This window comes from Pantoea trifolii (assembly GCF_024506435.1).
GTDB classification, from domain to species: domain Bacteria; phylum Pseudomonadota; class Gammaproteobacteria; order Enterobacterales; family Enterobacteriaceae; genus Pantoea; species Pantoea trifolii.
Window position 1 is genome coordinate 2,238,369 of sequence record NZ_JANIET010000001.1, and the last position, 57,671, is coordinate 2,296,039.

Sequence of the window (57,671 nt, forward strand, 5' to 3'; positions counted from 1 at the left end):
GCGGATCCTGGAAGATCATCTGGATGTCACTGCGCGCCTGACGCCACTGCTCCTGACTTTGCCCCAGCAGATCGCGCCCTAACCAGGCGACGCGCCCTTCCGTGGCTTTCACCAGGCCAATGATGGCGCGGGCCAGCGTCGATTTACCGCAGCCCGACTCACCAACGACACCCAACGTTTCACCTTCGTACAAACGCAGGCTGACGCCGTCGACCGCTTTCAGCGTGTGCGGTGGCTGCCAAAACCACTGTTTGCCATCCTTAATCTCGAAATGCACCTTAAGATCGGCAATCTCCAGCAGGACTTTTTTCTCTTCGACTACGGTGCTCATACTAATTCCTCCACCGGCTTGAAGCAGGCACGCAAGCGCCCTTCAGCGAAAGGCTCCAGCGGCGGTGCCTTGGCGCAAATGTCCATGGCGTAAGCGCATCGAGGCTGGAACGGACAGCCTTGCGGCAAGCGCAGCAGGTTTGGCGGATTGCCCGGAATAGTGGTCAGCGACTCGCCCTCTTCAGCGTCCAGTCGCGGCACCGCACTCAGCAAGCCAATCGAGTACGGATGTGCAGGATGATAGAACACATCGCGGGCACGGCCATATTCCATAGTGCGACCGGCGTACATCACCAGCACTTTGTCACAGATACCCGCCACCACGCCGAGATCGTGGGTAATCATCACAATCGCGGTATTGAACTCGCGCTTCAACTCATTCAACAGCGTCATGATCTGCGCCTGTACGGTGACGTCGAGGGCTGTGGTCGGCTCATCGGCAATCAGCAGCTTAGGTCGACACAGCAGCGCCATCGCAATCATCACACGCTGGCGCATGCCGCCAGAGAATTCATGTGGGAACATCTTCATGCGCTTACGCGCTTCCGGCATTTTCACGGCGTCCAGCATGCGTACCGACTCTTCAAACGCCTGGGCGCTGTTCATGCCTTTATGCAGCTTCAGCACTTCCATTAACTGCTCGCCGACGCGCATATACGGATTCAGCGACGTCATCGGGTCCTGGAAGATCATCGCGATCTGCTCAGCACGCAGTTTGTTCAGCTTGTTTTCTGGCAGATTGAGAATCTCTGCGCCGTTGAATTTTGCTGAACCGCCAATGCGCCCATTTTTTGCCAGCAGCCCCATCAAGGCAAACGCGGTTTGCGATTTCCCCGAGCCGGACTCGCCAACAATGCCCAGCGTTTCACCTGCATGCAGTGAAAAGTTGAGGTCGTTCACAGCGGTAACATCGCCATCGTGGGTGCTGAAGGTGACGCGCAGATCTTTCACATCCAGCAGCAGGTTATTGTTTCCCGCACGTGCAGCCATGGCTGGCTGAAATTCATGAATGGTCATCGGGAAACTCCTTAACGATCTTTCGGGTCGAGGGCATCACGCAAGCCATCGCCGATAAAGTTAAAACAGAACAGCGTGACCACGAGGAAACCGGCCGGGAACATCAGTAACCACGGCGACACTTCCATCGAGTTGGCGCCATCGCTCAGCAACGCGCCCCAACTGCTCAGGGGTTCCTGTGTGCCGAGGCCAAGGAAGCTAAGGAAGGATTCGAACAGGATCATGCTCGGCACCAGCAAAGAGGCATATACCACCACCACGCCCAACACGTTCGGCACAATGTGGCGCAATACGATTTTGAAGGTGCTGACACCGCCGACCTGCGCCGCTTCGATGAACTCTTTGCGCTTCAGGCCCAGCGTCTGCCCGCGCACGATACGCGCCATATCCAGCCACGACACCATTCCGATCGCCACAAAGATCAACAGAATGTTGCGACCAAAGAAGGTCACCAGCAGGATGACGAAGAACATGAACGGGAAGGAGTTGAGAATCTCCAGAATACGCATCATCACCGAGTCGATTTTACCGCCCAGATAACCCGCCAATGAGCCATACAACGTGCCCACCAGCACCGCGATCAGCGCAGAGGCGATGCCCACCATCAGCGAGATACGGCCACCAATCGCAACGCGCACCAGCAGATCACGGCCCGAGGAATCGGTGCCAAACCAGTGACCGGAAACGGTATCCGGCGCGGCAGACATCATCGCCCAGTCGGTGTCGTCATATTTAAATTGCGACAACATTGGGGCGAACACCACGAACAGCGTGATCACCAGCAGCACCAGCAGGCTGATAAACGCCGCGCGGTTGTGAATAAAGCGGCGACGCGCATCCTGCCAGAGGCTGCGCCCTTCGACTTCCAGTTTTTCACTGAAGGCATCCAGAGCTTCGCTGTTTTTCTTACTAAACATCATGGGCGAGCTCCATAATCAGTAACGGATTTTCGGATCGATTACGGCGTACAGCACATCAACGATCGCGTTAAACAGAATGGTCAGCACGCCAACCAGAATGGTCAGGCTCATCACCAGCGAGTAGTCACGGTTCAATGCCCCGTTGACGAACAACTGGCCGATGCCCGGTAAACCATAGATGGATTCAATCACCATGGAACCGGTAATGATGCCGACAAACGCCGGCCCCATATAGGAAAGCACCGGCAACATAGCAGGCTTCAGCGCGTGACGCAGCACGATACGGCGCAATGGCAGACCTTTGGCGCGCGCGGTACGGATGAAGTTTGAGTGCATCACTTCAATCATCGAACCACGGGTAATACGCGCGATGCTGGCGATATAGGCCAGCGAGAGCGCCACCATCGGCAGCAACATGTAATTCCATTGGCCGCCGTTCCAGCCGCCGCCTGGCAGCCAGCGTAAGGTAATCGCGAATACCAGCACCAGTAACGGTGCTACGACAAAGCTGGGGATCACCACGCCGGTCATCGCGACCCCCATCACGGCATAATCCCACAAACTGTTCTGCTTTAGGGCGGCGATCACGCCGGCCGTTACGCCCAATACCACGGCAAGGAAGAATGCCGCCAGACCAAGTTTGGCTGATACCGGGAAGGCGTGGCCGACCAGATAATTGACCGAGTAATCTTTGTATTTAAACGAGGGACCAAAGTCGCCATGTGCCAACTGCACCAGATAGCTCAGATACTGTTTGCCAATCGGATCGTTGAGATGGTACTTCGCTTCAATATTCGCCATCACTTCTGGCGACAGAACACGTTCGCCGGTAAATGGACTGCCGGGTGCCAGTCGCATCATAAAGAAAGAGATGGTGATGAGGATAAACAGCGTCGGGATGGCTTCAAGGAGCCGACGCAGGATGAATTTTAACATTGCCGTACCTACCAGGCTGTTGCTTCACAAAGTAAAAAGGCGGTGCCGCAGCACCGCCACTATCGATAGCCTGAGTGCTATTAATGTTTAATGATATACAGGTTTTTATCGACGGTTTTATCCAGCGGATCGTTGCCGGTATAACCGCCCACGTAAGGTTTCACCAAACGCGCATTGACGTAGTAGTAAACCGGCACAATGGTGCTGTCTTTATCCAGAATCTGCTCAGCTTTCTGATAATCCGCTACGCGCGCTTTATCGTCTGTGGCTTTAACCGCATCGTGGATAACTTTATCGAAGTCAGCGCTCTTGTAATGCGAGGTGTTACTGCTGCTGTCAGACAGCATGATGTTCAGGAATGAAGTCGGTTCGTTGTAATCCGCACACCATGCCGCACGAGAGACATCAAAGTTGCCCTGATGACGCGTATCCAGGAAGGTTTTCCACTCCTGGTTTTCCAGCTTGATGTTGACGCCGATGTTTTTCTTCCAGATAGAAGAGGCAGCGATAGCCAGTTTCTTGTGCAGATCGGAGGTGTTGTACAGCAGATTGAAGGTCAGCGGTTTATCCGCAGTGTAACCCGCTTCAGCCAACAGCTTTTTCGCTTCTTCGTTACGCTTGTTCTGATCCCACTTGAACCAATCCGGCGGCAGCAGTTCCATGCCATCGGTGGCTGGCGGGGTGAAGCTGTAAGCCGGTTGCTGACCTTGTGCCAGAACCTTGTTCACCATGATGTCGCGATCCAGACCGAGTTTCAGCGCGGTACGGACGCGTGGATCGGTGAATGGCGCTTTCTGGTTGTTAATTTCGTAGTAATAGGTGCACAAATATGGCTTCACCATCAACTCTTTGCCGTTATCACGCTGCAGTTTTTTGAACAGCTCGATTGGCATGTTGTTGTAGGTAATATCGCTGCCGTTCTCAGAGAAGTAACGGTTAACGTCGCTGACTTCAGAGTTGATTGGCAGGAAGGTAACTTTGTTCAGAACGGTGTGCTCGTTGTCCCAATACTGCGTGTTACGCACCAGCGTTACGCGTTCGTTGATCACGTGGGATTCAAGTTTGAATGCGCCGTTACCAACCCAGTTCTGCGGTTGGGTCCACTGATCGCCAAATTTGTCGATAGCAGGCTTATACACCGGAGACATCACGGAGTTGATCAACAGCTTATAGAAGTACGGTACGGGCTCGCTCAGCGTCACTTCCAGCGTGTGATCGTCGATGGCTTTTACACCCAGCTCGGAAGTTGGCTTTTTACCGGCGATGATGTCGTCAACGTTGACGATGTGACCGTATTGCGGATAGCTGGCGTATGGAGATGCGGTTTTCGGATCGACCAGGCGCTGCCAGCTGTAAACGAAATCTTGCGCAGTGACCGGTTCACCGTTGGACCATTTAGCGTTCTTACGCAGGTGGAAAGTCCAGACTTTGAAATCTTTGTTTTCCCAGCTTTCCGCCACGCCCGGAACCGGTTTGCCATCGCTGTCGCTGGTGATCAAACCTTCATACAGGTCACGCGCGATGTTGTCTTCGGGAACACCTTCAATCTTGTGGGGATCCAGCGACTGTACTTCATCGCCGTTACCGCGAACCAGTTCCTGTTTTGCTGCCAATTCAACGCCTGCTGGCACTGTTGCGGCCAGCGCGGCATTCCCTGCCAGCGCGCCGATTGCTGCTAATACACCCGCTGCAATCAGGCTTTTTTTTGTGATGTTGTTCATTATTACGCTCCAGTTTTATTATCTTTACCGGGTCGATTTAACGCCCGGCGTACCCCGTTTCCAGGTGATCTTCGCGTGTCTGAACGAAGACCCTAATCACCCTTCAGGGTTTACCACGGTAAAGTGCCGCCCGACTGTAGCGCCGGATCGGTCCATTACTCAATGTTTCTTTATGTAATAGTATTTCAACGCCAGCATGTCCTGTGGATCTTTACCGGTAAAACCGCCCACCCAAGGTTTGACCAACCGCACGCTAACGCGGTAGTAGACCGGTACGATTGGCGAATCTTTATCAAGTTGCGCTTCAGCTTGCTGATAAAGAGCGGCGCGCTTTGCTTCATCTGAAGTGGTTAATGTTTGCTGAATTAACTGGTCAAACGCCGAACTTTGGTAAAACGCGGTATTATTTGATGAACCGCTCAAAAGCATATTCAGGAAGGTTGAGGGCTCGTTGTAATCTGCGCACCATGTCGCGCGTACCACGTCATACTGCGCCTGGTGACGCGTCTCCAGCAGCGTTTTCCACTCCTGATTCTGTAATGTCACCACCGCACCGAGATTTTTTTGCCACATCGAGGCCGCAGCAATCGCCTGTCGCTTGTTCTGTTCGGAGGTGTTGTACAACAGCGTAAAACGCAGCGGGTTTTGTTGATTAAAGCCGGCATCTGCCAGTAACTGCTTGGCGCTGGCATTACGCTCGGATTGCGTTTGTTGCGCCCAGGCCGGTGGGGAGAGCGTGATACCGTGGGTAAACGGCGGCGTCAATTCGTAGGCAGGAATTTGCCCCTGGCCCATGATCTTCTGCGCGATGATGTCGCGATCAAGGGTTAACTTCAGCGCGGCGCGTACTCGGACATCATCGAATGGCGCTTTTTTGTTGTTGATTTCGTAATAGAAGGTGCACAGCAGCGGACTGATTTTGACCTCATCGCCGAGATCCTGCTGTAACTTTTTAAACAGCTCCGGCGGCACCACACTGTTGGTCATATCGGTGCCACCGCTGCGATAACGGTTGATATCACTGTTCTCTGAAGAGAGCGGCAAGAACACGCCCTCTTCAATCACCGTGTGTGCATTATCCCAATACTGCGGATTGCGTTTCACCACGATTTTTTCATTCACCACCCAGTCCGACAGCGTAAAAGCGCCATTGCCAACATAGTGTTGCGGCTGCGTCCACTGCTCGCCCCACTGGTCTATCGCCGGACGATAGACCGGTTTCATCGCACTGTGGGCCAGCATAGCAACAAAATAGGGAACGGGTTCAGAAAGGGTGACTTGTAGATGACGATCGTCGAGGGCTTTAACCCCGAGTTCAGCCGGCGCAGCTTTACCAGACAGGATGGCATCAACGTTGGCGACATGGGCCGCCTGTAAATAGCTGGCGTAAGGGGAAGCAGTTTTGGGATCGGCCAGGCGCTGCCAACTGTAGACGAAATCCTGGGCGGTAACGGGCTGGCCATTACTCCAGCGCGCATCTTCTCGCAGCGTGAAAGTCCAGATGCGCCCTTCTTCGCTTTGCCACTGCTTAGCGACACCGGGGACAAGCTGACCGTTATTATCGGTTTCAACCAGACCTTCCAGCAAATTACGCATGACATTGGATTCTGGCACGCCCTCCGCTTTCTGCGGATCGAGCGTTGCCACCTCACTGCCATTATTAATCACGATCCGCTGTAATTCTGATAATTGAGTGCCTGCGGGAATTTGTGCTGCCTGGCTTGAGGCCATTGCGCCTGTGAGACATAAGGCAAGCACTGAACGTACGGCCGTTTTCGCTACCATGCATTTCATCAACAAATATCAACCTTAATCATAAGCCTGATAGCCTTTAAGCAAGAAGCGTACACATTTGTCGCTATCAGATAAAAAATTTGTGATGTGCCGAAAATTATCAGAACCGATGCCCGCACGCCAAAGCTAAACTGCAAAAATGTTAGCAGATTCTCTTTTATCACGTTCTGGTAGGGAGGAAAAGTGTTAATTATTAGGATGAAATAACGATTAAAACACTGATTAATATAAATATAATTTCGTTATCGCATATATTTTATTCATTATTGTTATTAAGTTATAATTTTTATGAATATAACTGCAAAACCATCACATTCCAACATAATGATTTCATCATCTAGCTAATGACTTTTCCGTAATGCTAATAAGAAAGAATTTTACAGAGTATTTATCTGTGATAATTATCACAATTTAATGTGAGTTACTGGATGCGTTTATCAGGATTAGTAGTAAAAGTGATGCGGAGGTTAATGCGTTAAGAAGGATGAATAAAATTACCAAAATGGTGCAATTAAGTCTAACGTTGCACCATTGTGGATCGCATTGCAGGTTAAGATTAAAAATTAAGGGCTACTAATTGAGTAATCCGGGGAAAATTGATTTCATGCCGGTGACAACAAACTCTATGCCCAATGCCATTAACAACAATCCCATGATACGAGTGATAACGTTGATCCCGGTTTGGCCAAGTACTCGCACCATTAATGGTGCAGCGCGAAACAGCAGCCAACAGCAAAACGCGAAAATTGCAATCGCGATACTAAAGCCAATTAGGTTCTGCCAACTGTGATAACGCGTACTCCAGACGATGGTTGAACTTATTGCGCCGGGACCGGCCATCAACGGTAAAGCCAGCGGTACCACACCAATACTTTCACGAATGGCGCTCTCTGACTTCTCCTGCTTGTTCTGCTTATCCTCACCCAGTTTTCCGCTGATCATCGACATCGCGATGGTAACGACCAGAATCCCACCGGCAATACGGAACGAATCTATCGAAATACCAAACAGATGCAGGATGCCATCACCAAGGAAAAGTGACGTCCACAGGATAATGGCGACGGCCAGGTTCGCGGTGAGGTTGGTTTTGTTGCGCTCAACCACACCCTGATAGCTGGTCATACTGATAAAGACCGGGATGATACCTACCGGATTTACCAGGGCAAACAAACCGACAAAAAACTTAATGTAGCCGGATAGATCAAGTAGCACGGGGTTCAAAGTGGGCTCCGGTAAAGTCTGAGTAGAAAAACGCGCTTAATGTAGTGCATAAGCCGGGCGGAAAACCAGAGGCGCCAACAGAAATTTATGCTGCCGGCAAAGCTTTAAGTCAGTTCTTTCAACTACTGTTAAAGTTGGGTTATGGCAATGAAGCCAGCAGGGACCGCAGATGTGGCACATCACGCTAACTTTACTTGCAAAAGTTAGTGCTGAAAGGTGTCAGCTTGGATCAGGATTGATCTGTATCAAAATTTACCTACCCCATCAGGGGTAATCTTACCCCGTCGAAACAACTTCCTGACGCTTAAGCATCTTGACCAGGAAACCCTTTTAGTAAGCAAAGGCAAAACAGTCGCCAACCTGACCAAAATATAAGCATAGCGTGACTATACTTCTGGATTCAGGCTTGTTTACTAAAAGAGTTTAACTTCCTTCAGGAGAGCACTATGGCCGTTACTAATGTTGCCGAACTTAATGCACTGGTTGAACGTGTAAAAAAGGCACAGCGTGAGTACGCTAATTTTAGTCAGGAACAAGTTGATGCAATCTTCCGCGCCGCCGCACTTGCTGCTGCAGACGCACGAATTCCTCTCGCCAAGCTGGCCGTTGCCGAATCAGGCATGGGTATTGTTGAAGACAAAGTGATCAAGAACCACTTTGCTTCTGAATACATCTACAACGCTTACAAAGACGAAAAAACCTGCGGTATCCTCGCCACTGATGACACCTTCGGCACCATTACCATTGCTGAACCGATTGGCCTAATCTGCGGTATCGTTCCAACCACCAACCCAACCTCTACCGCTATTTTTAAAGCGCTGATTAGCCTGAAAACCCGCAACGGCATTATCTTCTCTCCGCATCCACGTGCAAAAGATGCAACCAACAAAGCCGCAGATATTGTGCTGCAGGCAGCGATTGCGGCAGGTGCACCAAAAGATATTATCGGCTGGATCGATACCCCTTCTGTCGAGCTTTCTAATCAGTTAATGCATCACCCCGATATCAACCTGATCCTTGCAACCGGTGGTCCGGGCATGGTGAAAGCCGCCTACAGTTCCGGTAAGCCGGCAATTGGTGTGGGTGCGGGTAACACGCCAGTCGTAATTGATGAAACAGCGGATATCAAACGCGCTGTCGCGTCTATCCTGATGTCGAAAACCTTCGATAACGGTGTGATTTGTGCTTCTGAACAATCCGTGATTGTGGTTGATTCGGCTTATGACGCGGTTCGTGAGCGTTTTGCCAGCCACGGCGGCTACCTGCTGCAAGGTAAGGAGCTGAAAGCCATTCAGGATATCATTCTGAAGAATGGCGCGTTAAACGCCGCGATTGTAGGCCAGCCAGCGACCAAGATTGCCGAATTGGCCGGAATTAGCGTGCCTGCAACTACCAAGATTCTGATTGGCGAGGTGAAACTGGTTGATGAATCTGAGCCATTCGCGCATGAAAAACTGTCTCCAACTTTAGCGATGTACCGTGCGAAGGATTACCACGACGCGGTCGATAAAGCTGAGAAACTGGTAACGATGGGCGGTATCGGCCACACCTCATGCCTGTATACCGACCAGGATAACCAGATCGAACGCGTGCACTACTTCGGCGACAAAATGAAGACCGCACGAATTCTGATTAACACGCCTGCATCACAAGGCGGTATCGGTGACCTGTACAACTTCAAGCTTGCTCCATCACTGACGCTGGGCTGTGGTTCATGGGGCGGTAACTCCATTTCTGAAAACGTGGGACCAAAACATCTCATCAACAAGAAAACCGTGGCCAAGCGAGCTGAGAATATGTTGTGGCATAAACTTCCAAAGTCTATTTACTTCCGTCGTGGCTCACTGCCGATTGCCCTGGAAGAAGTGGCAACTGATGGAGCAAAACGCGCCTTTATCGTTACTGACCGCTTCCTGTTCAATAACGGCTATGCGGATCAGGTGACCTGCGTACTGAAATCACACGGCATCGAAACCGAAGTCTTCTTTGAAGTCGAAGCTGACCCAACGCTGAGCATCGTCCGTAAAGGTGCAGAGCAGATGAACAGCTTTAAACCTGATGTGATTATCGCACTCGGCGGTGGCTCACCGATGGATGCAGCAAAAATCATGTGGGTGATGTACGAGCATCCTGAAACGCATTTCGAAGAGCTGGCACTGCGCTTTATGGACATCCGTAAACGCATCTATAAGTTCCCGAAAATGGGCGTCAAAGCGCGCATGGTTGCCATCACGACCACTTCCGGTACCGGTTCAGAAGTTACACCGTTTGCCGTGGTGACGGACGATGCAACCGGCCAGAAATATCCATTAGCGGATTATGCGCTGACGCCTGACATGGCCATTGTTGACGCCAACCTGGTAATGGATATGCCACGTTCACTCTGCGCCTTCGGTGGTCTGGATGCGGTAACGCACTCGCTAGAAGCCTACGTTTCCGTATTAGCGAACGAGTATTCTGACGGCCAGGCTTTGCAAGCACTAAAACTGCTGAAAGAGAATTTGCCTGCCAGCTATCGCGATGGCGCGAAAAATCCAGTTGCTCGCGAACGTGTTCACAATGCGGCGACTATCGCGGGGATTGCGTTTGCTAACGCCTTCCTGGGTGTATGTCACTCAATGGCGCATAAATTGGGTTCTGAGTTCCACATTCCTCACGGTCTGGCAAACGCCCTACTGATTTCAAACGTCATTCGCTACAACGCCAATGACAACCCGACCAAGCAGACGGCTTTCAGCCAGTATGATCGTCCACAAGCACGTCGTCGTTATGCTGAGATCGCCGACCATCTGGGACTTTCCGCTGCTGGCGACCGTACCGCTCAGAAAATTGAAAAACTGCTCGCCTGGCTTGAAGAGATGAAAACGCAGTTGGGCATTCCAACCTCTATCCGCGAAGCGGGTGTGCAAGAGGCAGACTTCCTTGCGAAAGTTGACAAGCTGGCTGAGGATGCATTCGATGACCAATGTACCGGCGCGAACCCACGCTATCCGCTGATTGCTGAGTTAAAACAAATCATGCTGGATACCTTCTACGGCCGTGAATTCTCTGAGTCACTAAATGAGAAAGCTGAAGAAGTTAAAGCCGAAGTAAAAGTTGATAAGAAAATGAAGAAAGCGTAAAGCGCTTTAAACAAAAAACCCGCTACGGCGGGTTTTTTTATGGCTTGCTGATGAGTTAGGCCTGGGGCGATTGTGAGCCATATATCGCCTGAAGGGAACCTTCATCAATCGCCTGCTTATAATGTTTACGGCAGACCGATATATAGCGCTCATTGCCACCAATCACTACCTGCTCGCCTTCGCTAAAAGGCTTACCCTTTGCATCGAGACGAAGGACCATGCTGGCTTTTCTGCCACAATGGCAGATAGTTTTAAGCTCAACCAGCTTATCCGCCCATGCCAGTAAATATTGGCTACCCACAAACAGCTCTCCACGGAAATCCGTGCGCAGGCCATAGCAAAGCACTGGAATATCCAGATTGTCGACAACATCAGATAACGCTTTCACCTGTTCGCGCGTCAGGAACTGGCTTTCATCGACTAACACACAATGCACGGGTTGCTTCGCATGCTCTGCCGCTATTTCTTCATCGAGCCTTGTCTCATCGTTATATAAAAATGCAGGAGACGAAAGACCGATGCGTGAACTGACTTTACCTGCACCGAAGCGGTTATCAATCTCGGCGGTATAAACCAGCGATCGCATCCCGCGCTCGTGGTAATTATAAGAAGATTGCAGCAAAGCCGTTGATTTACCCGCATTCATCGCAGAGTAATAAAAATAAAGTTGAGCCATTAGAAAATCTCATCGTAGCCTATATCTGTTGCGCCGCAGTTTACCATAAAGCTGTATAACTGTAGCGATGCATTATTTTTATCATTTGCTCAAATTAACATCACCATCAAGATGGATATCATAGCGCCTAATAAAGAGAGCACGTTTTGACAAAGTAGCGATTAAGCCGATATTTTATTCGTTTTAATTAAAGCCGAAGCGTCAGGGTTAGCGTGGGCTTAGCGTTCAGCCTACTAAGCCAGTTAAAAAAGATTGCCAGATAAGTAAATATATTCTGAATAGCGTTATAAAATCGCACTCCATTTTTATTTTTTACGTTTTGCTTTTAAATCCGGCTATTGCAGTTATTTTTTTGCACCACTATTATGAGTCGGCAGAACAACCTCCATTTATTATATTTTGAGATTAGGACAATGAGCGAAGCACTTAAAATTCTTAATAATATCCGTACATTGCGCGCACAGGCTCGGGAATGCTCTCTGGAAACATTGGAAGAGATGCTGGAAAAACTCGAAGTTGTGGTCAATGAGCGTCGTGAAGATGATACTCATGCACAAGCGGAAAATGCAGAGCGCACACGCAAGCTTGAACAGTATCGCGAAATGCTGATTGCCGATGGTATCGACCCAAATGAGCTATTGCAGGCATTATCTGAAACGAAAGTTCCGGGTAAAACCAAGCGCGCTGCACGCCCCGCTAAATATTCTTATGTTGATGAAAACGGTGAAAACCGTACCTGGACTGGCCAGGGCCGCACGCCTGCTGTGATTAAAAAAGCAATTGAAGAACAAGGTAAACAACTGGACGATTTCCTACTGTAATCATTCCAGCGCTCAGAATTGTAATTAGTTCACTACTAATTCACTTTGACCAGGCAAGAAAAAGGAAGCCAATGGCTTCCTTTTTTAATGCTTAATTATTGTTGATAGAAGCGGCGATACCAATCAACAAAATGCTGTACACCCTGCTCAACGCTAGTTTGAGGACGGAAATTGATCGCCTGATACAGAGGTTGTGTATCAGCGCTGGTACCCAGCACGTCGCCGGGTTGCATCGGCAGCATATTTTTCTTCGCTTCAATGCCCAATGCCTTTTCCAGCGACTCAATATAGGTCATTAAGCTGGTCGGCTGGCTATTGCCGATGTTGTAAACGCGATAAGGTGCCGAACTGCTTGCAGGCGAACCAGCTTCAACTGTCCAGCTATCATCCGGTTGAGGAATTACATCCTGCAAACGCACGATCGCTTCTGCGATGTCATCTATGTAAGTGAAGTCACGCGTCATTTGTCCGTTGTTATAAACGTCAATTTGCTCTCCCGCTAACATCGCGCGAGTAAACTTGAACAACGCCATATCCGGACGGCCCCACGGACCATAAACGGTGAAAAAGCGTAATCCCGTAGTAGGCAGCTGATAAAGATGTGAATAGGTATGCGACATCAATTCGTTAGCTTTTTTAGTGGCCGCATAGAGTGAAACGGGATGATCAACGGAATCTTCCGTTGAAAAAGGCATTTTGCGATTCAGTCCATAAACTGAACTGGATGAGGCATACAGAAGGTGGCCGATTTTATGATGCCGGCAGCCTTCAAGAATATTGAGATGACCGATTAAATTTGCTTCGGCATAAGCATGGGGATTTTCGATCGAATAACGCACGCCGGCTTGCGCGCCCAAATGTATAACACGTTCAAAAGCATGTTCAGCGAATAAAGAAGAAATGGCCTGGCGATCCGCCAGGTCCATTTTTAAGAAAATGAAATCAGGATATTGCGTGTTCTGGTCTAAACGGGCCTGCTTAAGGCTGACATCATAATAGTCATTTAGGTTATCGATACCGACAACCTGGTGACCAGCCGCCAGCAAGCGCTGACTGACGTGAAATCCAATAAAACCTGCCGCGCCGGTAACCAGAAACTTCATACATCCCTCATTATTCTACGATTTTAATTGATGCTCCGCGGCCAATTGCATAGTACGTGAAACCGCGCTTGCTGATACGTTCCGGATCATACAGGTTACGACCATCAAAAATCACGGGTTCTTTTAACGCATTTTTGATGACGTCGAAGTCTGGCGCACGGAAGTTTTGCCATTCAGTACAGATAACTAAGCCATCCGCACCCTGCAGCGCTGCTTCTTTAGTGCCCATCAACTTCAGATCGTTACGATGGCCATAAATGCGTTGCGCTTCATCCATCGCTTCTGGGTCGAAGGCCTGAACCGTTGCACCGGCTTCCCATAGTGTCTCCATCAGCACACGGCTGGAGGCTTCACGCATGTCGTCAGTATTCGGCTTGAACGCCAGTCCCCACAAAGCAAAGGTTTTGCCGCGCAGATCGTCACCAAAGTGACGCTTAATAAAGGTTGGCAGCTTATTCTTCTGCGAATCGTTAACGTCTTCTACCGCCTGCAGCAGACGCGGAGTGTAGCCGATTGACTCAGCAGTACGAATCAGCGCCTGCACGTCTTTCGGGAAACAAGAACCGCCATAGCCGCAGCCTGGATAGATGAAATGATAACCGATACGTGAATCTGAGCCGATACCCTGGCGAACCTTCTCAACGTCGGCTCCCAAACGTTCTGCCAGATTCGAGATCTCGTTCATGAAGCTGATTTTGGTTGCCAGCATGCAGTTAGCCGCATATTTGGTCAGCTCTGCGCTGCGGATATCCATCAAAATCATACGATCATGATTACGGTTGAACGGCTCATATAGCTCGCGTAACAGCTCAACCACTTCATCATTATCGGTACCGACAACGATACGCTCAGGACGCATGCAGTCATTAACTGCTGCACCTTCCTTGAGGAATTCCGGGTTTGAAACTACGTCAAAGGCGATGTTTACATCACGCTTTTGCAAAGTTTCAGTCATCACCGCACGAACGCGATCCGCTGTACCTACAGGTACAGTTGATTTATCGATAACAACTTTGTGATCGTTCATGTGCTGCGCGATGGTGCGCGCAACAGCTGTCACATATTTCAGATCGGCAGAACCGTCTTCATCCGGTGGCGTCCCCACGGCGATAAACTGCATCACGCCATGATTAACGCCCTCTTCCGCATTCGTGCTGAACTTCAGGCGACCCGACTCATAATTAGACATAACGAGTGGCGTCAGGCCCGGTTCAAAGATCGGAATATTGCCTTTCTTTAAGTTCTCGACTTTCTTTTCGTCGACATCAATACAGAGAACGTCATGTCCGACTTCGGCCAACACCGCAGCCTGAACCAGACCGACATAGCCGATACCAAATACAGTGACTTTCATTGAATTATCCTGTGTTTATTGAGTTACTTTTTATTGCCTACCGCGCCTTCGAGCCACTGAGTGAAATCTTTACCCAGGACTGGATGGCGAACGCCGTACTCAACAAACGCTTGCATGTAACCCAGTTTGTTACCGCAGTCATGGCTAACACCGTTCAGGTGATACGCTTCAACGGTCTCTTTTTCCATCAGCATTGCAATGGAGTCAGTCAGCTGAACTTCACCACCTGCACCTGGAGGCGTTTTCGCCAGCAGTGGCCAGATTTCAGCGGACAGCACGTAACGACCTACAACGGCCAGGTTTGATGGGGCTTCAGAAGCTTTAGGCTTCTCAACCACGCCAACCATTGGCGCGCTCTGACCTGCAGAGAGATCGGCACCCTGGCAGTCAACCACACCGTAAGCGGTTACATCAGCAACCGGCTCAACCATGATCTGGCTGCGGCCGCTCTCTTCGTAGCGCGCCAGCATCTCTGCCAGATTGTCTTTGGTTGGGTCAGATTCGTATTCATCGATGATGACGTCTGGCAGGATTACGGCGAATGGCTCATCGCCAATCAGCGGATGTGCACACATTACTGCGTGGCCCAGGCCTTTCGCGATACCCTGACGAACCTGCATGATGGTGACGTGTGGAGGGCAGATTGACTGGATTTCATCCAGCAGCTGACGCTTAACACGTTTTTCCAGCATAGATTCCAGCTCAAAACTGGTATCAAAGTGGTTTTCGATGGCGTTTTTAGAAGAGTGTGTAACCAGCACAATCTCGTTAATGCCCGCTGCAATGCACTCATTCACGACATACTGGATCAACGGCTTATCGACCAGCGGTAACATCTCTTTTGGAATAGCTTTGGTCGCAGGCAGCATACGCGTGCCGAGGCCTGCAACTGGGATTACCGCTTTTTTAACTTTAGTCTTATAGGCAGACATCAAAAATACCTCTCTTAATAGGCCGTTCAAGTTAATACTTGATATGTCGGTTTAAAAACGAAATGAGTATATCAGTTACTATCAGGTGGATTTATCCTGGAAGAAGTTAATCCACGGAATTTAGGACTATTACCCAAGTGTAAAGCTTGCCCCTGGTCCTGTCTTTAACCCGCAGAAAATTTAAATCCGACGGGTTATTCTTCGGCTGATAGCATCAAACGTAGTCTGCCTCCGGCGCCCCAAATATGGCATTGCCAGGCGTCGGCACGTTGGCTAATTTGATTGAGATGGGTGCTGCCCATAGTACCAAGTGGCACCCCATTACTGAGTTGGATTTGATGAGTATTGATATGCAATGTGGCATTCAGTCCCGCTGAAACCAGGATCAGATTTTTTAACTGGCGATGGTAATAGCCCACCAGCAACGGGAACTGTCCGCTGAGATTGGCTTGCCGTAACAGCATGTTGACCTGCCGTAGTAACCCATTTAATTCAGGCAATCGCTGCTTCTGGCCGGAGAGTTGCTCCTGCAGCAAGCCATTGAACAGGGCACGCAGCAACAGCGCGGCTAACACGCCATTATCGCCAGCGCGTGTCACATCAAGGCAATAGAATGCCAAATCGTTATCTGACAGCGCCGCGATATCCAGCACTAAACCCGGCTGTTCCGCCATGGTGAGCTGGCGGTAATTGATTCGGCAATTGGCGATAGTTTGCTGCACCGGCGGCTGGAGCTGTTTGAGTAATTTAGAGGCCGCCAACGGATCGCTAACCAGCGCATCCCAATCCTGAAAGAGCTGCTCATCCTCCTCCACTTTGGAGGTAAACATTGAAGGATAGAGACACTCGAACACCGCTTCACGGAAACGTTCAAGATTTTTGAGCGGTTTGAGCAGCACATCCTGCACCCCCAAACGCAACACATGGGCGATATCCGCCATATTTTGTGTGGCGGAGATAATCAAAATGGGCACATTGTTGCCGCGCGTACGGAGACGCTCAACGAATGGGATACCGCCCATACGCGGCATTTCAAGATCGCAAATAACCAGATCGACTGACTGCGCCGATAATAACGTTAAGCCATCAACGCCATCACCTGCCTCAAGCGTACTGGCGCCTAAGCTGGTTAATAAGTTGTCTATCATTGAACGGAAAACGACCTCATCTTCGACAATGAGTATCTTTTTGCCGATTAGCGGTTTTTCCATTCTCTCCCCCTGCGTACCAGATAATTCAATAGTGGTTCATAAAATGCAGTTGCGCCTTTCAGAATTGGCTGAAGTAGCAACCCCTGTGAATGAACAACCTGACTATCTGCCACGGACCAGCGGTAATAGTTCATCCATTTTTTTCTCAACGGCGGCCTTGCCAGCCGCAATGGCTTCTTCTGCACGATGAAAGTCCAGTGTGGAAATTTGTGGACAAAACGGCTGAATCAGCACATCCGGCGGATCGCCCGCCATGCGGTTACGTTTCAGGCGATTTTCCAGAACCTGGATGGATGTCGACATAATCTCCATCGCACCCGGCGTTTGATTAGCACGGCGTTGCGTCAGGCCAATCAAGCGTTGACGCAGTTTTTTTCCCCAGCTCAGCGCTTCAACTGCCGCCGCCTCTTCACCGCTTTGCGGCGTAACTGACAATAAATCTTGCTGCATCAGGTGCGCGTCATGCTGTAAATCCACGGCGATAACGATGTCAGCACCTAATGCACGGGTTAATGAGATCGGTACTGGATTTACCACCGCACCATCAACCAACCAATACCCATTGTAAGCAATGGGTGGTAATAAGCCTGGCATACTACAGGACGCACGCACAGCTTGATGCAAATCGCCCTCGGTCAACCACACTTCACGTCCAGTACTCAGATTGGTTGCTACCACGCCAAACGGCTTGGCGCACTCATCGATCAGATCGTTAGGAATCAGCTGACGGATGTGACTAAACACTCGATCGCCACGCAATAAACCGCCGCGTTGCCAGGAGAGATCCATCAGTCGGATGACGTCCCAATAGCGGAATGCGCTCACCCATTTTTCCATCACGCCCAGCCGTCCATTCACGTAAGCCGAACCGACCAACGCGCCAACAGAACATCCCGCCACCACATCGATTTCAATGCCCGCACGTTCTAGCGCATTGATCACGCCGATGTGCGACCAACCTTTGGCAGCACCTGAACCTAGTGCCAGCCCGATCCTGACTTTTCTCATCTCACCTCATGATTGGCATGGTACGTAGCATCACGCCTGACAGTCGGCTACCATAGCGCACGCTTTAGTTTACTTTAATCACTTCCAGGAGATGACGTGTCTGAAAAGTGCCCTTGCTGCAGCGGAAAGGAGTATAGCCTATGTTGCCAACCCTTTCTGAATGGCCAAGCGAACCCGTCCAGCGCGGAGCAATTGATGCGCTCACGCTATACCGCCTACGTCGAAAAAGATGCCGCGTGGCTGGCGCAAACCTGGCACTCCAGTAAACGCGTGGCTGACCTTGAGACGCTATTATCCGAAAGTTTTGCCGGTACTGAATGGCTGGGCTTGAATGTAACTCGTTGTAATCATGGAAGCCATGAGAATGAAGCCTTCGTGACGTTTTTTGCGCGTTACCTCGAAAAAGGACGCACTTCAGCCATCTATGAATGTTCGCGCTTTCTTCGCGAGGATCAACGCTGGTACTATGTCGACGGAACAACGCCTGAGTTGGGACGTAATGATCGCTGTCCTTGTGGCGCCGATAAAAAATACAAAAAATGTTGTGGTTAATCTGGACAGATACACAACGGCTTTACCATTCATCGCTTTGACAGGACTCTGATCGAGATGCAAGCGCAAACCATCCAACGAAAAGTTTTACGAACCATTTGCCCTGATGCGAAAGGTTTGATCGCCAAGATCACCAACATTTGTTACAAGCACGAACTCAACATTGTGCAGAATAATGAGTTTGTCGATCACCGTACCGGCCGCTTTTTCATGCGCACCGAGCTGGAAGGCATTTTCAACGACAACACTTTGCTGGCCGATCTCGATAGCGCACTCCCAGTCGGTTCTGTGCGTGAACTGCAAAGTGCCGGTCGTCGTCGTGTGGTGATTCTGGTGACCAAAGAGGCGCATTGCCTTGGCGATCTGCTGATGAAAAGCGCATTTGGCGGTCTGGATATGGAAATTGCTGCAGTCATCGGTAACCACGAAACGCTGCGCTCATTGGTGGAACGTTTCGATATTCCGTTTGTGTTAGTGAGCCACGAAGGCCACACGCGTGAAGAGCACGACAACCGCATGGCGGATGAAATTGACCGTTATCAGCCTGATTACGTGGTGTTGGCGAAATACATGCGCGTGTTGACCCCCGCCTTCGTGCAACGTTATCCAAATCAGATCATCAATATTCACCACTCCTTCTTGCCAGCATTCATTGGCGCGCGTCCTTATCATCAGGCTTATGAGCGTGGCGTGAAAATCATCGGTGCCACTGCGCACTACGTGAACGATAACCTCGATGAAGGCCCAATCATCATGCAGGACGTGATCAACGTCGATCACAGCTACACCGCAGAAGAGATGATGCGTGCAGGACGCGACGTTGAGAAGAATGTGTTGAGCCGCGCGCTGTATAAAGTGTTAGGCCAGCGCGTGTTCGTTTACGGCAATCGCACGATCATTCTTTAACCACTTCGGCGCTGAACTGCACAACTCTTCAGCGCCACGCGTAAAAAGTGGGCAAACAGTTTTTATTTTCAGTGACGGCGCTTTACAGGCTGAGTGCATTTGTTATGATGCGCCCCGCTTTAAGACGCAATGATTCAGGCCAGTGGTGGGATTCCCGAGCGGCCAAAGGGAGCAGACTGTAAATCTGCCGTCACAGACTTCGAAGGTTCGAATCCTTCTCCCACCACCATCTGAATCGTCTCTGCTTAAAGCCACAATACGTAATATCCCCGGTGGGATTCCCGAGCGGCCAAAGGGAGCAGACTGTAAATCTGCCGTCACAGACTTCGAAGGTTCGAATCCTTCTCCCACCACCATCAATACCATTCTCCTCTTTTTCCCACTTGTTTTAATCGTTGTAACCTCCTGATTCACACCATGACTTTTGCCCAAAAACTCGTTACCATCGCGCCATACTTTTGCGGATAAAAATGGCAGCGAAATGAAATTTGTCTCTTTCAACATCAACGGCTTGCGTGCGCGTCCTCATCAATTAGCCGCGCTGGTTGAACAGCATCAACCTGATGTCATCGGCTTGCAGGAAACCAAAGTGCATGACGATATGTTCCCGCTTGAGGACGTCAGCAAACTGGGTTATCACGTGTTTTATCACGGGCAAAAAGGTCATTACGGCGTCGCGCTGCTGACCAAAGCTGAGCCAGTCAGTGTCTCACGCGGTTTTCCCGGCGATGATGAAGATGCTCAGCGCCGTATAATCATGGCGGAAATCCCGAGTCCAATTGGCGATATCACGGTTATCAACGGTTATTTCCCGCAGGGTGAAAGCCGCGACCATCCCACAAAGTTTCCAGCGAAAGAGAAGTTTTATCGCGATCTGCAAAGCTATCTTGAGCAGCAGTTGGCCGTCGATAAACCGGTGTTGATCATGGGTGACATGAACATCAGTAGTACTGATTTTGACATCGGCATTGGTGAAGATAACCGTAAACGCTGGCTGCGCACCGGCAAGTGCTCGTTCCTGCCTGAAGAGCGTGAGTGGATGGATCGCTTGCTGCAATGGGGTTTGGTTGACACCTGGCGCGATAAGTTCCCGGAAACCAACGATCGTTTCTCATGGTTTGATTACCGCTCGAAAGGCTTTGACGACAATCGTGGTCTGCGCATCGATCTGCTGCTGGCGAGCCAACCTCTGGCCTCGCGCTGTATTGAGAGTGGCATCGATTACGATATCCGCAGCATGGAAAAACCGTCGGATCACGCCCCGGTTTGGTCAACGTTTAAGCTGTAATGAAGCAGCGTGGCGTCATACGCCACGCGCTTTTATTTGATGATTTTCCAGATAAGCGGATTGGTGCCTAATACCTTCTCATCCCTGCCGCACTGCAATAACACGCCTTCTGCTTTAACCACCGCACCTTCAGAATAACTGCGATTCTCATAGGTACAGCACTGCATGCAGTTGCTCTGACGATTATTTTGCCCTTGCGTCCAGACTTCGGGTGGCAGATCCACCACCACATCGGTATTACCCGTACGATTATTTTCCGGCTGGCGGTTGGCCAGCGCCGAGGTGCTGCATAACAATAATCCGCCCAGCAACATCATTGCATAACGCATCACTCTGTCTCCTTGGTTTTGCGACGAGCCGTTTTTTGTTTGGCTCTCTTTTTGGCCCCAGGCGCAGTCAATCCGCGAAAGGCCTGTAACGACGGTCGCTGGCGTGCTTCACCTATCAGCCCAATCAAGGTGCTGACCAGCGGCTGCATAAACTCATCATAGCGACAAGATTTCTCACTGATGCGGGTCAGCGTCGATTCCCATTGCGCCGTCATATCCGGCCGGGCGGCCATTTCTGGCAGCGCATGGATCAACGCCCTGCCCGCATCCGTCGAATGAATATAGCGGCCTTTTTTCACCAGAAAAGTGCGGCGGAACAGCAATTCAATAATGCCCGCACGCGTCGCTTCCGTACCTAAACCATCGGTTGCACGCAGCACTTTCTTTAATTCTTTATCCTGCACAAAGCGGGCGATGCCCGTCATCGCAGATAACAGTGTCGCATCGGTAAACGGACGCGGCGGCTGCGTCTGCTTCGCCAGCACTTCGCCGCGCTCGCATAGCAGCTCATCGCCTTTGGCGACCACCGGCAGCGGCGTGCCATCGTTCTCCTCGTCACGCTCTTTGCTGCCGAGCAGTGCACGCCAGCCGGCTTCGGCCAGAAAGCGCGCTTTGGCGATAAATTTACCGCCGCCGATATCGAGGTCAATCACGCATTTGCGGAACACCGCATCCGGGCAAAACTGCATCAGATATTGGCGCGCAATCAGGCCGTAAATATTGGCTTCATTCTCAGTCAGATTGACCTTACTGGCACGCGCGGTAGGAATGATGGCGTGGTGCGCATCAACCTTTTTATCATCCCAACAGCGGTTTTTCTGATCGGGATTGAAATCTGCTGGCGGCGTCAGATTAGGCTGATGCGCCTGAATGGCATTCAACACCGCATGGCGTCCGGCAAAATGTTCATCAGGCAGATAGCGGCTGTCGGAACGCGGATAGGTGATCAACTTGTGGGTTTCGTACAGCCGCTGACAGCAATCGAGTACGTTCTGCGCGCTGAGGCCAAAGCGTTTGCCGGCTTCTATCTGCAGGCCAGAAAGCGAGAATGGCAGCGGCGCGGTATCCGACTCACGTTTGTCGTTATAGCCGGTGACCAGCGCGGGCTTACCGTTGATGCGGTCAAGCACGTGATCCGCCAGCGGACGATGCAGCAATCGCCCCTCTTCATCCTGCCACGGCTCGCAAGCATAGCTTGGTACCCATGTCGCGACAAAACGCTCCTCTTTTGGCGTGACGATGTGCGCTTTAACTTCGAAATAGTCCTTCGGGATAAAGTTTTCGATCTCTTCATCGCGACGCACCACCAGACCCAACACCGGCGTCTGCACGCGGCCAACCGACAGCACGCCATCGTACCCAGCGTTGCGCCCCAGCAAGGTAAAAGCGCGCGTCATATTGATGCCATACAGCCAGTCAGCGCGCGCACGCGCTAACGCGGATACGCACAGAGGTATGAATTCACGGTTCTCACGCAAACGCCCAACCGCGCGCTCAACCGCCGAGGGATTGAGATCGTTAATCAAACAACGCTGCACCGTTTTGCGTTTCTCTGGCGCGAGCTGCAGGTAATCGAGCACCTCATCCACCAGCAATTGACCTTCACGATCGGGGTCACCCGCATGCACCACCGCGCTGGCTTGTTGCAGCAGGCCTTCAATCACTTTTAACTGCTTCGCCACGGAAGGACGCGGCTGCAAGCGCCATTTTTCCGGAATAATTGGTAAATCAGCCAGATTCCAGCGCGCATAGCGGCTGTCGTAACTGTCGGGCTGCGCCTGCTCGAGCAGGTGCCCAACACACCAGGTCACAACCTGGTCATTTCCGCAGGCAATATAGCCGTCTCCGCGTCGATGCGGTTTCGGCAACACGTCGGCAATCGCACGCGCTAAGCTGGGTTTTTCGGCAATAAACAAACGCATGGATGGCGTCGTTCCTTAACGTCAGGTAACTACGGTAATCAGTGGACGATCGGCTTCGGCGGCAAATAGTTCGCCAATCGACGTTGCTTGTACGCCAGCTGCAGAGGCACAGCGCTGGAACGCATCAATAGCGCTGGGTTGAACCGCCACCAGCAAGCCACCGGAGGTTTGTGGATCGCACAGCAGCGCGCGGGTGGCGTCATCAAGCGGGGAAACCTGTTCACCATAGCTGGCGAAGTTGCGGCGGGTACCGCCGGGCACCGCTCCCGCAGCGATATAGTCATCGACGCCCGCCAGGCGCGGTACCTGCGACGCAATCACTTCGGCACGTAATCCGGAACCGTGGCAGATTTCACTCAAATGGCCGAGTAAGCCAAAACCGGTAACATCGGTCATCGCGCTGACGCCCGCCAGTTTAGCGAATTCTGCTCCGGCATTATTCAGCTGGCACATCACATCGGCGGCCAGCGACTGGTGTTCAGGTCGCAGCAGGCCTTTTTTCTCGGCGGTGGTGAGAATGCCAATGCCTAATGGTTTGGTGAGGAAGAGCTGACAGCCAGCCTGTGCCGCGCTGTTCTTTTTCACTCGCGCTACATCGACGATACCGGTCACGGCCAGACCAAAGATCGGCTCTGGCGCATCAATCGAGTGCCCGCCCGCCAGGGCGATTCCTGCCGCCTGACAAGCAGCACGCCCGCCTTCGACCACCCGCTGCGCCACTTCCGGACTCAGAACATTCACCGGCCAGCCTAAAATAGCGATCGCCATGATCGGTTTCCCACCCATGGCAAAAATATCGCTGATGGCGTTAGTGGCCGCGATACGACCAAAAGTGAAAGGATCGTCAACGATCGGCATAAAGAAATCGATAGTGCTTACCACCGCAGTGCCGTTCCCGAGATCGTATACCGCGGCGTCATCACGCGTTTCATTGCCCACCAGCAGTTGCGGATCGTGAAACGGGCTAAGCTCACTGCGCAGAATGGTTTCTAAAACCTGCGGCGAAATTTTACACCCGCAACCTGCACCGTGGCTGTATTGCGTTAAACGAAGAGGTTCACTCATGGCGACTTCCTTATGCGATGAACAGAAGGCGCTATGTTAGCCTGGCTGTCAGTTGGGAGTAAGTGTTGCACGACCTAACCTCGATCTTTCGCACAGGCTTTGTGCAATCTCTGCAACGGCGCCTAACCTGCCGTAAAAGGCGGCCGTTGTCTGTCAGAAATAACTGACAAACTGCGCGGTGTCTGGCGCAACCACGGTGGTGTTGGCTTTCAACTGCGGCGTACCGAGATAGAGGAAACCGACAATCGCATCCTGTTCGCGGCAGCCGAAGGCTTCGCGCACGGATGGATGTTCGGTCCACGGACCGCTGCGCCAGATGCCGTTGAAACCTTGCGCCACGGCTGCCATTTGCATCGCCATCACCGCACAGCTTGCAGACGCCAGCTGTTCCCAATGCGGCACTTTGGCGTGCTCTTCACAATGCGCCACCACGGTGATGATCATCGGCGCGCGAAAAGGCGCGGAAGCGGCTTTGTCGATCGCCTTCTGCTCAAGGTTGCTGTCGCGCGCAGCTTGTTCCAGCAAGTTAGCAAAACGCTCGCGCCCTTCATTTTCGACAATAATGAAACGCCAGGGCTGTAATGTGCCGTGATCGGGTGCGCGCATCGCGGCGTGTAGAATATTTTGCAACGCTTCCCCCGCCGGAGCCGGTTCTGCCAGACGTGACGCCGAGCGGCGATTAACTAATAAATCCAGTGCATCCATTATTCTTCTCCCGTGAATAAAAAGCGTGGGCTAATCCTGGCACAGCGCGATCTTTTGTAACAGTCTGGCGCGATTTCCTGCTGACTTTTCGCACGCCGCTCTTTAGGATGAACCCGACATCGGGGCAGACCGCGTGCTGGCTGCCCTGCTACGTGAATATGGAGAGTTTATGCGCACTTTGTGGCGAATTATTTCCGGCCTGTTCCGCTGGACCTGGCGGGTACTGAATTTTATTCGGGAATTTATTCTTAATTTATTTCTTATTGTGTTGATCCTGGCGGGCGTCGGGATTTGGCTGCAGGTTTCCAGTTCCAATAGCAGTGAACCTGTGCAGCAAGGCGCGCTGAAAATCGATCTGAGCGGTGTGCTGGTCGACAAACCTTCCGTCAGCAACCGTTTGAGTCGTATCAGCCGCCAACTGTTAGGCGCCAACAGCGATCGCCTGCAGGAGAATTCCCTGTTTGACGTCGTTGACGCGATCCGACAAGCCAAAACCGATAAAAACATCACTGGCATCGTGCTGGAACTGCGTGACTTTGCTGGTGGCGATCAACCTTCGCTGCAATATGTGGGTAAAGCGCTGCGCGAATTCCGTGACGCCGGCAAACCTATTTACGCGGTCGGCGACAGCTATAGCCAGGCGCAATACTACATTGCCAGCTATGCCAACAAGGTCTATCTCTCACCGCAGGGCACGGTTGATCTGCACGGCTTCGCCACCAATGGTCTGTACTACAAGTCTTTACTGGATAAGTTGAAAGTGAACTCGCATGTGTTCCGCGTAGGCACTTACAAATCTGCGGTTGAGCCATTCCTGCGTGACGATATGTCACCGGAAGCGCGCGACGCCGACGGACGCTGGATTGGCCAGTTGTGGCAGAATTACCTGAATACCGTGGCGGCCAATCGTCAGATCACCCCAGAACAGCTGTTCCCTGGCGCAGCCGGCATCATTAGCGGTCTGCAAGCGGTACAAGGCGATACGGCGAAATATGCACTGAACAATAAATTAGTGGATGTGCTGGATACGCGTGCGGCCGCCGATCAGGAACTGGTGAAAACCTTTGGCTGGGACAAGGCAAATAACGATTACCGCAGCGTCAGTATCTACGATTACACCGTTAAACAGCCGCCGCAGAGTCAGGATGGCAATATTGCGGTAATCCTCGCCAGCGGTGCGATTATGGACGGTGAAGAGAGCGCCGGAAACGTCGGCGGTGATACCACGGCCTCGCAGATTCGCGATGCGCGTCTGGATCCGAAAATTAAAGCCATTGTGTTACGTGTCAACAGCCCAGGCGGCAGCGTCACTGCGTCGGAAGCGATTCGTGAAGAACTGGCGGCAGCTCACGATGCGGGTAAACCGGTGGTGGTTTCGATGGGCGGCATGGCAGCATCCGGTGGCTACTGGATTTCAACGCCTGCTGATTACATTGTGGCGGCCCCCAGCACGCTGACCGGTTCCATCGGTATCTTTGGCGTGATTAACACCGTTGAAAACAGCCTGAGTTCGGTAGGTGTGCATACCGATGGCGTGGCTACATCGCCGCTGGCGGACGTCGCCACCACCAAAGCGCTGCCAACCGAAGTGCAGCAGCTGATGCAGCTGACCATTGAGAACGGCTATCGTAACTTCGTGGGCCTGGTGGCGACCTCGCGTCACAAAACGCCTGACGAAATCAATGCGATTGCGCAAGGTCACGTCTGGACCGGTAGCGATGCGAAAGCCAATGGTCTGGTCGATGCGTTGGGTGACTTTGACGATGCCGTAGCAAAAGCCGCTGAGTTGGCGAAAGTCGCCAAGCCGGAGTTGAGCTGGTATCAGGATGATCCGGGCATGATCGATCTGCTGCTGAATCAGATGAACGCGTCGGTTCAGGCGGTGTTGCCGGCTGCGCTAAAAGTCTGGCTGCCTGCGCCAATGCTGGACGTGATGAGCGCAATGAAGCAGCAACCAGGCTTACTGAATAACCTTAACGATCCGCAAAATCGCTACGCTTTCTGCCTGAACTGCGGCAACGTACGCTAATCTTTACAGCCCGGCCGCTGGTCGGGCTGCTTTTCGTTTGCAATCCCCTTATACTGCGCGTTTTACGGCAAGTCTGAGTTCCTTCATGCAAAAGAAAAATATCTACGTAGCCTACACCGGCGGCACCATCGGGATGCAGCGCTCTGCGCAGGGCTACATTCCGGTATCGGGTCATCTGCAGCAGCAGCTGGCAAACATGCCCGAATTCCATCGGCCTGAAATGCCGGCTTTCACTATCCATGAATATCAGCCGCTGATGGATTCCTCGGACATGACGCCGCAGGATTGGCAATCGATTGCGAACGATATTAAGCAAAACTACGATCGCTACGATGGCTTTGTGATTTTGCATGGTACCGACACCATGGCCTTCACCGCTTCGGCGCTCTCCTTTATGCTAGAGAACCTCGCTAAGCCGGTGATTGTAACCGGCTCGCAGATTCCCCTGGCAGAATTGCGTTCTGATGGTCAGCAAAACCTGCTGAACTCGCTGTACGTAGCGGCCAATTATCCGATCAATGAAGTTGCCCTGTTTTTCAACAACACGCTGTTCCGTGGCAACCGCACCACCAAGGCGCATGCGGACGGCTTTAATGCCTTCGCGTCGCCAAACCTGGCGCCATTGCTGGAAGCGGGCATTCATATCCGCCGGTTAAATACGCCGCCCGCACCGCAAGGTCACGGCGAGCTGATTGTGCATCCGATTACGCCGCAGCCGATTGGCGTGGTGACAATCTATCCGGGTATCTCTGCCGACGTGGTGGGTAACTTCCTGCGCCAGCCGGTGAAAGCGTTGATCCTGCGTTCCTACGGTGTGGGCAACGCGCCGCAAAACGCCGAGTTTCTGTCGGAACTGCAACAGGCCAGCGATCGCGGCATTGTGGTGGTGAATCTGACGCAGTGTATGTCCGGCAAAGTGAATATGGGCGGCTATGCCACCGGCAACGCGCTGGAGCATGCGGGCGTAATCAGCGGTTTTGATCTCACGGTTGAGGCGACATTAACCAAACTGCATTTTTTATTAAGTCAGAACCTCACCAGCGCGGAAATTCGTGCCAAAATGCAGCAGAATTTACGCGGCGAACTGACTGAAGATTGATACGGAGCGAACGAATGAAGCGGGCATTGATAATTATCGATATTCAGAATGATTTTTGCCCCGGTGGCCCAATGGCGGTACGTGATGGTGACCAAACGGTTGCTGTTGCCAATCGATTTGCGCGTGAGTTTCACGATCGGGGCGAATGTGTGGTGGCATTGCAAGACTGGCATCCAGCCAATCACGGCAGCTTCGCCTCAATCTCCGGCGAGCCGGTTTACACGCTGGGCGAATTAAACGGTTTAGCGCAAATCTGGTGGCCGGATCATGGTATTGAGAACTCTGTCGGTGCGGATTTCCATCCCGATCTCGATCGTTCTCTGATTGATGCCGTGTTCCACAAAGGTGGCGATGTTGAGGTGGACAGCTACAGCGCCTTTTTCGATAACGGCCATCGCCGCAAAACAGAACTCGACAGCTGGCTGCGCGAGCGCGGCATCAGCGATTTAGTGATGCTGGGTATTGCGACCGATTACTGCGTCAAATACAGCGTGCTGGATGCGCTGGAGTTGGGTTACAACGTGGAGGTGGTTAAAGAAGGCTGCCGCGGCGTGAACCTGAATCCGGATGACAGTGAAATTGCGTTCGAGCAGATGGCGGCGCAAGGTGCGGTATTAATCTGAAAATAAGGGGCTGGTGAGAACCAGCCCTTTGGTTTTTAGTGCAGATTGATGCGTGTGACATCGGGCTCAATGCCGAACTCTTCTTTCAGCTGTTTTTTCGATTTCATCACCATATCGCCACCTTTGCTGATGGTCATATGTTGGGGATCGTCATTGTGGCGCGCCTGCCACAGCATCACCAATTGCAGGCAATTCTCTTTCTGCTCCGGCGTTAGCGCAACGCCATCCGGCCATTTGCCGATTTCAACCGCCGTGGAGAGTCGTTCGTAGACTTCCGGCGTCATCGCCTCCAGCATCGCTTCCAGTTCCTGTTTCATGCTTAGCCCTCTTGCTGATTGCCCTGCTCATCAGTGAAGTTTAGCGAAGCGGAGTTCACGCAATAGCGCTCGCCGCTTGGCTGTGGGCCATCCGGGAACACATGCCCTAAATGCGCATCACAGTTGCCACAACGAATCTCAACCCGATGCATGCCGTGTGAATCATCTTCCAGATAGCGGATAGCTTCGTCACTGAAAGGCTGATAGAAACTTGGCCAGCCACAGCCTGAATCATATTTGGTTTCGGAGAGAAACAGCGGCGAGTTACAAACTAAGCAGTGGTAAATCCCTTCCTGCTTATTGTGCAGCAAGGCGCCCGAGAAAGGGGGCTCCGTTCCACGATGCTGAGTGACATAGCGCTGCATTTCGGAAAGCTGCGCAATTTTTGCGTCGGGTGCGGTGTCTTTAGCCATTTTGAGTTCCGGAGTGTCATTCTGAAAAAATCGACTAGTATTCTAACAAACGTACAACATCTATCGGGTCTTTTTTCGTGCTAACGCATCCGACATCTCTTCCACAGCACGATTTTGTGATGGCGATCACCCTTTGCAAAAGTCATCCCTTTTCAGCCCGCATTCGGCGTAACATAGGCGCGCAATAAGGGTGCTGCGTAAGCGATTGCGCAACGAATTATTCCTGGTGTTGGAATTGACCTGTCGCAACAATTGACACGATTCCGCTTGACGCCTGGTAAGGTTTTTGTAATTTTACAGCCAACCTTTTATTCACTAACAAATAGCTGGTGGAATATATGACTATCAAAGTAGGTATTAACGGTTTTGGCCGTATCGGTCGCATCGTTTTCCGTGCTGCGCAGCAGCGTTCTGACATCGAAATCGTCGCGATCAACGATCTGCTTGACGCCGATTACATGGCATACATGCTGAAGTATGACTCTACTCACGGTCGTTTTGACGGCACTGTAGAAGTGAAAGATGGTGCACTGATTGTTAACGGTAAGAAAATCCGTGTTACCGCTGAGAAAGACCCGGCTAACCTGAAGTGGGACGAAGTGGGTGTTGACGTTGTTGCTGAAGCGACCGGTATCTTCCTGACCGACGAAACTGCACGTAAACACATCACCGCTGGCGCGAAGAAAGTGGTTCTGACGGGTCCTTCTAAAGACAGCACCCCAATGTTCGTACGTGGCGCTAACTTTGACAAATATGCTGGCCAGGACATCGTTTCTAACGCGTCTTGCACCACTAACTGCCTGGCTCCACTGGCTAAAGTTATCAACGACAACTTCGGTATCGTTGAAGGTCTGATGACCACCGTGCACGCAACTACCGCAACCCAGAAAACCGTTGATGGCCCGTCTCATAAAGACTGGCGTGGCGGCCGTGGCGCAGCGCAGAATATCATCCCATCGTCTACCGGTGCAGCTAAAGCGGTTGGCGTTGTTCTGCCAGAGCTGAACGGCAAACTGACCGGAATGGCGTTCCGCGTTCCTACTCCAAACGTGTCTGTGGTTGACCTGACTGTTCGCCTGGAAAAACCAGCGACCTACAAAGAAATTTGTGCAGTGATCAAAGCTGAGTCAGAAGGCAAAATGAAAGGCGTTCTGGGCTACATCGAAGACGACGTGGTTTCTACCGATTTCAACGGCGAAACCCTGACTTCAGTGTTCGATGCTAAAGCAGGTATCGCTCTGAACGACAACTTCGTGAAACTGGTTTCCTGGTACGATAACGAAACTGGTTACTCACACAAGGTTCTGGATCTGATTGCACTGGTTGCTTCTAAGTAAGCTAACCGGCTAAACAGACAAGGGGTGACTTCGGTCGCCCCTTTTTTTCGACTGGATGAAGAGAAGGTCTGACCATGCAAGATACGCTTTATACCCTTCCGGTAGTGAATCAAATCACCCCTTATCTGTCACAGCGTCAGCTGGGTGATTTGCCGATTGTGGTGATCAGCCATCCCAAAGTACGTGCGGCGATTGCCCTGCAAGGCGCACATCTGCTCTCGTGGCAGCCGAGCGGCCAGCAACCGGTGATTTGGCTCAGTGAAAAAACCCCGTTTACGACGGGTAAAGCAATTCGTGGCGGCGTGCCTATTTGCTGGCCGTGGTTTGGTCCGGCAGGCGAACCGGCACACGGTTTTGCACGTAACATTCCATGGACGCTGACCGCCCATGACGAAAACGAAGATGCCGTATTGCTGACTTTTACACTGGAAAGCAACGCACAAACTAAAAAGCTGTGGCCACACGATTTCACCCTGCTCGCTCGTTTCCGCATTGCTGAGCATTGTGAAATTGAGCTGGAAGCCTACGGTGATTATGAAGCCACGGCGGCGTTGCACAGCTACTTCCAGATTGCAGATATCGCGCAGGTCGAAGTGAGCGGATTAGGTAATAGCTTTATCGATAAGGTTAACGATAATGCGGTTGGCGCATCAGACGGCAAACAGACCTACCCTAATCGCGTTGATCGTATTCACACGGCGGCGGATGACTGCAGCGTGATTCATGATAGAGCCGGCAAACGTCAGATCGAAGTCTATCACCACTATCAGAGTGACGTTGTCACGTGGAACCCAGGTCCGGAATTGTCCTGCAGCATGGGTGATATGCCAAATCAAGGCTACAAAACCATGGTGTGCGTGGAAACGGCACGCATTAGCAAGCCGTTAAAAAGCGCGGGCGAATCCCCTGCGCGTTTGGGCACCACGATTCGTATCGTCAACAAGTAATAAGATGCGGCGCAGTTGCGCCGCTAAACCACATCCAATGCGGTTTTAGTCAGCGGCGCAGGAAACGCCCGATCGATGATGCACAGCTCTTCAAGGGTCAGATTGACGCCAAGCGCCGCCGCATTTTGCTGCACATGTGCAACGCTGCTGGCTTTTGGAATGGCTAAAACGCCCGGCTGGCGTATCACCCAGGCCAGCATCACTTGCGCCACGCTGATGCCCTTCTGTTGTGCAATCTGTTGAAGATGCGGATCCTCAAATAACGCCTGTCGCAGTCGCCCAGCCTGAGCCAACGGGCAATAGGCCATAATGGGCATCTCGCGCTGCTGACATTGCGGCAGTAGATCGTACTCGATTCCGCGCGACGCTAAGTGGTACAGCACCTGATTGGTTAAACAGGCCTTGCCGCCGGGCTCATGCCACAGTTCCAGCATATCGTCGTGGTCAAAGTTAGAGACGCCCCAATGGCGAATTTTGCCCTGCTGCTGCAACAACTCCATCGCGCGGATGGTTTCTTCTAAGGGCACATTGCCCCGCCAGTGCAACAGATAAAGATCGAGGTAATCGGTTTGCAAACGCTTAAGACTGCGCTCGCAGGCCTCGATAGCGTCAACTTCACCGGCATTCCATGGATAGACCTTCGATACCAGCCAGGCTTGATCGCGTCGACCGCGTAGCGCTTCACCAACCACCTGTTCAGCGCCGCCGTCAGCATACATCTCAGCGGTGTCGATAACCTTGAGGCCAAGATCTAAGCCTGCCTGCAGTGCCGCCACTTCCTGGCTGTGCAATGATGGATTCTCGCCCATATACCAGGTTCCCTGGCCGATGGCGGGTAAAGCTAATTCACCGTGAAATTGAATGGTCTTCATTACTCCTCCTGTTGCGCTAAATTGGGGCTCGGGATTGGTGCAATGTAAGAAAAACGCCTCATTATGAGGCGCTCATTTCATCATCAGAAGCTGTAACTGATGCCGGTCCAGAGTGTGTACTGCCCACTTTTATTGACCATCGGGCTATCTTTGATTTCGCTGTCGAAGCGCGTGTAACGGCCTGACAAGCTGGCGTTCCAGCTTTCAGTGATTTGGTAGCTGGCATTCATCTCAACGTACGGTGACCAGCTGTCATCAGGATGATACTCAGCGATGCCGGTACGCGCACTTTCATGCGATGAAACACCGTAGTAATAACGGTTCTGATTGGCGCTGTTCCACAGCGCGCCAATGCCCGGCGTCAGGCTGAAAGCACCGAAATTAAAGCGATATAAATAGGTGAGATCCCACATCATGCCGTTGCTGTTATTGAGCACATCACCCAGCAAAGTGGTGCGCACGATGCCCCAATCAGCGACATGACGATAGTTGGCACCGGCCATCAGCGTCATACGACGCTTATCCAGCGCTTTCATATCACCCAAATCGTTGTCTTTCGGGTCGTACTCCTGCGGCGATCCCAGCACGGTCAGCGACAGCTGATTCTGCGGGTCTTTCCACAGGTAATAGCCGCCTTGCAGGCTGCGGAACCAGAAGTCTTCACCCTCATAATTAATCACCGGAATCGGCAGATAGCGGTCTTGTCCGCCCCGATAAGGTGACTGCGCGTAAATGACAGATGCGCCAAGAGATAAGGGTTCTGCATGGGTGCCGAACGCCGCAAAATAACAAGGAACAGCCAGAGCAAGCACTTTAAGTTTGAATTGGTTCACAATTTAATCAGTCCATTAATATAACAATCACACGCAGAGTCTAACCAAATTTTTGCTATCGGTTAACGTTTAATGATGCTCTCTAACCAGCTTAGGGAAATAATCTGAGTGGCTGCGACGCTCTCGCTGCTTAGGTTGAATGCCTCAGTGCTTATGAGACTTTGTTATTGATATATCGCTGAATAAGGAGAAAAGTGGCTGCAGGTTTTCTGAATGCCTTCTACAGTTAAATGTAAGACGAGACTTTTTTGTACGAGCAGAGTAACCATAAGAATTGTGTACCCCGATTAAAAAACGTCAGGTTGGCATAAGGGTTGCTGTACTCAATAAAGAATATCTTCCGGGAGCTGCTACAAACTTTTATTACGCTCCTTTACCTGTGCTAAAAACGAAAGGACGGGCATCGCTATGAATATATTCGATCACTATCGTCAGCGTTATGAAGCTGCCAAGGATGAAGAGTTCTCATTGCAGGAATTCCTCGCCATCTGTAAACAGGATCGCAGTGCCTACGCCAACGCTGCAGAGCGACTATTAATGGCCATCGGTGAGCCGGTGATGGTTGACACTGCGCAAGAGCCACGCCTTTCCCGCATATTCTCCAACCGCGTCATGGGACGCTACCCTGCGTTCGAAGAGTTTTACGGTATGGAGGAAGCGATTGAGCAAATCGTCTCCTATTTGAAACACGCCGCGCAGGGTTTGGAGGAGAAGAAACAGATCCTTTACTTACTGGGCCCAGTGGGCGGCGGTAAATCCTCGCTGGCGGAGCGCCTGAAAGCGCTGATGCAGCGTGTGCCAATTTATGTGCTGAGCGCCGACGGCGAACGCAGCCCGGTAAACGATCATCCACTCTGCCTGTTTAACCCACAGGAAGATGCCAATATTCTGGAAAAAGAGTATGGCGTACCACGCCGCTACCTTGGCACCATCATGTCGCCTTGGGCGGCAAAGCGCCTGCATGAGTTTGGCGGCGATATTACCCGCTTTAAAGTGGTGAAAGTGTGGCCGTCGATTCTTGAACAGGTGGCGATTGCCAAAACTGAACCGGGTGATGAGAACAATCAGGATATCTCTGCGCTGGTCGGTAAAGTTGATATCCGCAAACTGGAAAATCACGCACAAAACGATCCTGATGCTTACGGCTATTCAGGTGCGTTATGCCGCGCGAACCAAGGTGTGATGGAATTCGTCGAGATGTTTAAAGCACCGATTAAAGTGCTGCATCCGCTGCTGACCGCCACGCAGGAAGGTAACTACAACGGTACCGAAGGGATCTCTGCCCTGCCGTTCAACGGCATCATCCTGGCACACTCCAACGAATCTGAATGGGTCACCTTCCGAAATAACAAAAACAATGAGGCGTTCCTTGACCGTGTTTACATCGTCAAAGTGCCTTACTGCTTACGCGTTTCCGAAGAGATCAAGATCTACAACAAACTGTTGGATCACAGTGAGTTGACCACAGCGCCGTGCGCACCGGGTACGTTAGAAACGCTGGCCCGCTTCTCCATTCTCTCGCGTTTGAAAGAGCCGGAAAACTCCAGCATCTACTCAAAAATGCGTGTTTATGATGGCGAGAGCCTAAAAGATACCGATCCAAAAGCAAAATCCTGGCAGGAATATCACGATTACGCGGGCGTTGATGAGGGCATGAACGGCCTTTCTACCCGCTTTGCGTTTAAAATCCTGTCGCGCGTGTTCAACTTCGACCATGCCGAAGTGGCCGCCAACCCGGTACACCTGTTCTACGTACTGGAGCAGCAAATTGAGCGTGAGCAATTCCCGCAGGATCAAGCCGAGAAGTATCTGGAGCACCTGAAAGGCTACCTGATTCCAAAATACGCCGAGTTTATTGGTAAAGAGATTCAGACCGCCTATCTGGAGTCCTACTCTGAATACGGTCAGAACATCTTTGATCGCTACGTCACCTACGCTGATTTTTGGATCCAGGATCAAGAGTATCGCGATCCTGACACCGGACAGCTGTTTGACCGCGAATCGCTGAACGCTGAGCTGGAAAAGATTGAGAAACCTGCCGGGATCAGTAACCCGAAAGATTTCCGTAACGAGATTGTCAACTTTGTGCTGCGTGCCCGCGCGCAGAATAGTGGGCGCAATCCGAACTGGACCAGCTACGAAAAACTACGCACGGTCATCGAGAAGAAAATGTTCTCGAACACCGAAGAGTTGCTGCCGGTGATTTCTTTCAATACCAAAACCTCAACGGACGAGCAGAAAAAACACGATGATTTTGTCGATCGCATGATGGAAAAAGGCTATACCCGCAAGCAAGTACGTCTGCTGTGCGAATGGTATCTGCGCGTGCGTAAATCTTCATAATCGTTATCTGTAAGCGTCGCGGCGCTTCGGTGCTGCAACAGGAGGCCGGGTTTTTCCGGCCTAAGCTTGCAATGCAGTTTGGGGGATTTTTATGGCCTATTTTATCGATCGGCGTCTCAACGGTAAGAACAAAAGCGCCGTCAACCGGCAGCGCTTTCTGCGCCGTTATAAGGCGCAAATCAAGCAATCGATCTCCGAGGCCATCAATAAGCGTTCGGTGACCGATGTCGAGAGCGGCGAATCGGTCTCGATTCCAATTGACGATATCAATGAGCCGAGTTTCCATCAGGGGCGCGGCGGCAGTCGCCATCGCGTTCATCCCGGGAACGACCATTTCGTGCAAAACGATCGCATTGAACGTCCGCAAGGTGGTGGCGGCAGCGGCGGTAGCGGCCAAGGCAACGCCAGCCAGGACGGTGAAGGCCAGGATGAATTCGTCTTCCAGATTTCCAAAGATGAGTATCTCGATTTGCTGTTCGAAGATTTGGCGCTGCCAAACCTGCGCAAGAATCAGCATCGTCAATTGAACGAGTACAAGACCCATCGCGCCGGTTACACCGCAAACGGTACGCCGGCGAACATCAGCGTGGTGCGTTCTCTGCAGAACTCGCTGGCACGTCGTACGGCGATGACAGCGGGTAAACGCCGCATGCTAAACGAACTGGAAGCCACGTTAACCGAAGTGGAAAACAACGAACCGGCTCAGCTACTGGAAGAGGAGCGTTTACGCAAAGAGATCGCTGAGTTGCGCGCGCGCATCGATCGCGTGCCGTTTATCGATACTTTTGACCTGCGCTACAAAAACTTCGAGAAGCGGCCAGAACCCTCCAGCCAGGCCGTGATGTTCTGTTTGATGGACGTCTCAGGTTCGATGGATCAGGCCACCAAAGATATGGCGAAGCGTTTCTACATTCTGCTGTATCTGTTCCTGAGTCGTACTTATAAGAACGTCGACGTGGTTTACATTCGCCATCACACTCAGGCGAAGGAGGTCGACGAACAGGAGTTCTTCTACTCGCAGGAAACCGGCGGCACGATTGTCTCCAGTGCATTGAAGTTGATGGATGAAGTGGTTAAAGAGCGTTATGACCCGTCACAGTGGAACATCTATGCGGCGCAAGCGTCGGATGGTGATAACTGGGCCGATGATTCACCGCTCTGCCACGAGATTTTAGCCAAGCATATTCTGCCGGTTGTGCGCTATTACAGCTACATCGAAATCACGCGCCGCGCGCACCAGACCTTGTGGCGTGAGTATGAGCATCTACAGGCGATGTTTGATAACTTCGCAATCCAGCATATTCGCGAGCCAGAAGACATCTACCCAGTATTTAGAGAACTTTTTCACAAGCAGGCTACAGAAGCCTAAGTCTTTAAGCCGGTCACTGACCGGCTTTTTCTTTGCAGCAGCCCCGCTCACTTCCCGCCATTTCTTGTTGTTTTTTCATACAAATTTAGCTGTATATGGGATACGCCCCCACAGAATGAAAAAATGTGCAATTAAGCGCTGACAAGCTATTGATAAGGCATTATCTTTCCACCTTGTCTGTGTGAATCCCCCGCAGTTTGTCTTTTTTGCCCCGCCGCAGGAGAACGCCGTTGAATACCAGCATGATTTACAGTGTGTTTATTATTGGGTCCGTGCTGGTAGCAGCAAGTATTTTACTCAGTTCCTTTTCCTCGCGCCTTGGCATTCCGATTCTGGTGATCTTCCTCGCGCTTGGCATGTTGGCCGGCATTGATGGTATTGGTGGCATCGCGTTTGATAACTATCCGGTTGCCTATCTGGTCTCAAACCTGGCGTTAGCCATCATCTTGCTGGATGGCGGTATGCGCACCAAAGCGACCTCGCTAAAAGTGGCGCTCGGCCCGGCGTTATCGCTGGCGACGGTCGGGGTGATGATCACCGCAGGTTTAACCGGCGTTGCCGCAGCCTGGTTGTTTAAACTCGACCTGATGCAGGGCTTCCTGATTGGCGCGATTATCGGTTCCACCGATGCCGCCGCTGTATTTTCGTTGCTGGGTGATAAAGGCCTCAACGAACGTGTCAGCTCCACGCTGGAGATTGAATCTGGCAGCAACGACCCGATGGCGGTGTTTCTCACCATCACGCTGATCGACATGATTCAGCAAGGCCAGTCAGGTTTGAGCTGGATGTTCGTGGTGCATCTGGTGCAGCAGTTTGGTCTCGGCATTGTATTAGGTCTTGGCGGCGGCTGGGCGCTGCAGCAATTGATTAACCGCATCAATCTTGCACAAGGTTTGTATCCCTTGCTGGCGCTAAGCGGCGGCATCATCGTGTTTGCGCTGACCACCGTGATGGAAGGCAGCGGTATTCTGGCGGTGTATCTTTGTGGCTTCCTGCTGGGCAACAGCCCGATTCGCAACCGCCACGGTATTTTGCAAACCTTTGACGGCATGGCATGGCTGAGCCAAATCGGCATGTTTATTGTGCTGGGTTTGCTGGTGACGCCGTCCGATTTGTGGCATATCGCGGTGCCGGCGATGATTCTGTCGCTGTGGTTGATTCTGGTAGCGCGCCCGCTGTCAATTCTGGTTGGCCTGTTGCCATTTAAGGGCTTTACCGGACGTGAACGCATCTTCATCAGTTGGGTGGGCTTACGTGGCGCAGTGCCGATCATCCTCGCCGTCTTCCCGATGATGGCCGGGCTGGAAAACGCCAAGCTCTACTTCAACATCGCCTTCTTTGTGGTGCTGGTATCGCTGATGCTGCAAGGTACGTCGCTGGGCTATGCCGCCAAACGTGCCAAAGTGGTGGTGCCGCCAACCGCCTCGCCAATTAGCCGGGTGGGACTGGATATCCATCCGGAGAATCCGTGGGAGCAATTCATTTACCAGTTGGGCGCAGACAAGTGGTGCGTTGGCGCGGCGCTGCGTGATTTGCAGATGCCTCGCGAAACCCGCATCGCCGCCCTGTTCCGTGACAACGTGTTGATGCACCCCAATGGCAACACGCGTCTGAAGGAAGGCGATGTGCTGTGTGTGATTGGCCGGGAACGCGATCTCCCCGCATTGGGTAAAATGTTCAGCCAATCGCCGCCCGTCTCGCTCGATCAACGCTTCTTCGGCGACTTTATCCTTGATGCCGAGGCACGTTTGAAAGATGTGGCGCAAATTTATGGCCTTGAGCTGGATGAACAAACCAACGATCAGCAGTCGTTAGGACAGCTGGTGATGAGTTTGCTGGGCAGTACGCCGGTGGTTGGCGATCAGGTGGAATGGAACCAGTTAACCTGGACGGTGGCAGAAAAAGAAGACAATCAAATCGTGAAAATTGGCGTACGCGTAATGGAAGACAAGGAATAATCCGAGGCCATTTTCGCTCGTAAACTGCGCGTGAACGACTATGCTCACTATTCAACCCAGTTAATACGGGAGAATGTAATGGGACACGTGGTAAAGATTGGTCGTTATGAAATTGTTGATGCAGAGTTCAATACTGACAATGGCGACACTGTGAGTATTCCCTGCCATACCAATCCCGGCCTGAGTGACCAACTCGACGGCTGGGATGTGGATACCAGTGTACCGGCATGGATTGATGAAGAGGCTGTCGATTTACAAATCGGACACTACGACAAGCAGCAGGATCTTTGGGTACTGAAAAAACCTGCCTGACTGGCTGGCGCCGCCATTGATGGAAATGGCGGTCATTCCGAAAAGCCGTCTTAAAATGAAGCGTTATTTCCGCGATTAATTAACTTTAAACATTATTTTTCAAATAGATAGCCAATTATTTCTTGAGTCATTTTTTTCCTTTTCAGACTATTTCCATATTAACTCTGTCAAATAACTCCTGCATACTCTTAAACGTTGCTGCAGCTTTTCGTGACGTGCATCACGTCTCAAACGGTCCTTTCCTTGCAGCGCTTATGGCAGCACAGACTTATAAATCGCTGAAAGAATTATTCTTTCTGCTTTTCAGCGGATCACTCCTGAGCGCGTACTTGATTCTGGTCAGGCCATCTTTTACTTAAGAAAAGAGAGCAGGTTTTATGGCAAGTACTTTGATAATGAATGATGCAACCCGCTCGTGGAGCGGACTGCGCAAAAACCTCATCGCAAAAGTCGCACTTAGTTTCTCCGATTTAATAGCGTTAAATCTGGCATTGTTTTTATCTGCCGCCACCGTTCAAGGTATTTGGGGCGAACTGGATACGTTTATTCCGCCTCAGCAGATTGAATATCGGTTTATTGCCCAATTTAGCCTTTCTATTCTTTGCACCGCCTGGTTCTGGGTGCGTATGCGTCACTACACCTATCGCAAACCGTTTTGGTTTGAATTGAAAGAAGTGATTAAAACCCTGTTCGTTTTTTCTCTGCTTGATCTGGCATTGATTGCCTTTTCAAAATGGGACTTCTCGCGCATGGTTTGGGTGTTCAGCTGGACTTACGCCCTGCTGCTGCTGCCGCTGATGCGTGCCGTGGTAAAACGCGCGATCAACCGTGCAGGTCAGTGGCAGAAGGAAACCATCATTATTGGTTCCGGTAAAAACGCCATGGAAGCCTATGCTGCGCTGCAGAGCGAAGAGATCCTGGGTTACAACGTGCAGGCGTTCATTTCACTGGACGATGACCAACAGCACGAAAAAGTGAATGGTGTGCCGGTGATCACCTGGAAAGACATCAACTGGCAAACCATGGACCGTGACAACACGCAATTTATCGTCGCCACCGAATTTGAGCAGCAAGTGGTGCGCGATAAATGGCTGAAGTTCCTGTCCAAAATGAAGTGCCGTTCGATTTCCGTGATCCCAACGCTGCGCGGCGTACCGCTGTATGGCACCGACATGTCATTCATCTTTAGCCATGAAGTGATGATCCTGCGCGTCAGCAACAATCTGGCAAAACGCTCTTCACGCTTCCTGAAACGCACCTTTGATATTGTGGTGGCATCCATGCTGCTGCTGTTCCTCGGTCCGGTATTTGGTCTGTTGTGTGCGATGGTGAAACGTGACGGCGGCAATGCGATTTATGGTCATGAACGCGTTGGACAGGATGGCGTTAAGTTTAAGTGCCTGAAGTTCCGCTCGATGGTGACCAACTCGCAGGAAGTGTTGCAAAATCTGCTGGCGACCAGCGAGGAAGCGCGCGCTGAATGGGATCGTGATTTCAAACTGAAAAACGATCCGCGCGTGACCAAAATTGGTAACTTCCTGCGCAAAACCAGCCTTGATGAGCTGCCACAGTTGTGGAACGTGATTCGCGGCGAAATGAGTCTGGTCGGTCCGCGTCCGGTGATTGAAGCGGAACTGGAACGTTATGCCGGTGATGTGGATTACTACCTGATGGCGAAACCGGGCATGACCGGCTTGTGGCAGGTCAGCGGCCGTAACGACATCGACTACGATACGCGCGTTTACTTCGATTCCTGGTACGTAAAAAACTGGGCATTGTGGACTGACATTGCGATTCTGTTCAAAACCGCTGGCGTAGTGGTCCGTCGCGACGGTGCTTACTAATACCCTCGAGGCGATGCCTGCGCACTTCGGCAGGCATCGCTTTTTTATCCCTTTCTTTTTCCCCTCAGAGTCATTACCCTTCCGGATTGTTTAACAGGTCGTTCGGTTCGTAATGCAAAAATTCACCTTAATTCTTCTTAGCCTGGTGCTGCTGGCGCCGCTGGGCATTGATCTTTACCTCCCTACATTGCCGCAAATCGCCGAAGGTCTTAACAGCCCGGTGAGCCTTATCCAGATCACGATTCCCCTGTTTTTATTGGTGATGGGCATCGGTCAACTGATTACCGGTCCGCTGGTGGATAACTTTGGTCGCAAGCCGATCGCATTGATTGGACTGGCGCTTTATATCGTTGGCAGCGCGATTGCCGCCACCAGCACGCTGTGGCCGGTGTTCTTCCTTGCGCGCATCATTCAGGGCTGCGCCGTGTGCTGTACAGCGGTGGTGGCATTCAGTGGCGTGCGCGATCGTCTCAGTGGCGAAGATGCCGCACGCGCTTACGGCTTTCTCAATGGTGCGCTGAATATCGTACCTGCGCTGGCACCGCTGCTTGGCGGAATTCTGGCTGAAGCCTACGGCTGGCGTATGCCGTTCTGGTTCCTGTGTGGCTATGCGGTGGTGATCGGCTTGATCGTGATGCTGTGGCTGCCAGAAACGCGTCCAGCAGACACATTGCGCGTGAAAGGTTTACCGCTGGCGCAGTACGCTGCCATCGCCCGTGAACCGCGCTTCCTTGCCTTTGCTTTTGCCAATGCCGGCGCGCTGGGCATGGTGCTGACCTATGTGTCGCTAGCGCCACACGTGCTGATGACCGAAGGCGGCCTGACGCCGCTACAATTCTCCTTTGCCTTTGGCGCCAATGGTTTTTGGATCATGCTGGTTAGCGCTTTCGTGAACAAAACCATTCGCAAAGCGGGACGTCCATTCTGTCTGGCGATGGGTTTCGCCACCATGTTGATCGGCGCGATTCTGTTGATGATGGGCACCACGCTATTACCGGCAGCGTGGCAAAACCATTGGTCGCTGTATATGATTCCCGTGGCGGTTTCCGTTGCTGGTCTGGCGTTCACGGTTGGTCCTGCCACCAGCTACGCGCTGGAGCCGTATCAGCAGCAAGCGGGCGTGGCCTCAGCACTGCAGGGATTTATTCAGATGGCGTGTGGTGCGGGTGGCAGCATGGCAATCGTGGCATTACCTGTTGCGGAAAAATCATCACTGGCACTGATGATGCTGCTGGGTGCAGCGCTGGCCATGATCGCCTGGCGCTGCAGCAAGAAGATGCACGGTCGTGTGACCGCGCTTAAATAACCTCAACCGGTACGCGTGGCGCGAGCGCACACATCAGCTCGTAGCCCACCGTCCCGGCGGCTTTTGCCACCTCATCGATCTTCACCTGATTGCCCCACAGCTCAACCTTCGAACCGATGCCAGCCTGCGGGCAAGGTTCCAAATCGATCATCATCATGTCCATGGAGATGGCGCCGAGCGTTTGCGTGCGGATGCCATCTACGCTGACTGGCGTGCCGGTTGGCGCATGACGCGGATAACCATCGGCGTATCCGCAGGCGACAATACCAATGCGCTGCGCGCCACTGGCGTGATAGCGATAACCGTAACCCACGCCGTCACCGGCGTTCAGCTGCTGCACGCCAATGATTTCGCTGCTGAGCGTCATCACCGGTTGCAATCCGGTGCTGGCGATATCCTGCCAGTCGCCGCTCGGTGACGCGCCATAGAGAATGATGCCGGGACGCACCCAGTCAAAATGCGCTTCAGGATGCCACAGCGTAGCCGCTGAGTTAGACAGGGAACGCGGACAACTGAGCCCTTCCGCCGCCCGTTCGACGCATTTCATCGGCTCAACCAGACCTTGCGGATTCTCTGCATCGGCAAAGTGCGCCATCAACGTCATTTCACCGACGTTCGGCAAAGCACGCAGTTTTTGCCACGCCGCATACGCCTGCTCAGGTCGAAAACCAAGTCGGTTCATGCCGCTGTTGACTTTGAGGTAAACATCGACCGGTGCCGACAGCTGCGCTTTTGCCAGCGCCTGAATCTGCCAGTTGCTGTGTACGCTGGTGGTGAGACGATAGCGATCGATCAGCGCTAAATCGTCAGCATGGAAGAAGCCTTCCAGCAGCAGGATCGGCTTTTTCCAGCCCTGCTCGCGCAGCAAGATCGCCTCTTCCATATTCAGCAGCGCAAAGCCGTCGGTTTCGGCCAGACTTTGCCACACGCGGGCCACACCGTGACCATACGCATTGGCTTTCACCACCGACCAGACGCGTGATTGCGGTGCTGCCTGGCGTACGACAGCCAAATTATGACGCAGTGCCTGTTGATTGATGGTGGCACCGGTTGGACGTGACATGCTTTTACTCTCCCTGAGGTCTCAGCGCGCCGCGCTGGCGTTACGCAGCGGCGAAGAATGTGGCTCAAAACCTGGCAGGTAGCGCAGCACTGACAAATCATCTGCGGCAATCGCCGGTTTCTGACCGGAAATTAAATCAGCCAAAAGCTGACCGGAACCACAAGCCATCGTCCATCCCAGCGTACCGTGCCCGGTATTGAGATAGAGATTGGAGAGCGGCGTGCGCCCGACAATCGGCGTACCGTCTGGCGTCATTGGACGCAATCCGGTCCAGAACGTGGCCTGTTCGACAAATCCGCCTTCAGGATAGAGATCGCGGACCACCATCTCCAGCGTTTCGCGTCGTGCCGGCAACAGTTTGGTGTTAAAACCAACAATTTCTGCCATGCCGCCCACGCGAATGCGATCGTCAAAGCGCGTGACCGCCACTTTGTAGGTTTCGTCGAGGATGGTGGAAACCGGTGCAGCGTCAGCGTTCTTGATCGGGATGGTCAGCGAATAACCCTTCAGCGGATAAACCGGGATGGCGAGAATGTCTTTCAGCAGCGCGGTTGAATAGGAACCGAACGCCACCACGTAAGCATCGGCTTTAATCACCTCATCGCCACACTTCACGCCATAAATGCGATTGCCCTCGCGCAGCAACTGATCAACCGACGTGTTGTAGCGGAAGGTCACACCCGCCGCCGCAGCCATTTCGGCCAGGCGCTGAGTAAACAGCTGGCAGTCGCCGGTTTCGTCGTTAGGGAGACGTAAACCGCCGGTGAGTTTATGCGCCGTCGCCGCCAGCGCGGGTTCGACATTTTTCAGCTGATGCGCTTCCAGTAACTCATAGGGAACGCCCGCATCGCGCAGCACGGCGATATCTTTGCTGGCGCTTTCGAACTGTTGCTGCGTACGGAACAGCTGCAGCGTGCCGCCCTGACGACCTTCATAGGCGATGCCGGTGCTGGCGCGCAGTGTTTTCAGGCAGTCGCGGCTGTACTCCGCGATACGCACCATGCGGCTTTTATTCTCTTGATAGTGCTGCATGTCGCAGTTACGCAGCATATTCCACATCCATTCCAGCTGGAACTTACTGCCATCGAGACGAACCGCCAGCGGCGCGTGACGCTGGAACATCCATTTGACCGCTTTCAGCGGAACGCCCGGCGCCGCCCAAGGCGCGGCATAGCCCGGTGAGATCTGCCCCGCATTACCGGCGCTGGTTTCCAGCGCGGCGGCAGGTTGACGATCGATGACCGTGACCTCATGTCCGGCCTGCGCCAGATACCAGGCGCTCGCCACACCAACTACACCACTACCAAGAATTACTACGCGCATAAGCCCCTCGTCGCAGCAAAAGAATAATTAACTATTAACCAAGCCCAAGACAGCATAACCCGACCGCCACTCAAATCTTACATTCGACCGACTTATTTCACATGTTTTTTACCTGACTGCACACTGAAATCATGCAACAGAGGCAAAATCAGGATTTTTTATGCCTTAAATCCCTTAATCAGCCATTTATTATGTGGAAGGCAGCGGTTTTGACTTTTTTCAGGAGAAAGCGCCGCAGTCATACAATCCACTTATAAACAGAGCATTATTCTAACAAGCAAAATAAAACCAAAATTTATAACAAGTATCGACTTAACTACCGCTTTTTGAATGATTTTCTGCCAAAAGAATTCGATTGAGATTCAGTTTCGGATAGGCGACAGTGGACTATCATTGAAGTGTTCGCTCAGTTTTATTGGGCCATCTTTACTCAGGATGAGGCCTTAAACGATCGTGACAGGTAATTCCTGCCGCTTGCAAAACAGAGGTGCGCTATGACGACAATATTTGACGAGCCAACCCGCAACAGTAAACGACTCAGTGATGGTCCCGACTGGACTTTCGAACTGCTGGATGATTATCTGGCGGAAATTGACCGCGTAGCCAAAAGTTACGGACTGGAAACCTATCCGCACCAAATTGAAGTGATCACCTCAGAGCAAATGATGGATGCCTACTCCAGCGTAGGTATGCCGATCAACTATGCACACTGGTCGTTCGGCAAGAAATTCATCGAAACGGAACAGCGTTACAAGCACGGTCAGCAAGGCCTGGCGTATGAGATCGTCATCAACTCCAATCCGTGTATTGCCTATTTGATGGAAGAGAACACCATGACCATGCAGGCGCTGGTGATGGCGCACGCTTGTTACGGTCACAACTCTTTCTTCAAAAATAACTATCTGTTCCGCAGCTGGACCGATGCCAGTTCTATCGTGGATTACCTGCTGTTTGCGCGAAATTACATTACCGACTGCGAAGAGCGCTACGGCGTGGAGGAAGTTGAGCGGCTGCTCGATTCCTGCCATGCGCTGATGAACTACGGCGTGGATCGCTATAAACGTCCGCAGAAAATTTCGCTGCAGGAAGAGAAAGCGCGCCAGCAGAGCCGTGAAGAATATTTGCAGAGTCAGGTGAATACGCTGTGGCGTACGCTGCCGCGTAAAGAGAAGGAGTCGGTACACGTTGAGGCATCGCGCTACCCTTCTGAACCGCAGGAAAACCTGCTCTATTTCATGGAAAAAAAATGCGCCGCTGCTGGAATCCTGGCAACGTGAAGTGCTGCGCATTGTGCGTAAAGTTAGCCAGTATTTCTATCCGCAGAAACAGACGCAGGTCATGAATGAGGGCTGGGCTACGTTCTGGCACTACACCATCCTCAATCATCTGTATGACGAAGGCAAAGTGTCGGAACGCTTTATGATGGAGTTCCTGCACAGCCACACCAACGTGGTGTATCAGCCGCCGTATAACAGCCAGTGGTATAACGGCATCAACCCGTATGCGCTGGGCTTTGCGATGTTCCAGGACATCAAGCGTATCTGTCAGACGCCAACCGAAGAAGATCGCTACTGGTTCCCGGACATTGCCGGTTCGGACTGGCTGAAAACCCTGCATTTCGCCATGCGCGAGTTTAAAGATGAGAGCTTTATCAGCCAGTTCCTGTCACCAAAAGTGATGCGTGATTTCCGCTTGTTCACGGTAATGGATGATGACCGCAACAATTTCCTCGAAATTGCAGCGATCCATGATGAAGCGGGTTATCGCGCCATTCGTCAGCAGTTGTCGGCGCAGTACAATCTCAGCAATCTTGAACCGAACATTCAGGTCTACAACGTGGATTTACGTGGCGACCGCTCACTGACGTTGCGTTATGTGCCGCAACAGCGTGCGCCGCTCGATAAGAGCCGCAAAGAAGTGTTGAAGCATGTGCATCGTTTGTGGGGTTTTGATGTGATTCTGGAGCAGCAGAACGAAGACGGCAGCGTCGAGTTGCTGGATCGTTCACCCGCGCGCGGCCCAACGCTATAAAGCAAAAAAACCGGACTGATGAGGTCCGGTTTTTCTTTTATCGCTTGCTGGCTAAATCGTCCGGCATGCTTTTCTGCATCTTGTGCCAAATCTCACCGCTGCGACGACCGTATTCACGCACGCTGTCGACAATCTGCTCCTGCGAAGGGTTAGCCACGCATAGATCAGCCAATTGGCGATAGAAGTTACGCGCCAGTTCTCGCGCTTCCAGGCTGGAGAAATAGTGACGACCAACGCGGGTATACAAGCCTTTCAGCCCGTTCAAAATCAGACCATAAATCGGGTTGCCCGAGGCAAACGCCAGGCCACGGAACACGCGATAATCCAGCTCGGTATAGGCTTCGGCTTTATCCTCCTCGATCAGCGCATTCTCCAGCACTTCACGCGCTTTTTCTGGATGATGACGCAGCGCACGGCTGATAAAAATCGACGAGATGTTGGTGCGCACCGACAGCAGATTATCAATCAACTGAGGAACGCTATCGTGATCGAGTCGGGCCAGAGTTTCGAGGATGTTTAAACCGGAGGTTTCCCAGAAATCGTTAACGCGCGTCGGTTTGCCATGTTGAATGGTCAACCAGCCATCACGCGCCAGACGTTGCAACACTTCGCGCAACGTGGTGCGTGTTACGCCAATCAGTTCAGAAAGCTCACGTTCGGCAGGTAGAATGGATCCCGGCGGAAAACGACTGTTCCAGATGCTTTCAATAATATACTCTTCAGCAAATCCCGCGGGGCTCTGCGCCTTAATCACCATAGCATTTATTTCTCGTTGCTTTCTTTAACGTATTGCGACTCATCATACCAGAGCGGCTATAGCGGAAATAGCCTGCCAACCGATTAAAAGCGCGCGCTGGCGCAAAATTCAGCCGTGAATACAGAGGAAACTCTTTGGCCTGGCACACGTTTGCATTGTGCCTGCGGCTTGCATTTATCGAAGGACGCGACTGGCAGGATCTTTTTGGCCTCAACACGACTTAAGTCATTTTTGTACATGATTTTTTCCCGTTACCTGGCTGGCACGGTTGCGCTTTTGGTTTACACTGCGAAACATTAACGGTTACAGGAAAAGCAATATGTTGCGATATTTGAATCAATGCTCGCGTGGACGTGGTGCCTGGCTTCTGCTGGCCCTGACGGCGTTGGCGTTTGAATTGACGGCGTTGTATTTTCAGCACGTGATGGGGCTGCAACCCTGCGTAATGTGTATTTATGAACGTTGCGCGCTGTTTGGCGTGATGGGCGCGGGCATTGTGGGCGCTATTGCGCCGAAAACCCCGCTGCGCTGGGCGGCCATTCTCATCTGGATCTACAGCGCGATTGAAGGCACGCGCCTCTCTTACGATCACACCATGATTCAACTGCATCCCAACCCGTTTGTCACCTGCGACTTTGCCGCGCGTTTCCCAACCTGGTTGCCGCTGGATAAATGGTTGCCTTCTGTATTCGTAGCGAGCGGTGATTGCGCTGAGCGCGGCTGGACCTTCCTGACCTGGAGCATGCCGCAGTGGATGATCGTGATTTTTGCCGCTTATCTGCTGGTGGCGCTGCTGGTGCTGATTGCACAACCGTTCAAACCGAAACGCCGCGATCTGTTCGGACGTTAAGCACAAACAAAACAGGCAGCCTTGGCTGCCTATTCTATGTTTAACCGTTGCGATCCGGTCGATCGATAATATGCTCTTCCCAATCCCGTACTTCACTCTCCCGCACCGCAATAAAACGCACGGAAATGCGCTGCGCATGCATCGCCTTTTTAGAACCGGCGATCAGCGGATGCCACGCTGGCAAGGTTTTGCCTTCTCCTAACACACGATAGGCGCAGGTGCGCGGCAGCCATTCAAAACTGGTGAGATTTTCACGCGTCAGCTTAATGCAATTCTCTTCCAACTCAAAACGATGCTCGTAGTTACGACACTGGCAGGTTTTGATATTCAGCTGATTGCAGGCCACGTTGGTGAAGTAGATTTCGTCAGTGTCCGCATCCTGCAACTTATTCAGGCAACATTGGCCGCAGCCGTCGCACAGGGATTCCCACTCTGCGTCGTTCATTTGGTCAAGGCGTTTAGTCTGCCAGAAAGGTTGTTCAGTCATGATGGCGGTCCGGGTTAGCAAAGAGACCGCACCTTATAAAGGTTCAGGTGCGGTGATGCAAGTTTTACAGAACGCGCGTCGAAATACCGTGACCGGCCAGCGTGATTTCCAGCTTATCGCCAGAGCGCATTGGGCCAACGCCCTCTGGCGTCCCGGTCAGCACCACATCGCCCGCGCGCAGCGTGAAATACTGGCTCATATAGGCAATCAGCGGCAGAATTTTGTGGATCATATCAGCGGTCGTGCCGTGCTGACGTACTTCACCGTTAACGACCAGCTTCAGTTCGGTGTTCTGTGGATCGCCGCTAAACTCAGAAACGGGAATAAAACCCGACAGCGGACACGAGTTATCGAAACCTTTGGATTTTTCCCACGGTTGCCCCGCTTTCTTCAAACCGGCCTGCACGTCGCGTAAGGTCAAATCCAGCGCGACGCCATAACCGGCAATCGCCTTCGCCACGTGCTCTTCGCTCGCCTGCTTCAGCGTCGAGCCAATCAGCACAGCCAGCTCCACTTCATGATGCACTTCACCAAAATTTGCCGGAATCGACAGAGGCTGGCGCAGATCGCACACCGCAGTTTCCGGTTTGATAAACACCACCGGTTCGGTTGGCGTGGCACTTCCCATTTCCTTTATGTGCTTCGCATAGTTGCTGCCGACGCAAACCACTTTGCTGACCGGATAATCTAACAGAGCGCCCTGCCAGTTACGATGCTGATACATGCTATTCCCCTGCTTTGGTTGTGTTTGCCGCCAGTGCATCTGGCGATGAAGTCTGGCTCAGTGCCGGAACGCGGCAGGCTGAGGTGAAATATATTAACGGGTTTATGGCGGCTGGCGTGGCGGAAATTGTCAAAAGTCGTTAATCGTATACAACAAAATCAGCTAAACGCTTTGAAAATTGCCCGCAATAAAGGGTTAAAGCGGGCAGTTAATTAACGCAAATAGCACTGATTATTTCTACAGGATATATTTACAGATGAATCTGAATTAATCTTTTTTACCCTGATCGAGATGAATGTTGAGCAGACTTTCAACCGGTGGTGGAATTTGCAAATAATAGCCGTGTTCGCTTAAACCTTGCTTAACTTTATTGATATCCGCGTTAGCCAGCTTGTCACGCTTATCCAGCGATAACACCATTGCCAGCTGGGGTTTGCCGAAGCCACGCAGCAGTTCTTCTGGTACCCGTGAGAAATCGTCTTTTTTTTCAACATACAGATAAGTCTGTTCACGTTGCGGGCTTCTGTAGATCACACAAAACATATTTTTTACTCGAATTAACCGATGGCGTCACTTGCCTGAATATAGCAGTAACTATAACATGCTTGCAGAACTTCGAATATTGACCGTTTGATGTTATTGCCGATTTTATCGGCGTACATTTAAGGGTCGTAAAACAGGACTGAGTCAGCACAGATGTCGCAAACGCCAATCGAATTCAAGGGAAGCAGTTTTACCCTGTCAGTCGTTCATCTGCATCATTCGCAACCCGAGGTGATTCGTCAGGCGCTACAGGACAAAATCGATCAGGCACCTGCCTTTTTGCTGAATGCGCCGGTGGTGCTGAATGTGTCAGCGCTAACCGGCGACATTAACTGGAAACAGATGCAACAAGCGGTGATGGCGACCGGTCTGCGTATCGTCGGTGTCAGCGGTTGCAAAGATGAAGCCCTGAAAAAAATGATTGCCCGCGCGGGTTTGCCGGTACTTTCGGAAGGTAAAGAGAGCCGCAAACAAGCCTCGGCTCCCGTCATTGAAGCCGCGCCGGTTGTTCCAGCGGTGATCGCTGAAGCCGCCAGCAAAACCCGCATCGTTAATACGCCGGTGCGTTCGGGCCAACAGATTTATGCGCGTAATGCCGACCTCATCGTTACCAGCAGCGTCAGCGCCGGTGCCGAGCTGGTCGCCGACGGCAACATTCACATTTACGGCATGATGCGCGGTCGCGCACTGGCGGGCGTCGGTGGACAACGCGACAGCCAGATTTTTTGCACCAACCTCGCCGCAGAGCTGGTCTCTATTGCCGGGGAATATTGGATGATGGATCACATTCCGGCGGAATTCTTTGGTAAAGCGGCGCGTCTGAGTCTCAAAGATGGCGCGCTGACCATTCAGACACTTAATTAAGCCCCTTTTCTTTCGTTAAGGAAATCAACATTTATGGCACGCATTATTGTAGTTACATCGGGTAAAGGGGGCGTTGGCAAGACCACGTCAAGCGCGGCCATCGCCACCGGCTTAGCGCAGAAAGGCAAAAAAACCGTCGTCATCGATTTCGATATCGGCCTGCGTAACCTCGATTTGATCATGGGCTGTGAACGTCGCGTGGTGTATGACTTTGTTAACGTCATTCAGGGCGATGCGACGCTGAACCAGGCGCTGATTCGCGACAAGCGCACAGAGCAACTCTACATTCTCCCAGCTTCTCAGACGCGTGATAAAGATGCGCTGACGCGTGAAGGCGTTGAGAAAGTGCTGAACGACCTGGCGGCGATGGAGTTCGACTTTATCGTCTGCGACTCACCAGCAGGTATCGAAACCGGCGCGCTGATGGCGTTGTACTTCGCCGATGAAGCCATTATCACCACCAACCCGGAAGTCTCTTCAGTACGTGACTCCGACCGTATTCTTGGCATCATCTCTTCGAAATCCCGTCGTGCAGAGAACAGCCAGGATCCGGTGAAAGAGCATCTGCTGCTGACCCGTTACAATCCTGGCCGCGTTACCCGTGGCGATATGCTGAGCATGGAAGATGTGCTGGAAATTCTGCGCATTCCACTGGTTGGCGTCATCCCGGAAGATCAATCTGTCCTGCGCGCCTCAAACCAGGGTGAGCCGGTGATCCTCGACGCAAACGCTGACGCCGGTAAAGCCTATGCTGATACCGTAGATCGCCTGCTTGGCGAAGAACGCCCCTTCCGCTTTATTGAAGAAGAGAAGAAGGGTTTCCTTAAACGCCTGTTCGGGGGATAACCAATGGCATTACTTGATTTCTTTTTATCCCGTAAGAAGAACACAGCCAATATAGCCAAGGAAAGGCTGCAGATTATCGTAGCCGAACGCAGAAGGGGCGACAGTGAGCCCCACTATCTGCCGCAGCTGAAGCGCGATATTTTGGAAGTGATCTGTAAATACGTAAAAATTGACCCGGATATGGTGACCGTTCAGCTGGATCAGAAAGGGGATGATATCTCCATCCTCGAGCTCAACGTAACGCTGCCGGAGCCGGAAGACGTTCCTAAATGATTAAAGCGGTTTCCTGATTTTCCCCTGCGGTATTACGCAGGGGAAAATGCTCGCGTCAAAGTGCCTGCAGAATCTCGTCGATACCCGCTTTCAACAAATCGCCCCGCCAGCCTGTCTGTAATTCAGGTGTGCGCGACGCGATTTTCAATCCCCAATGTACACTCAGCACCTGATTAATCTGGCGACGTGATGCCAGCAGTTCCTGACTGAAACCACTCTCTTCACTCACCTGTTGCACCAGCGCTTTAATGGCTTTGAACGCCTGCTTGTAATGCGGATGATCGATCAGATTGGGCAGCGGCGCTGGCAAAGTCGCTTCATCCTGCGCCTGCGCTTCCGCCACCAGCGCTACCATCGCTTTACCGTGGAAGCGGATTTCATGGCCGTTCAGACCTAAATGATCCAGCTCACCAAGGCTACCTGGCATAAAGCGCGCCACTTTCCACAGATTCTCTTCGCGTACCACGAAGTTCACCGCCATATCTTTTTGTCGGGCGATGTTTAAACGCCATGCCGCCAGACGCTGCAACGCCGCCAGCTGACGCGGACGCAGTTGCCACGCATTGGTGATATCGCGCCAGGCTTCTTCCGGCTGCAGCATATCCAGACGACGCTGGCACAGCAAACTGCATTCGCTTAACGCTGCCGCCATGTTGCCCGCTTCCTCGGTTTGCGCCACCAGCTGATGGGCAATCGGCAGCAGATAGGCGACATCGGCGGCGGCATATTCACATTGACGCTCGGTCAGCGGACGCGCCAGCCAATCGGTACGCGACTCACTTTTATCCAGCTCGATCTGGTTGAAATGCATCACCATCGAGGCAAAGCCCCACGACAGCGCCTGGCCGCTAAAGGCCGCCAGAATTTGCGTATCAATCATCGGATCGGGCAGGCATTTAAAACGATGCAGGAACACTTCCAGATCTTCGCCACCGGCGTGCAGGAATTTGGTGACCTGCTTGTCCTGCAGCAGCGCCACAAACGGCGTCCAGTCACTGATATTAAGCGGATCGATCAGGATCAATTGGTCGCCATCAAACAGCTGAATCAGGCCAAGCTGCGGATAGTAAGTGCGGGTACGCACGAATTCGGTGTCCAGCGCCACGGCGGCGTGCTGGCGTGCCTTCTCGCACACGGCGGCCAGTTGGTCATTTTGGTCGATCAGGGTGTAATTCACGTTGTCTTTCTCGCTGCGGCAAACTACGCGCAGCGCTCCATGTTAAAAGCAATAAAAACGCCGGTCTGAGCCGGCGTTAACCTGAGGAGAATGGCGCGTTACTGCCCTTCTCGCTTCGCCTCATCACGCAATTCGCGACGCAAAATTTTGCCCACGTTGGTCTTCGGCAATTCGTCACGAAACTCGATAATCTTCGGCACTTTGTAGCCGGTGAGCTGGCGACGGCAGTGATCCAGCACCTCTTCTTTGGTCAGTGAGGGATCTTTCTTCACGATGCACACTTTAACCGCTTCGCCCGACAGATCGCTGGGAACGCCAATCGCCGCAGCTTCACGCACTTTTTCGTGCTGCATCAGCACATCTTCGATCTCGTTAGGATACACGTTAAAGCCTGACACCAGAATCATGTCTTTCTTACGATCGACGATGCGAATAAAGCCTTCGCTATCAACGGTAACAATATCACCGGTATGCAGCCAGCCATTTTTCAGCATTTCATCGGTCGCATCGGCGCGCTGCCAGTAGCCAATCATCACCTGCGGACCGCGAATACACAACTCGCCCGGTTCGCCTGGCGCTACATCCTTGTCTTCATCATCAACTATGCGCACATCGGTGGACGGCACTGGCAAACCAATGCTGCCAGTGTGACAGGTAATGTCATACGGATTCACTGACACCAGCGGCGAACATTCAGTCAGGCCGTAACCTTCCAGCAAATAGTGTCCGGTGAGTTTTTCCCAGCGCTCGGCGACTGCTTTTTGCACCGCCATGCCGCCGCCCGCTGACAGGCGCAGCGTGGAGAAATCGAGTTTATTGAAGTTGGCATCATTCAGCAGCGCATTGAACAAGGTGTTCACGCCGGTGATGGCGGTAAACGGAAACTTGCTGAGCTCTTTGACAAAGCCGGGAATATCGCGCGGATTAGTAATCAGCAGGTTGGTGCCGCCAAGGTCAAGGAACAGCAGCCCGTTCACCGTCAGCGCAAAGATATGATAGAGCGGCAGCGCGGTCACCACTTGCTCTTTGCCCGGACGCAGCAGCTTGCCGTAAGTGGCTTTGGTCTGTTCCAGATTGGCCTGCATATTGCGGTGCGTCAGCATCGCGCCTTTGGCCACGCCAGTGGTGCCGCCGGTATATTGCAGGAAGGCGAGATCGTCATTGGTCACGGTTGGGCGTTGATAGGTCATCTGTTCGCCCTGCGACAAGGCGCTGCGGAACGGCACCGCGCCCGGCAGGTGGTATTTCGGCACCAGCTTTTTCACGTATTTCACGACGAAGTTTACCAGCGTGGCTTTCACTGGCGCCAGCTGATCGCCCATACGCGTTAACATCACATGCTTGATCGGCGTTTCGGCCACCACTTTTTCCAGCGTGTGGGCAAAGTTCGAGACGATGACAATGGCGCTGGCACCGCTATCAACTAACTGATGCTTGAGTTCACGCGGCGTGTAGAGCGGATTGACGTTAACCACCACCATGCCAGCGCGCAATACGCCAAACAGCGCGACGGGATATTGCAGCAGGTTTGGCATCATCAGCGCCACGCGATCGCCCTGCTTCAAACCTAAACCTTGTTGCAGCCAGGCGGCAAAGGCGCGGCTCTGCTTTTCCAGCTGCCGGTAGGTCATCGGTTGGCCCATATTAATGAAAGCCACCTGATCGGCGTATTGCTCTGCTGCGTGCTCGAAAAGATCGACCAGAGAAGCGTATCGATCCGCATTAATTTCCGCAGGGACATCTGCCGGATAGCGTTTGAGCCAAACCTTATTCAAAGAATCACCCCGATAATCTTGTTGCGTAGCCATCGCCGCCTCGACAATCAATGTTGTTAACAATATTTTAACTGATTGTACCAGTTTGCCTGTTTCGGCATTTTCAGGTTGCGAAGCGCATCACTAAATTTCGCGCATCGGTTGCGCGCCCAATAAAAAGGCCCGTTCGCAAGCACCGCGACCGGGCCGTAAAATAGATTTTAAAACTTTATTCAGTAAGGATAGTTTGCACCTGCGCCGGCTGGCCAAGATTCATTCCCCAATACGGGTTGGGTCCCCAATATCCCGGACGATGGCGCGTTGGGCCATACCAGATATACGGATCAATCGGCTGCGGCGGCGTCATCACCTGTTGCGTCAGATGCCAGCGCTGATAACCGCGCACATCGATCACCACAAAATTGTAGCTGGCCTTACCAATATCCCCTTTCTCAATGCCTTTGATGTTGCCCAGCACCGTGATGTATTGGTTGTTCAAATCGACCGGATCGACAAAGCCGCGGATGTCGGCAAAGATGCGGCCAACCGAGGCGGCACCCAAACGCGGACGCGCGCTCTCATCCAGCGGCTGGGTCGCAATTTCCACGCGCGTTAAGCCGTTGAGATTGGTGACCTTCACCACTTTCCCGCCGAAGCGTGATTCCTGACCGACAAACAGTTGCGGCGCGTTCATCACGCGCAGTAAATCTTGCTGTGGAAGCTCAGAACTTCCTTTAATTGAATCTGGCACCGAAACACAGCCGCTGAGCAGCATTGCGCAGGCTAACAGAGCGCCAGACATCCCTTTACGACTTATTGGCATAGCACTTCTCCTGTTATTTCTCTGATTAGACTGAGCTCGCGAAGATAAGTTGCGCGCGACTTAGCGGCCGGGCAACTTTTTCCATGCCACTTCATTGCGCAGATAAACCGGCTCGGCATTCTCTACCGCGACTGCTTCGTCACGTTGCCAGGCGCTGAGCGCCAGCGGCAGCATATCTTCGGCGGCAGGTAATAACACCTCTGAAGCAATAAGCTGCGCGCCTGGCGAGGTCAACAGATGCGGATAGGCTTGCCAGCCGGTGCCAACGGCAGTCCATTCGCCGCTTAATGCCGCAATACGTTCCTGTGCTACTTCGGGTTTGATCACCGCTTCGGTTTCCGCACCCAGCCATTCGCCGTTTTCGTCACGCTGATATTCAGCCCAATAGAGTTCGCCCATACGCGCGTCAATCGCCGCCAGCACGCGCGTCGCGCCGGTCAACCGCCACGCGCCCTGCGCCATGGTCGCTAATGAGGAGACGCCGATCATCGGCAGATTCGCGCCAAGTGCCAGCCCCTGAGCAATACCAATGCCGATACGCACACCGGTAAAACTGCCCGGACCCCGGCCAAACGCCAGCACGTCAAGCGCGGTCAGCTCCAGCTGCTGCGCCTGCAACAGCTCCTGCACCAGCGGCAGAATACGTTGGGTATGATCGCGCGGGGCGATTTCAAAGCGGGCATCAATCTGCTGCAGGTTTTGCAGCGCGGCAGAACAGGCTTCTGTCGCCGTGTCCAGGGCTAAAATTCGGGCGGACATAACAACCTCAGAGAGTCAAAATGGCGCGCATCTTATCACAGCCTGGCACAAATTAGTGATCCGCAGGCTGACGGACAAATTCGATGGCGCGTGCAATATCGCGGGTGCGCGGCGTGGGCGGCAAACTGTTGAGGAACAGGCCGCCGTAAGGACGTGAAACCAGACGCTGATCGCAAATCACCAGCACACCGCGATCTTCCGTGTCACGAATCAAACGCCCCACGCCCTGTTTCAGGGTGATCACCGCATCGGGCAATTGCACATCATTAAAGGGATCGCCGCCGCGCAGGCGACAATCTTCCATGCGGGCTTTGAGCAGCGGATCTTCCGGTGAAGTAAACGGCAGCTTGTCGATGATCACCAGCGACAGCGCATCGCCGCGCACGTCGACACCTTCCCAGAAGCTGCTGGTTGCGACCAGCAGCGCGTTACCGGCTTCGAGGAACTGCTTCAGCAGCTGTCCTTTACTGGTCTCGCCCTGCAGCAGCACCGGCAAGGTCATCGAAGCACGAAACTCGATGGCTAACTCGCGCATCATCTTGTGCGAGGTGCAAAGGAAGAAGCAGCGGCCTTTGTTGGCATCAATCAGCGGCTTCATCATGCGCGCCAGCTGGCGCGCGCCGCCGGGATGATTGGGTTCCGGCATATTGCGCGGCACGCACAGCAGCGCTTGCTGAGTGTAATCGAATGGGCTGTCGAGAATCATGGTAGTGGCGTTATCCACGCCAAGACGGCTGGAGAAATGGCTCATCTGCTCATTCACTGCCAGCGTGGCAGACGTGAAAATCCACGCCGCTTTGCGGTTATCCATCACTTCCCGGAAACGTTCTGCCACCGATAACGGCGTCAGTGCCAGTGTGAA

The 57,671-nt window shown here is 52.3% G+C and carries 52 protein-coding genes, 2 tRNA genes and 1 pseudogene (2 of these 55 cut by a window edge); 23 read left to right on the plus strand and 32 right to left on the minus strand.

Annotation, left to right across the window (positions count from 1 at the left end; all coding sequences use genetic code 11):
- From oppF to NQH49_RS10420, 7 genes are all read right to left on the minus strand, one after another.
- Positions 1-331, minus strand: partial view of a murein tripeptide/oligopeptide ABC transporter ATP binding protein OppF gene (oppF, locus tag NQH49_RS10390; RefSeq protein ID WP_256696571.1) — the beginning only. It extends 674 nt beyond the left edge of the window; the window shows 331 of its 1,005 coding nt (coding positions 1-331); its start codon is at positions 329-331; its stop codon lies beyond the left edge, outside the window.
- A complete protein-coding gene (gene oppD / locus NQH49_RS10395; protein WP_061718771.1) occupies positions 328-1,347 on the minus strand; it encodes an ABC transporter ATP-binding protein in 1,020 nt (339 codons plus the stop codon). The genes oppF and oppD overlap by 4 nt, the downstream gene beginning before the upstream one ends.
- A gap of 11 nt (positions 1,348-1,358) precedes the next feature.
- A complete protein-coding gene (gene oppC, locus NQH49_RS10400) occupies positions 1,359-2,267 on the minus strand; it encodes an oligopeptide ABC transporter permease OppC (RefSeq protein WP_256696572.1) in 909 nt (302 codons plus the stop codon).
- Positions 2,268-2,282: 15 nt separating this feature from the next.
- Positions 2,283-3,203, minus strand: coding sequence for an oligopeptide ABC transporter permease OppB (gene oppB, locus NQH49_RS10405; RefSeq protein WP_007892378.1), 921 nt, complete (start codon positions 3,201-3,203; stop codon positions 2,283-2,285).
- Between the two features lie 80 nt (positions 3,204-3,283).
- On the minus strand, positions 3,284-4,924 hold the full coding sequence (gene oppA, locus NQH49_RS10410) for an oligopeptide ABC transporter substrate-binding protein OppA (RefSeq protein WP_008106580.1): 1,641 nt from the start codon (positions 4,922-4,924) through the stop codon (positions 3,284-3,286).
- Positions 4,925-5,083: 159 nt separating this feature from the next.
- Positions 5,084-6,718: an ABC transporter substrate-binding protein gene (locus NQH49_RS10415; RefSeq protein WP_256696573.1), complete on the minus strand. Its 1,635-nt coding sequence runs from the start codon at positions 6,716-6,718 to the stop codon at positions 5,084-5,086.
- Between the two features lie 573 nt (positions 6,719-7,291).
- The gene (locus NQH49_RS10420) at positions 7,292-7,939 is read right to left on the minus strand and encodes a YchE family NAAT transporter (protein ID WP_256696574.1); all 648 of its coding nucleotides are present in this window, start codon (positions 7,937-7,939) and stop codon (positions 7,292-7,294) included.
- 446 nt (positions 7,940-8,385) lie between these two features.
- On the opposite strand from NQH49_RS10420, the gene adhE reads away from it, so the two are divergent.
- The gene (adhE, locus tag NQH49_RS10425; protein ID WP_256696575.1) at positions 8,386-11,061 is read left to right on the plus strand and encodes a bifunctional acetaldehyde-CoA/alcohol dehydrogenase; all 2,676 of its coding nucleotides are present in this window, start codon (positions 8,386-8,388) and stop codon (positions 11,059-11,061) included.
- A 55-nt stretch (positions 11,062-11,116) separates the two neighbouring features.
- On the opposite strand, the gene tdk is transcribed toward adhE, so the two are convergent.
- Entirely contained in the window at positions 11,117-11,737 is a 621-nt protein-coding gene (gene tdk, locus NQH49_RS10430) for a thymidine kinase (RefSeq protein ID WP_154156329.1), read from the minus strand.
- A 413-nt stretch (positions 11,738-12,150) separates the two neighbouring features.
- On the opposite strand from tdk, the gene hns reads away from it, so the two are divergent.
- Complete coding sequence (hns, locus tag NQH49_RS10435; RefSeq protein ID WP_256696576.1) at positions 12,151-12,558, plus strand: histone-like nucleoid-structuring protein H-NS; 408 nt, start codon at positions 12,151-12,153, stop codon at positions 12,556-12,558.
- 95 nt (positions 12,559-12,653) lie between these two features.
- Here hns and NQH49_RS10440 read toward each other — a convergent pair whose 3' ends face one another.
- From NQH49_RS10440 to rssA, 5 genes are all read right to left on the minus strand, one after another.
- Complete coding sequence (locus tag NQH49_RS10440; RefSeq protein ID WP_256696577.1) at positions 12,654-13,661, minus strand: NAD-dependent epimerase; 1,008 nt, start codon at positions 13,659-13,661, stop codon at positions 12,654-12,656.
- Between the two features lie 10 nt (positions 13,662-13,671).
- Positions 13,672-15,015, minus strand: a complete 1,344-nt coding sequence (locus tag NQH49_RS10445) for a UDP-glucose dehydrogenase family protein (protein ID WP_256696578.1) — start codon at positions 15,013-15,015, stop codon at positions 13,672-13,674.
- 23 nt (positions 15,016-15,038) lie between these two features.
- Positions 15,039-15,947 carry a UTP--glucose-1-phosphate uridylyltransferase GalU gene (gene galU / locus NQH49_RS10450; protein ID WP_008106595.1) on the minus strand — a complete coding sequence of 303 codons (909 nt, stop codon included), beginning with the start codon at positions 15,945-15,947 and terminating at the stop codon, positions 15,039-15,041.
- 194 nt (positions 15,948-16,141) lie between these two features.
- Positions 16,142-17,158: a two-component system response regulator RssB gene (rssB, locus tag NQH49_RS10455; RefSeq protein WP_256696579.1), complete on the minus strand. Its 1,017-nt coding sequence runs from the start codon at positions 17,156-17,158 to the stop codon at positions 16,142-16,144.
- A 102-nt stretch (positions 17,159-17,260) separates the two neighbouring features.
- Positions 17,261-18,166, minus strand: coding sequence for a patatin-like phospholipase RssA (gene rssA, locus NQH49_RS10460; RefSeq protein ID WP_256696580.1), 906 nt, complete (start codon positions 18,164-18,166; stop codon positions 17,261-17,263).
- 96 nt (positions 18,167-18,262) lie between these two features.
- On the opposite strand from rssA, the gene NQH49_RS10465 reads away from it, so the two are divergent.
- The 5 genes from NQH49_RS10465 to xthA all read left to right on the plus strand — a co-directional run bounded on the left by NQH49_RS10465 (position 18,263) and on the right by xthA (position 20,912).
- A complete protein-coding gene (locus NQH49_RS10465; protein ID WP_256696581.1) occupies positions 18,263-18,718 on the plus strand; it encodes a YchJ family metal-binding protein in 456 nt (151 codons plus the stop codon).
- Between the two features lie 57 nt (positions 18,719-18,775).
- The gene (gene purU, locus NQH49_RS10470; RefSeq protein ID WP_036648946.1) at positions 18,776-19,624 is read left to right on the plus strand and encodes a formyltetrahydrofolate deformylase; all 849 of its coding nucleotides are present in this window, start codon (positions 18,776-18,778) and stop codon (positions 19,622-19,624) included.
- 144 nt (positions 19,625-19,768) lie between these two features.
- A tRNA-Tyr gene (locus NQH49_RS10475) sits at positions 19,769-19,853 on the plus strand.
- Positions 19,854-19,895: 42 nt separating this feature from the next.
- Positions 19,896-19,980: transfer RNA gene (locus NQH49_RS10480), tRNA-Tyr, on the plus strand.
- Between the two features lie 125 nt (positions 19,981-20,105).
- Entirely contained in the window at positions 20,106-20,912 is an 807-nt protein-coding gene (xthA, locus tag NQH49_RS10485) for an exodeoxyribonuclease III (protein ID WP_256696582.1), read from the plus strand.
- A gap of 32 nt (positions 20,913-20,944) precedes the next feature.
- Here the strand turns inward: xthA and NQH49_RS10490 are convergent, their stop codons facing one another.
- The 4 genes from NQH49_RS10490 to NQH49_RS10505 all read right to left on the minus strand — a co-directional run bounded on the left by NQH49_RS10490 (position 20,945) and on the right by NQH49_RS10505 (position 24,933).
- Complete coding sequence (locus tag NQH49_RS10490) at positions 20,945-21,241, minus strand: YnjH family protein (RefSeq protein WP_008110345.1); 297 nt, start codon at positions 21,239-21,241, stop codon at positions 20,945-20,947.
- Positions 21,241-23,163 (minus strand): DNA topoisomerase III, encoded by a 1,923-nt coding sequence (locus NQH49_RS10495; protein WP_256696583.1) that lies wholly within the window; start codon positions 23,161-23,163, stop codon positions 21,241-21,243. Before NQH49_RS10495 ends, NQH49_RS10490 begins: the two co-directional genes overlap by 1 nt.
- Before the next feature lie 21 nt (positions 23,164-23,184).
- Positions 23,185-24,228 carry a selenide, water dikinase SelD gene (selD, locus tag NQH49_RS10500; RefSeq protein WP_256696584.1) on the minus strand — a complete coding sequence of 348 codons (1,044 nt, stop codon included), beginning with the start codon at positions 24,226-24,228 and terminating at the stop codon, positions 23,185-23,187.
- A 153-nt stretch (positions 24,229-24,381) separates the two neighbouring features.
- The gene (locus NQH49_RS10505; RefSeq protein ID WP_256696585.1) at positions 24,382-24,933 is read right to left on the minus strand and encodes an NAD(P)H nitroreductase; all 552 of its coding nucleotides are present in this window, start codon (positions 24,931-24,933) and stop codon (positions 24,382-24,384) included.
- 169 nt (positions 24,934-25,102) lie between these two features.
- On the opposite strand from NQH49_RS10505, the gene sppA reads away from it, so the two are divergent.
- The 3 genes from sppA to pncA all read left to right on the plus strand — a co-directional run bounded on the left by sppA (position 25,103) and on the right by pncA (position 28,684).
- Positions 25,103-26,962 carry a signal peptide peptidase SppA gene (gene sppA, locus NQH49_RS10510; RefSeq protein WP_061718756.1) on the plus strand — a complete coding sequence of 620 codons (1,860 nt, stop codon included), beginning with the start codon at positions 25,103-25,105 and terminating at the stop codon, positions 26,960-26,962.
- A gap of 85 nt (positions 26,963-27,047) precedes the next feature.
- Positions 27,048-28,061, plus strand: coding sequence for an asparaginase (ansA, locus tag NQH49_RS10515; RefSeq protein ID WP_008110353.1), 1,014 nt, complete (start codon positions 27,048-27,050; stop codon positions 28,059-28,061).
- Between the two features lie 14 nt (positions 28,062-28,075).
- Complete coding sequence (pncA, locus tag NQH49_RS10520) at positions 28,076-28,684, plus strand: bifunctional nicotinamidase/pyrazinamidase (RefSeq protein WP_154156339.1); 609 nt, start codon at positions 28,076-28,078, stop codon at positions 28,682-28,684.
- 35 nt (positions 28,685-28,719) lie between these two features.
- Here pncA and NQH49_RS10525 read toward each other — a convergent pair whose 3' ends face one another.
- Both NQH49_RS10525 and msrB read right to left on the minus strand, forming a co-directional pair.
- Positions 28,720-29,001 (minus strand): YeaC family protein, encoded by a 282-nt coding sequence (locus tag NQH49_RS10525; RefSeq protein WP_101764217.1) that lies wholly within the window; start codon positions 28,999-29,001, stop codon positions 28,720-28,722.
- 2 nt (positions 29,002-29,003) lie between these two features.
- Positions 29,004-29,414 carry a peptide-methionine (R)-S-oxide reductase MsrB gene (msrB, locus tag NQH49_RS10530; protein WP_008110360.1) on the minus strand — a complete coding sequence of 137 codons (411 nt, stop codon included), beginning with the start codon at positions 29,412-29,414 and terminating at the stop codon, positions 29,004-29,006.
- 338 nt (positions 29,415-29,752) lie between these two features.
- On the opposite strand from msrB, the gene gapA reads away from it, so the two are divergent.
- Together gapA and NQH49_RS10540 are read left to right on the plus strand one after the other, a co-directional pair.
- The gene (gene gapA / locus NQH49_RS10535) at positions 29,753-30,751 is read left to right on the plus strand and encodes a glyceraldehyde-3-phosphate dehydrogenase (protein WP_007889697.1); all 999 of its coding nucleotides are present in this window, start codon (positions 29,753-29,755) and stop codon (positions 30,749-30,751) included.
- Positions 30,752-30,825: 74 nt separating this feature from the next.
- Complete coding sequence (locus NQH49_RS10540) at positions 30,826-31,698, plus strand: D-hexose-6-phosphate mutarotase (RefSeq protein WP_256696586.1); 873 nt, start codon at positions 30,826-30,828, stop codon at positions 31,696-31,698.
- A 23-nt stretch (positions 31,699-31,721) separates the two neighbouring features.
- On the opposite strand, the gene NQH49_RS10545 is transcribed toward NQH49_RS10540, so the two are convergent.
- Positions 31,722-32,570 (minus strand): aldo/keto reductase, encoded by an 849-nt coding sequence (locus NQH49_RS10545; RefSeq protein WP_256696587.1) that lies wholly within the window; start codon positions 32,568-32,570, stop codon positions 31,722-31,724.
- A gap of 83 nt (positions 32,571-32,653) precedes the next feature.
- Positions 32,654-33,403, minus strand: a complete 750-nt coding sequence (locus tag NQH49_RS10550) for a MipA/OmpV family protein (RefSeq protein ID WP_256696588.1) — start codon at positions 33,401-33,403, stop codon at positions 32,654-32,656.
- 408 nt (positions 33,404-33,811) lie between these two features.
- Between NQH49_RS10550 and yeaG the strand changes: the two genes are divergently transcribed.
- From yeaG to NQH49_RS10580, 6 genes are all read left to right on the plus strand, one after another.
- Complete coding sequence (yeaG, locus tag NQH49_RS10555) at positions 33,812-35,746, plus strand: protein kinase YeaG (RefSeq protein ID WP_008110364.1); 1,935 nt, start codon at positions 33,812-33,814, stop codon at positions 35,744-35,746.
- Between the two features lie 91 nt (positions 35,747-35,837).
- Complete coding sequence (locus NQH49_RS10560) at positions 35,838-37,115, plus strand: YeaH/YhbH family protein (protein WP_256696589.1); 1,278 nt, start codon at positions 35,838-35,840, stop codon at positions 37,113-37,115.
- A gap of 230 nt (positions 37,116-37,345) precedes the next feature.
- The gene (locus NQH49_RS10565; RefSeq protein ID WP_256696590.1) at positions 37,346-39,073 is read left to right on the plus strand and encodes a potassium/proton antiporter; all 1,728 of its coding nucleotides are present in this window, start codon (positions 37,346-37,348) and stop codon (positions 39,071-39,073) included.
- A gap of 78 nt (positions 39,074-39,151) precedes the next feature.
- A complete protein-coding gene (locus NQH49_RS10570; RefSeq protein ID WP_008110367.1) occupies positions 39,152-39,385 on the plus strand; it encodes a DUF1480 family protein in 234 nt (77 codons plus the stop codon).
- 377 nt (positions 39,386-39,762) lie between these two features.
- Positions 39,763-41,229 (plus strand): undecaprenyl-phosphate galactose phosphotransferase WbaP, encoded by a 1,467-nt coding sequence (wbaP, locus tag NQH49_RS10575; RefSeq protein WP_008110368.1) that lies wholly within the window; start codon positions 39,763-39,765, stop codon positions 41,227-41,229.
- 112 nt (positions 41,230-41,341) lie between these two features.
- Positions 41,342-42,535 carry a multidrug effflux MFS transporter gene (locus NQH49_RS10580; RefSeq protein WP_256696591.1) on the plus strand — a complete coding sequence of 398 codons (1,194 nt, stop codon included), beginning with the start codon at positions 41,342-41,344 and terminating at the stop codon, positions 42,533-42,535.
- Here NQH49_RS10580 and dadX read toward each other — a convergent pair.
- Entirely contained in the window at positions 42,528-43,598 is a 1,071-nt protein-coding gene (gene dadX, locus NQH49_RS10585; RefSeq protein WP_256696592.1) for a catabolic alanine racemase DadX, read from the minus strand. The genes NQH49_RS10580 and dadX overlap by 8 nt on opposite strands.
- A gap of 21 nt (positions 43,599-43,619) precedes the next feature.
- A complete protein-coding gene (locus NQH49_RS10590; RefSeq protein ID WP_008110371.1) occupies positions 43,620-44,921 on the minus strand; it encodes a D-amino acid dehydrogenase in 1,302 nt (433 codons plus the stop codon).
- A 494-nt stretch (positions 44,922-45,415) separates the two neighbouring features.
- On the opposite strand from NQH49_RS10590, the pseudogene NQH49_RS10595 reads away from it, so the two are divergent.
- Positions 45,416-46,952: pseudogene (locus NQH49_RS10595) on the plus strand (SpoVR family protein).
- A 37-nt stretch (positions 46,953-46,989) separates the two neighbouring features.
- Here the strand turns inward: NQH49_RS10595 and fadR are convergent.
- Positions 46,990-47,709 (minus strand): fatty acid metabolism transcriptional regulator FadR, encoded by a 720-nt coding sequence (gene fadR, locus NQH49_RS10600; RefSeq protein WP_008110376.1) that lies wholly within the window; start codon positions 47,707-47,709, stop codon positions 46,990-46,992.
- Between the two features lie 319 nt (positions 47,710-48,028).
- Here fadR and dsbB point away from each other — a divergent pair, with 319 nt between their 5' ends.
- Entirely contained in the window at positions 48,029-48,559 is a 531-nt protein-coding gene (gene dsbB, locus NQH49_RS10605; RefSeq protein ID WP_154156351.1) for a disulfide bond formation protein DsbB, read from the plus strand.
- A gap of 40 nt (positions 48,560-48,599) precedes the next feature.
- Here dsbB and NQH49_RS10610 read toward each other — a convergent pair whose 3' ends face one another.
- The 3 genes from NQH49_RS10610 to NQH49_RS10620 all read right to left on the minus strand — a co-directional run bounded on the left by NQH49_RS10610 (position 48,600) and on the right by NQH49_RS10620 (position 50,313).
- Positions 48,600-49,046: a cysteine cluster protein YcgN gene (locus NQH49_RS10610; RefSeq protein ID WP_008110381.1), complete on the minus strand. Its 447-nt coding sequence runs from the start codon at positions 49,044-49,046 to the stop codon at positions 48,600-48,602.
- Positions 49,047-49,110: 64 nt separating this feature from the next.
- Positions 49,111-49,770 carry a fumarylacetoacetate hydrolase family protein gene (locus NQH49_RS10615; RefSeq protein WP_061718737.1) on the minus strand — a complete coding sequence of 220 codons (660 nt, stop codon included), beginning with the start codon at positions 49,768-49,770 and terminating at the stop codon, positions 49,111-49,113.
- 267 nt (positions 49,771-50,037) lie between these two features.
- Positions 50,038-50,313 carry a YcgL domain-containing protein gene (locus NQH49_RS10620; protein ID WP_007889664.1) on the minus strand — a complete coding sequence of 92 codons (276 nt, stop codon included), beginning with the start codon at positions 50,311-50,313 and terminating at the stop codon, positions 50,038-50,040.
- Positions 50,314-50,466: 153 nt separating this feature from the next.
- Between NQH49_RS10620 and minC the strand changes: the two genes are divergently transcribed.
- From minC to minE, 3 genes are read left to right on the plus strand one after another with little or no spacing between them, the layout of a single operon-like run.
- Positions 50,467-51,177: a septum site-determining protein MinC gene (gene minC, locus NQH49_RS10625; protein ID WP_256696593.1), complete on the plus strand. Its 711-nt coding sequence runs from the start codon at positions 50,467-50,469 to the stop codon at positions 51,175-51,177.
- Positions 51,178-51,210: 33 nt separating this feature from the next.
- Positions 51,211-52,023, plus strand: a complete 813-nt coding sequence (gene minD / locus NQH49_RS10630; RefSeq protein ID WP_007889662.1) for a septum site-determining protein MinD — start codon at positions 51,211-51,213, stop codon at positions 52,021-52,023.
- A 3-nt stretch (positions 52,024-52,026) separates the two neighbouring features.
- Positions 52,027-52,296, plus strand: a complete 270-nt coding sequence (minE, locus tag NQH49_RS10635) for a cell division topological specificity factor MinE (RefSeq protein WP_007889661.1) — start codon at positions 52,027-52,029, stop codon at positions 52,294-52,296.
- 55 nt (positions 52,297-52,351) lie between these two features.
- Here the strand turns inward: minE and rnd are convergent, their stop codons facing one another.
- From rnd to NQH49_RS10660, 5 genes are all read right to left on the minus strand, one after another.
- On the minus strand, positions 52,352-53,473 hold the full coding sequence (gene rnd, locus NQH49_RS10640) for a ribonuclease D (RefSeq protein WP_256696594.1): 1,122 nt from the start codon (positions 53,471-53,473) through the stop codon (positions 52,352-52,354).
- 98 nt (positions 53,474-53,571) lie between these two features.
- Positions 53,572-55,248: a long-chain-fatty-acid--CoA ligase FadD gene (fadD, locus tag NQH49_RS10645; RefSeq protein ID WP_256696595.1), complete on the minus strand. Its 1,677-nt coding sequence runs from the start codon at positions 55,246-55,248 to the stop codon at positions 53,572-53,574.
- A 208-nt stretch (positions 55,249-55,456) separates the two neighbouring features.
- Positions 55,457-56,050: a Slp family lipoprotein gene (locus NQH49_RS10650; RefSeq protein WP_176970028.1), complete on the minus strand. Its 594-nt coding sequence runs from the start codon at positions 56,048-56,050 to the stop codon at positions 55,457-55,459.
- 60 nt (positions 56,051-56,110) lie between these two features.
- Positions 56,111-56,809, minus strand: coding sequence for a tRNA (adenosine(37)-N6)-threonylcarbamoyltransferase complex dimerization subunit type 1 TsaB (gene tsaB, locus NQH49_RS10655; protein ID WP_256696596.1), 699 nt, complete (start codon positions 56,807-56,809; stop codon positions 56,111-56,113).
- Positions 56,810-56,861: 52 nt separating this feature from the next.
- Positions 56,862-57,671, minus strand: the 3' end of a protein-coding gene (locus NQH49_RS10660) for a DNA repair helicase YoaA (RefSeq protein ID WP_256696597.1). Its footprint extends 1,101 nt past the window's final position; the window shows 810 of its 1,911 coding nt (coding positions 1,102-1,911); the start codon falls outside the window, past its right edge; it ends in the stop codon at positions 56,862-56,864.

What these genes read in the sequence shown, in the direction of transcription:
- oppD (WP_061718771.1), bottom strand. Translation starts at nt 1,347, where the DNA reads ATGACCATTCATGAATTTCAGCCAGCCATGGCTGCACGTGCGGGAAAC.
- oppC (WP_256696572.1), bottom strand. Translation starts at nt 2,267, where the DNA reads ATGATGTTTAGTAAGAAAAACAGCGAAGCTCTGGATGCCTTCAGTGAA.
- oppB (WP_007892378.1), bottom strand. Translation starts at nt 3,203, where the DNA reads ATGTTAAAATTCATCCTGCGTCGGCTCCTTGAAGCCATCCCGACGCTG.
- oppA (WP_008106580.1), bottom strand. Translation starts at nt 4,924, where the DNA reads ATGAACAACATCACAAAAAAAAGCCTGATTGCAGCGGGTGTATTAGCA.
- NQH49_RS10415 (WP_256696573.1), bottom strand. Translation starts at nt 6,718, where the DNA reads ATGAAATGCATGGTAGCGAAAACGGCCGTACGTTCAGTGCTTGCCTTA.
- adhE (WP_256696575.1), top strand. Translation starts at nt 8,386, where the DNA reads ATGGCCGTTACTAATGTTGCCGAACTTAATGCACTGGTTGAACGTGTA.
- tdk (WP_154156329.1), bottom strand. Translation starts at nt 11,737, where the DNA reads ATGGCTCAACTTTATTTTTATTACTCTGCGATGAATGCGGGTAAATCA.
- hns (WP_256696576.1), top strand. Translation starts at nt 12,151, where the DNA reads ATGAGCGAAGCACTTAAAATTCTTAATAATATCCGTACATTGCGCGCA.
- NQH49_RS10440 (WP_256696577.1), bottom strand. Translation starts at nt 13,661, where the DNA reads ATGAAGTTTCTGGTTACCGGCGCGGCAGGTTTTATTGGATTTCACGTC.
- NQH49_RS10445 (WP_256696578.1), bottom strand. Translation starts at nt 15,015, where the DNA reads ATGAAAGTCACTGTATTTGGTATCGGCTATGTCGGTCTGGTTCAGGCT.
- galU (WP_008106595.1), bottom strand. Translation starts at nt 15,947, where the DNA reads ATGTCTGCCTATAAGACTAAAGTTAAAAAAGCGGTAATCCCAGTTGCA.
- rssB (WP_256696579.1), bottom strand. Translation starts at nt 17,158, where the DNA reads ATGGAAAAACCGCTAATCGGCAAAAAGATACTCATTGTCGAAGATGAG.
- rssA (WP_256696580.1), bottom strand. Translation starts at nt 18,166, where the DNA reads ATGAGAAAAGTCAGGATCGGGCTGGCACTAGGTTCAGGTGCTGCCAAA.
- purU (WP_036648946.1), top strand. Translation starts at nt 18,776, where the DNA reads ATGCAAGCGCAAACCATCCAACGAAAAGTTTTACGAACCATTTGCCCT.
- xthA (WP_256696582.1), top strand. Translation starts at nt 20,106, where the DNA reads ATGAAATTTGTCTCTTTCAACATCAACGGCTTGCGTGCGCGTCCTCAT.
- NQH49_RS10490 (WP_008110345.1), bottom strand. Translation starts at nt 21,241, where the DNA reads ATGCGTTATGCAATGATGTTGCTGGGCGGATTATTGTTATGCAGCACC.
- NQH49_RS10495 (WP_256696583.1), bottom strand. Translation starts at nt 23,163, where the DNA reads ATGCGTTTGTTTATTGCCGAAAAACCCAGCTTAGCGCGTGCGATTGCC.
- selD (WP_256696584.1), bottom strand. Translation starts at nt 24,228, where the DNA reads ATGAGTGAACCTCTTCGTTTAACGCAATACAGCCACGGTGCAGGTTGC.
- NQH49_RS10505 (WP_256696585.1), bottom strand. Translation starts at nt 24,933, where the DNA reads ATGGATGCACTGGATTTATTAGTTAATCGCCGCTCGGCGTCACGTCTG.
- sppA (WP_061718756.1), top strand. Translation starts at nt 25,103, where the DNA reads ATGCGCACTTTGTGGCGAATTATTTCCGGCCTGTTCCGCTGGACCTGG.
- ansA (WP_008110353.1), top strand. Translation starts at nt 27,048, where the DNA reads ATGCAAAAGAAAAATATCTACGTAGCCTACACCGGCGGCACCATCGGG.
- pncA (WP_154156339.1), top strand. Translation starts at nt 28,076, where the DNA reads ATGAAGCGGGCATTGATAATTATCGATATTCAGAATGATTTTTGCCCC.
- NQH49_RS10525 (WP_101764217.1), bottom strand. Translation starts at nt 29,001, where the DNA reads ATGAAACAGGAACTGGAAGCGATGCTGGAGGCGATGACGCCGGAAGTC.
- msrB (WP_008110360.1), bottom strand. Translation starts at nt 29,414, where the DNA reads ATGGCTAAAGACACCGCACCCGACGCAAAAATTGCGCAGCTTTCCGAA.
- gapA (WP_007889697.1), top strand. Translation starts at nt 29,753, where the DNA reads ATGACTATCAAAGTAGGTATTAACGGTTTTGGCCGTATCGGTCGCATC.
- NQH49_RS10540 (WP_256696586.1), top strand. Translation starts at nt 30,826, where the DNA reads ATGCAAGATACGCTTTATACCCTTCCGGTAGTGAATCAAATCACCCCT.
- NQH49_RS10545 (WP_256696587.1), bottom strand. Translation starts at nt 32,570, where the DNA reads ATGAAGACCATTCAATTTCACGGTGAATTAGCTTTACCCGCCATCGGC.
- yeaG (WP_008110364.1), top strand. Translation starts at nt 33,812, where the DNA reads ATGAATATATTCGATCACTATCGTCAGCGTTATGAAGCTGCCAAGGAT.
- NQH49_RS10560 (WP_256696589.1), top strand. Translation starts at nt 35,838, where the DNA reads ATGGCCTATTTTATCGATCGGCGTCTCAACGGTAAGAACAAAAGCGCC.
- NQH49_RS10570 (WP_008110367.1), top strand. Translation starts at nt 39,152, where the DNA reads ATGGGACACGTGGTAAAGATTGGTCGTTATGAAATTGTTGATGCAGAG.
- wbaP (WP_008110368.1), top strand. Translation starts at nt 39,763, where the DNA reads ATGGCAAGTACTTTGATAATGAATGATGCAACCCGCTCGTGGAGCGGA.
- NQH49_RS10580 (WP_256696591.1), top strand. Translation starts at nt 41,342, where the DNA reads ATGCAAAAATTCACCTTAATTCTTCTTAGCCTGGTGCTGCTGGCGCCG.
- dadX (WP_256696592.1), bottom strand. Translation starts at nt 43,598, where the DNA reads ATGTCACGTCCAACCGGTGCCACCATCAATCAACAGGCACTGCGTCAT.
- NQH49_RS10590 (WP_008110371.1), bottom strand. Translation starts at nt 44,921, where the DNA reads ATGCGCGTAGTAATTCTTGGTAGTGGTGTAGTTGGTGTGGCGAGCGCC.
- fadR (WP_008110376.1), bottom strand. Translation starts at nt 47,709, where the DNA reads ATGGTGATTAAGGCGCAGAGCCCCGCGGGATTTGCTGAAGAGTATATT.
- dsbB (WP_154156351.1), top strand. Translation starts at nt 48,029, where the DNA reads ATGTTGCGATATTTGAATCAATGCTCGCGTGGACGTGGTGCCTGGCTT.
- NQH49_RS10610 (WP_008110381.1), bottom strand. Translation starts at nt 49,046, where the DNA reads ATGACTGAACAACCTTTCTGGCAGACTAAACGCCTTGACCAAATGAAC.
- NQH49_RS10615 (WP_061718737.1), bottom strand. Translation starts at nt 49,770, where the DNA reads ATGTATCAGCATCGTAACTGGCAGGGCGCTCTGTTAGATTATCCGGTC.
- NQH49_RS10620 (WP_007889664.1), bottom strand. Translation starts at nt 50,313, where the DNA reads ATGTTTTGTGTGATCTACAGAAGCCCGCAACGTGAACAGACTTATCTG.
- minC (WP_256696593.1), top strand. Translation starts at nt 50,467, where the DNA reads ATGTCGCAAACGCCAATCGAATTCAAGGGAAGCAGTTTTACCCTGTCA.
- minD (WP_007889662.1), top strand. Translation starts at nt 51,211, where the DNA reads ATGGCACGCATTATTGTAGTTACATCGGGTAAAGGGGGCGTTGGCAAG.
- minE (WP_007889661.1), top strand. Translation starts at nt 52,027, where the DNA reads ATGGCATTACTTGATTTCTTTTTATCCCGTAAGAAGAACACAGCCAAT.
- NQH49_RS10650 (WP_176970028.1), bottom strand. Translation starts at nt 56,050, where the DNA reads ATGCCAATAAGTCGTAAAGGGATGTCTGGCGCTCTGTTAGCCTGCGCA.
- tsaB (WP_256696596.1), bottom strand. Translation starts at nt 56,809, where the DNA reads ATGTCCGCCCGAATTTTAGCCCTGGACACGGCGACAGAAGCCTGTTCT.